Source organism: Polaromonas sp. YR568, from assembly GCF_943371715.1.
Taxonomy (GTDB): Bacteria; Pseudomonadota; Gammaproteobacteria; order Burkholderiales; family Burkholderiaceae_C; genus Polaromonas.
Genome location: NZ_CALRVW010000003.1, coordinates 1 through 55,384, shown reverse-complemented (window position 1 = coordinate 55,384; position 55,384 = coordinate 1). Strand labels below are relative to the sequence as shown.

The 55,384-nt window shown below is 63.3% G+C and carries 57 protein-coding genes (1 of these 57 cut by a window edge); 11 read left to right on the top strand and 46 right to left on the bottom strand.

The genetic code is table 11. The features are described 5' to 3' along the window. The 4 genes from AAG813_RS03075 to AAG813_RS03060 all read right to left on the bottom strand — a co-directional run. Nucleotides 1-399: the 5' portion of a hypothetical protein gene (locus tag AAG813_RS03075; protein ID WP_341911724.1), read on the bottom strand. 69 nt of this gene lie to the left of the window's left edge; only the first 399 of its 468 coding nucleotides appear in the window; it begins with the start codon at nt 397-399; the stop codon falls past the left edge of the window. Nucleotides 400-425: 26 nt separating this feature from the next. Continuing rightward, on the bottom strand, nt 426-605 hold the full coding sequence (locus AAG813_RS03070) for a hypothetical protein (RefSeq protein WP_341911723.1): 180 nt from the start codon (nt 603-605) through the stop codon (nt 426-428). Nucleotides 606-712: 107 nt separating this feature from the next. Beyond that, on the bottom strand, nt 713-2,371 hold the full coding sequence (locus AAG813_RS03065; protein ID WP_341911721.1) for an MFS transporter: 1,659 nt from the start codon (nt 2,369-2,371) through the stop codon (nt 713-715). Between the two features lie 244 nt (nt 2,372-2,615). After that, nucleotides 2,616-2,777 (bottom strand): hypothetical protein, encoded by a 162-nt coding sequence (locus AAG813_RS03060; protein WP_341911718.1) that lies wholly within the window; start codon nt 2,775-2,777, stop codon nt 2,616-2,618. Between AAG813_RS03060 and AAG813_RS03055 the strand changes: the two genes are divergently transcribed. Both AAG813_RS03055 and AAG813_RS03050 read left to right on the top strand, forming a co-directional pair. Further along, a complete protein-coding gene (locus AAG813_RS03055; protein ID WP_341911717.1) occupies nt 2,776-3,084 on the top strand; it encodes a DUF485 domain-containing protein in 309 nt (102 codons plus the stop codon). The two genes, AAG813_RS03060 and AAG813_RS03055, sit on opposite strands and share 2 nt — an antisense overlap. Continuing rightward, a complete protein-coding gene (locus AAG813_RS03050) occupies nt 3,081-4,808 on the top strand; it encodes a cation acetate symporter (RefSeq protein WP_341911715.1) in 1,728 nt (575 codons plus the stop codon). Before AAG813_RS03055 ends, AAG813_RS03050 begins: the two co-directional genes overlap by 4 nt. 82 nt (nt 4,809-4,890) lie before the next feature. On the opposite strand, the gene AAG813_RS03045 is transcribed toward AAG813_RS03050, so the two are convergent. From AAG813_RS03045 to AAG813_RS02990, 12 genes are read right to left on the bottom strand one after another with little or no spacing between them, the layout of a single operon-like run. After that, nucleotides 4,891-5,547, bottom strand: a complete 657-nt coding sequence (locus tag AAG813_RS03045) for a 3'-5' exonuclease (protein ID WP_341911713.1) — start codon at nt 5,545-5,547, stop codon at nt 4,891-4,893. After that, nucleotides 5,547-7,370, bottom strand: a complete 1,824-nt coding sequence (locus AAG813_RS03040) for a DUF294 nucleotidyltransferase-like domain-containing protein (protein WP_341911711.1) — start codon at nt 7,368-7,370, stop codon at nt 5,547-5,549. The genes AAG813_RS03045 and AAG813_RS03040 overlap by 1 nt, the downstream gene beginning before the upstream one ends. A gap of 40 nt (nt 7,371-7,410) precedes the next feature. Further along, entirely contained in the window at nt 7,411-8,046 is a 636-nt protein-coding gene (locus AAG813_RS03035) for a 2-hydroxychromene-2-carboxylate isomerase (protein ID WP_341911709.1), read from the bottom strand. Between the two features lie 45 nt (nt 8,047-8,091). Then, a complete protein-coding gene (locus AAG813_RS03030) occupies nt 8,092-8,850 on the bottom strand; it encodes a YbaK/EbsC family protein (protein WP_341911708.1) in 759 nt (252 codons plus the stop codon). Continuing rightward, on the bottom strand, nt 8,847-9,755 hold the full coding sequence (locus AAG813_RS03025) for a hydroxymethylglutaryl-CoA lyase (protein ID WP_341911706.1): 909 nt from the start codon (nt 9,753-9,755) through the stop codon (nt 8,847-8,849). Before AAG813_RS03025 ends, AAG813_RS03030 begins: the two co-directional genes overlap by 4 nt. Before the next feature lie 4 nt (nt 9,756-9,759). After that, nucleotides 9,760-10,689 carry a glyoxylate/hydroxypyruvate reductase A gene (locus AAG813_RS03020; protein ID WP_341911705.1) on the bottom strand — a complete coding sequence of 310 codons (930 nt, stop codon included), beginning with the start codon at nt 10,687-10,689 and terminating at the stop codon, nt 9,760-9,762. A gap of 56 nt (nt 10,690-10,745) precedes the next feature. After that, the gene (locus tag AAG813_RS03015; RefSeq protein WP_341911703.1) at nt 10,746-12,737 is read right to left on the bottom strand and encodes an acetyl/propionyl/methylcrotonyl-CoA carboxylase subunit alpha; all 1,992 of its coding nucleotides are present in this window, start codon (nt 12,735-12,737) and stop codon (nt 10,746-10,748) included. Beyond that, on the bottom strand, nt 12,730-13,401 hold the full coding sequence (locus tag AAG813_RS03010) for a DUF4126 domain-containing protein (protein ID WP_341911701.1): 672 nt from the start codon (nt 13,399-13,401) through the stop codon (nt 12,730-12,732). Before AAG813_RS03010 ends, AAG813_RS03015 begins: the two co-directional genes overlap by 8 nt. 15 nt (nt 13,402-13,416) lie before the next feature. Continuing rightward, a complete protein-coding gene (locus AAG813_RS03005; protein ID WP_341911698.1) occupies nt 13,417-14,550 on the bottom strand; it encodes a CocE/NonD family hydrolase in 1,134 nt (377 codons plus the stop codon). Between the two features lie 18 nt (nt 14,551-14,568). Continuing rightward, nucleotides 14,569-15,357: an enoyl-CoA hydratase/isomerase family protein gene (locus AAG813_RS03000; RefSeq protein WP_341911696.1), complete on the bottom strand. Its 789-nt coding sequence runs from the start codon at nt 15,355-15,357 to the stop codon at nt 14,569-14,571. Between the two features lie 7 nt (nt 15,358-15,364). Then, nucleotides 15,365-16,504: an acyl-CoA dehydrogenase family protein gene (locus AAG813_RS02995; RefSeq protein ID WP_341911694.1), complete on the bottom strand. Its 1,140-nt coding sequence runs from the start codon at nt 16,502-16,504 to the stop codon at nt 15,365-15,367. A gap of 17 nt (nt 16,505-16,521) precedes the next feature. Beyond that, nucleotides 16,522-18,156, bottom strand: a complete 1,635-nt coding sequence (locus AAG813_RS02990; protein ID WP_341911693.1) for a carboxyl transferase domain-containing protein — start codon at nt 18,154-18,156, stop codon at nt 16,522-16,524. Nucleotides 18,157-18,289: 133 nt separating this feature from the next. Between AAG813_RS02990 and AAG813_RS02985 the strand changes: the two genes are divergently transcribed. From AAG813_RS02985 to AAG813_RS02975, 3 genes are all read left to right on the top strand, one after another. Further along, nucleotides 18,290-19,339: an AraC family transcriptional regulator gene (locus tag AAG813_RS02985; RefSeq protein ID WP_341911691.1), complete on the top strand. Its 1,050-nt coding sequence runs from the start codon at nt 18,290-18,292 to the stop codon at nt 19,337-19,339. A gap of 422 nt (nt 19,340-19,761) precedes the next feature. Continuing rightward, the gene (locus tag AAG813_RS02980; RefSeq protein ID WP_341911690.1) at nt 19,762-20,142 is read left to right on the top strand and encodes an RNA-binding protein; all 381 of its coding nucleotides are present in this window, start codon (nt 19,762-19,764) and stop codon (nt 20,140-20,142) included. A 138-nt stretch (nt 20,143-20,280) separates the two neighbouring features. Further along, nucleotides 20,281-21,777, top strand: a complete 1,497-nt coding sequence (locus tag AAG813_RS02975) for an NAD(P)/FAD-dependent oxidoreductase (RefSeq protein WP_341911688.1) — start codon at nt 20,281-20,283, stop codon at nt 21,775-21,777. On the opposite strand, the gene AAG813_RS02970 is transcribed toward AAG813_RS02975, so the two are convergent. Together AAG813_RS02970 and AAG813_RS02965 are read right to left on the bottom strand one after the other, a co-directional pair. Beyond that, nucleotides 21,774-22,934 carry a zinc-binding dehydrogenase gene (locus tag AAG813_RS02970; protein ID WP_341911686.1) on the bottom strand — a complete coding sequence of 387 codons (1,161 nt, stop codon included), beginning with the start codon at nt 22,932-22,934 and terminating at the stop codon, nt 21,774-21,776. The genes AAG813_RS02975 and AAG813_RS02970 overlap by 4 nt on opposite strands. A 39-nt stretch (nt 22,935-22,973) precedes the next feature. Further along, nucleotides 22,974-24,539: an acyl-CoA synthetase gene (locus AAG813_RS02965; protein WP_341911685.1), complete on the bottom strand. Its 1,566-nt coding sequence runs from the start codon at nt 24,537-24,539 to the stop codon at nt 22,974-22,976. 157 nt (nt 24,540-24,696) lie between these two features. Here AAG813_RS02965 and AAG813_RS02960 point away from each other — a divergent pair, with 157 nt between their 5' ends. From AAG813_RS02960 to AAG813_RS02945, 4 genes are all read left to right on the top strand, one after another. Next, nucleotides 24,697-25,515, top strand: a complete 819-nt coding sequence (locus AAG813_RS02960) for a hypothetical protein (RefSeq protein WP_341911683.1) — start codon at nt 24,697-24,699, stop codon at nt 25,513-25,515. A 44-nt stretch (nt 25,516-25,559) separates the two neighbouring features. Beyond that, entirely contained in the window at nt 25,560-26,672 is a 1,113-nt protein-coding gene (locus AAG813_RS02955) for an ankyrin repeat domain-containing protein (protein WP_341911681.1), read from the top strand. Nucleotides 26,673-27,009: 337 nt separating this feature from the next. Further along, on the top strand, nt 27,010-27,744 hold the full coding sequence (locus tag AAG813_RS02950) for a hypothetical protein (RefSeq protein WP_341911678.1): 735 nt from the start codon (nt 27,010-27,012) through the stop codon (nt 27,742-27,744). Nucleotides 27,745-28,068: 324 nt separating this feature from the next. Next, the gene (locus AAG813_RS02945; RefSeq protein WP_341911677.1) at nt 28,069-29,046 is read left to right on the top strand and encodes a tripartite tricarboxylate transporter substrate-binding protein; all 978 of its coding nucleotides are present in this window, start codon (nt 28,069-28,071) and stop codon (nt 29,044-29,046) included. Between the two features lie 18 nt (nt 29,047-29,064). On the opposite strand, the gene AAG813_RS02940 is transcribed toward AAG813_RS02945, so the two are convergent. After that, the gene (locus AAG813_RS02940) at nt 29,065-29,445 is read right to left on the bottom strand and encodes a YciI family protein (protein WP_341911674.1); all 381 of its coding nucleotides are present in this window, start codon (nt 29,443-29,445) and stop codon (nt 29,065-29,067) included. Nucleotides 29,446-29,768: 323 nt separating this feature from the next. Continuing rightward, on the bottom strand, nt 29,769-30,206 hold the full coding sequence (locus AAG813_RS02935; protein ID WP_341911672.1) for a cupin domain-containing protein: 438 nt from the start codon (nt 30,204-30,206) through the stop codon (nt 29,769-29,771). Between the two features lie 105 nt (nt 30,207-30,311). On the opposite strand from AAG813_RS02935, the gene AAG813_RS02930 reads away from it, so the two are divergent. Further along, nucleotides 30,312-31,205, top strand: a complete 894-nt coding sequence (locus AAG813_RS02930) for a LysR family transcriptional regulator (RefSeq protein ID WP_341911670.1) — start codon at nt 30,312-30,314, stop codon at nt 31,203-31,205. 164 nt (nt 31,206-31,369) lie between these two features. On the opposite strand, the gene AAG813_RS02925 is transcribed toward AAG813_RS02930, so the two are convergent. From AAG813_RS02925 to AAG813_RS02865, 13 genes are all read right to left on the bottom strand, one after another. Then, entirely contained in the window at nt 31,370-32,911 is a 1,542-nt protein-coding gene (locus tag AAG813_RS02925) for an ATP-binding protein (RefSeq protein WP_341911668.1), read from the bottom strand. Between the two features lie 44 nt (nt 32,912-32,955). Next, nucleotides 32,956-33,624, bottom strand: a complete 669-nt coding sequence (locus AAG813_RS02920) for an HAD family phosphatase (RefSeq protein ID WP_341912131.1) — start codon at nt 33,622-33,624, stop codon at nt 32,956-32,958. 243 nt (nt 33,625-33,867) lie between these two features. Beyond that, entirely contained in the window at nt 33,868-34,260 is a 393-nt protein-coding gene (locus tag AAG813_RS02915) for a YchJ family metal-binding protein (RefSeq protein ID WP_341911667.1), read from the bottom strand. A 2-nt stretch (nt 34,261-34,262) separates the two neighbouring features. Then, nucleotides 34,263-34,700 (bottom strand): rhodanese-like domain-containing protein, encoded by a 438-nt coding sequence (locus tag AAG813_RS02910; RefSeq protein ID WP_341911665.1) that lies wholly within the window; start codon nt 34,698-34,700, stop codon nt 34,263-34,265. Between the two features lie 162 nt (nt 34,701-34,862). Beyond that, nucleotides 34,863-35,990 carry an acyl-CoA dehydrogenase family protein gene (locus tag AAG813_RS02905; RefSeq protein WP_341911663.1) on the bottom strand — a complete coding sequence of 376 codons (1,128 nt, stop codon included), beginning with the start codon at nt 35,988-35,990 and terminating at the stop codon, nt 34,863-34,865. A gap of 6 nt (nt 35,991-35,996) precedes the next feature. Continuing rightward, nucleotides 35,997-36,683 (bottom strand): SDR family oxidoreductase, encoded by a 687-nt coding sequence (locus tag AAG813_RS02900; protein ID WP_341911661.1) that lies wholly within the window; start codon nt 36,681-36,683, stop codon nt 35,997-35,999. Nucleotides 36,684-36,748: 65 nt separating this feature from the next. Then, nucleotides 36,749-37,942, bottom strand: coding sequence for an acetyl-CoA C-acyltransferase (locus AAG813_RS02895; protein WP_341911659.1), 1,194 nt, complete (start codon nt 37,940-37,942; stop codon nt 36,749-36,751). A 32-nt stretch (nt 37,943-37,974) separates the two neighbouring features. After that, nucleotides 37,975-38,457 carry a hypothetical protein gene (locus AAG813_RS02890; protein WP_341911656.1) on the bottom strand — a complete coding sequence of 161 codons (483 nt, stop codon included), beginning with the start codon at nt 38,455-38,457 and terminating at the stop codon, nt 37,975-37,977. Between the two features lie 8 nt (nt 38,458-38,465). Then, nucleotides 38,466-40,277: a bifunctional isocitrate dehydrogenase kinase/phosphatase gene (aceK, locus tag AAG813_RS02885; protein WP_341911654.1), complete on the bottom strand. Its 1,812-nt coding sequence runs from the start codon at nt 40,275-40,277 to the stop codon at nt 38,466-38,468. Nucleotides 40,278-40,282: 5 nt separating this feature from the next. Beyond that, nucleotides 40,283-40,945, bottom strand: coding sequence for a carbonate dehydratase (can, locus tag AAG813_RS02880; protein ID WP_341911652.1), 663 nt, complete (start codon nt 40,943-40,945; stop codon nt 40,283-40,285). Nucleotides 40,946-41,053: 108 nt separating this feature from the next. Continuing rightward, nucleotides 41,054-42,235 (bottom strand): isovaleryl-CoA dehydrogenase, encoded by a 1,182-nt coding sequence (locus AAG813_RS02875; protein WP_341911650.1) that lies wholly within the window; start codon nt 42,233-42,235, stop codon nt 41,054-41,056. A gap of 20 nt (nt 42,236-42,255) precedes the next feature. Then, nucleotides 42,256-42,717 (bottom strand): PaaI family thioesterase, encoded by a 462-nt coding sequence (locus AAG813_RS02870; RefSeq protein WP_341911648.1) that lies wholly within the window; start codon nt 42,715-42,717, stop codon nt 42,256-42,258. A gap of 42 nt (nt 42,718-42,759) precedes the next feature. Beyond that, nucleotides 42,760-43,164, bottom strand: coding sequence for a MerR family DNA-binding transcriptional regulator (locus tag AAG813_RS02865; protein ID WP_096667450.1), 405 nt, complete (start codon nt 43,162-43,164; stop codon nt 42,760-42,762). A gap of 113 nt (nt 43,165-43,277) precedes the next feature. On the opposite strand from AAG813_RS02865, the gene AAG813_RS02860 reads away from it, so the two are divergent. Next, entirely contained in the window at nt 43,278-44,345 is a 1,068-nt protein-coding gene (locus tag AAG813_RS02860; RefSeq protein WP_341911645.1) for an MBL fold metallo-hydrolase, read from the top strand. Nucleotides 44,346-44,449: 104 nt separating this feature from the next. On the opposite strand, the gene AAG813_RS02855 is transcribed toward AAG813_RS02860, so the two are convergent. The 13 genes from AAG813_RS02855 to AAG813_RS02795 all read right to left on the bottom strand — a co-directional run bounded on the left by AAG813_RS02855 (nt 44,450) and on the right by AAG813_RS02795 (nt 55,180). Then, nucleotides 44,450-45,091, bottom strand: a complete 642-nt coding sequence (locus AAG813_RS02855; protein ID WP_341911643.1) for a response regulator — start codon at nt 45,089-45,091, stop codon at nt 44,450-44,452. Nucleotides 45,092-45,349: 258 nt separating this feature from the next. Next, on the bottom strand, nt 45,350-47,368 hold the full coding sequence (gene cheA / locus AAG813_RS02850) for a chemotaxis protein CheA (RefSeq protein ID WP_341911642.1): 2,019 nt from the start codon (nt 47,366-47,368) through the stop codon (nt 45,350-45,352). A 77-nt stretch (nt 47,369-47,445) separates the two neighbouring features. Next, on the bottom strand, nt 47,446-47,814 hold the full coding sequence (locus tag AAG813_RS02845; RefSeq protein WP_341911640.1) for a response regulator: 369 nt from the start codon (nt 47,812-47,814) through the stop codon (nt 47,446-47,448). A 2-nt stretch (nt 47,815-47,816) separates the two neighbouring features. Continuing rightward, nucleotides 47,817-48,749, bottom strand: a complete 933-nt coding sequence (gene motB, locus AAG813_RS02840) for a flagellar motor protein MotB (protein WP_341911638.1) — start codon at nt 48,747-48,749, stop codon at nt 47,817-47,819. Nucleotides 48,750-48,770: 21 nt separating this feature from the next. After that, the gene (gene motA, locus AAG813_RS02835) at nt 48,771-49,634 is read right to left on the bottom strand and encodes a flagellar motor stator protein MotA (RefSeq protein ID WP_341911636.1); all 864 of its coding nucleotides are present in this window, start codon (nt 49,632-49,634) and stop codon (nt 48,771-48,773) included. Nucleotides 49,635-49,659: 25 nt separating this feature from the next. After that, nucleotides 49,660-50,310 (bottom strand): flagellar transcriptional regulator FlhC, encoded by a 651-nt coding sequence (flhC, locus tag AAG813_RS02830; RefSeq protein WP_341911635.1) that lies wholly within the window; start codon nt 50,308-50,310, stop codon nt 49,660-49,662. 54 nt (nt 50,311-50,364) lie between these two features. Next, nucleotides 50,365-50,709: a flagellar transcriptional regulator FlhD gene (gene flhD, locus AAG813_RS02825; protein ID WP_341912129.1), complete on the bottom strand. Its 345-nt coding sequence runs from the start codon at nt 50,707-50,709 to the stop codon at nt 50,365-50,367. A 262-nt stretch (nt 50,710-50,971) separates the two neighbouring features. Further along, complete coding sequence (locus AAG813_RS02820) at nt 50,972-51,277, bottom strand: EscU/YscU/HrcU family type III secretion system export apparatus switch protein (RefSeq protein ID WP_341911633.1); 306 nt, start codon at nt 51,275-51,277, stop codon at nt 50,972-50,974. Further along, on the bottom strand, nt 51,264-52,616 hold the full coding sequence (locus tag AAG813_RS02815; protein ID WP_341911632.1) for a flagellar hook-length control protein FliK: 1,353 nt from the start codon (nt 52,614-52,616) through the stop codon (nt 51,264-51,266). The genes AAG813_RS02820 and AAG813_RS02815 overlap by 14 nt, the downstream gene beginning before the upstream one ends. Beyond that, complete coding sequence (locus AAG813_RS02810) at nt 52,613-52,954, bottom strand: flagellar protein FliT (RefSeq protein WP_341911630.1); 342 nt, start codon at nt 52,952-52,954, stop codon at nt 52,613-52,615. Before AAG813_RS02810 ends, AAG813_RS02815 begins: the two co-directional genes overlap by 4 nt. Before the next feature lies 1 nt (nt 52,955). Beyond that, nucleotides 52,956-53,432 (bottom strand): flagellar export chaperone FliS, encoded by a 477-nt coding sequence (gene fliS, locus AAG813_RS02805; RefSeq protein ID WP_341911628.1) that lies wholly within the window; start codon nt 53,430-53,432, stop codon nt 52,956-52,958. A gap of 12 nt (nt 53,433-53,444) precedes the next feature. Beyond that, entirely contained in the window at nt 53,445-54,881 is a 1,437-nt protein-coding gene (gene fliD, locus AAG813_RS02800; protein WP_341911626.1) for a flagellar filament capping protein FliD, read from the bottom strand. A 23-nt stretch (nt 54,882-54,904) separates the two neighbouring features. Next, on the bottom strand, nt 54,905-55,180 hold the full coding sequence (locus tag AAG813_RS02795; RefSeq protein WP_341911624.1) for a flagellar protein FlaG: 276 nt from the start codon (nt 55,178-55,180) through the stop codon (nt 54,905-54,907). Nucleotides 55,181-55,384 lie beyond the last annotated feature (204 nt).

Sequence of the window (55,384 nt, the reverse complement as noted above, 5' to 3'; positions counted from 1 at the left end):
CAGCACGAGCAGGGCCTCGACATCTGCCGCACCTTCGACGGCCAGGTTCAACCTGAAACCCCTGAGCCCCAGCGCCCCGGTCAACTGCGCAGCAATGGGGTAGGCCTTCTTGTAGCGGTCATTGCTGGCGTCGCTGTCCTCCTGCCGGGTCACCACGGCGGCCGCACGCGCGGTCGCCGCAGCAGCCTTCTCGACCGACTGCTGGCTGGGGGTGAGAAACCCCAGCTCCACCAGCTGTACCAGCTCCTCCAACGTGACACCGAGGCCGGCGGTCGCCTCCAGCACCTGAGGAACAGAACGCTTGCCGTCAAACAGGATGAAGGCCGAGCGCTGTCGGGGCGTCAGCAGGGACCGGTCTTTCAAGGCCTGCTGTCCGGCCTCGGTCTTCGCATAAATCATGACGCTGGTCCGGTGCGGGGAGCTGGCTAACGTGCAGGCGTGGACGCGGCAGACGCGGCGGCTGAAGCAGCCGATGCCGGCGGCGGGGCTTCCTGCGTGACCTCGATGCCGTGCTTTTCGCCCCCCATGTCGATGTCTCCGCCCTTGCTCAGAATGAAGATGGCCAGACCGGCAAAGGCCACGAAGGCAAGTGCAATTTTCCACATGTGATTTCTCCAGAAAAAAACCCCCGGCAACGCGGGGGTTAGAAAAAAAATTGTTGGGTGGTTCTGTCCGGAGATCGGGCAGAACCACAGGGCTGTCATTTCCGGGATCAGTCGTCAGCGTAGATGTCGACGTCCTTGGTTTCCTTGATGAACAAGGTGCCAATCACGACGGTCATGCCGGCAATGATGATCGGATACCACAAGCCGTTGTACATGTTGCCGGTCTGCGCCACGATGGCAAAGGCCGTGGTGGGCAGCAAGCCGCCAAACCAGCCATTGCCAATGTGGTACGGCAGGCTCATGGAGGTGTAGCGGATGCGCGTGGGGAACAGCTCCACCAGCATGGCCGCGATCGGGCCGTAGACCATGGTCACGAGCAGCACCAGGTAAGTCAGGATGGCAATCACCATGAACTTGTCCACCTTGGCCGGATCGGCCTTGGTCGGGTAACCGGCAGCCTTCAGGTCGTCAGCGACCAGCTTCTTGAACGCGGCGTCCTTTTTCTTGGCTTCGTCCGCAGGCAGGCCCTTGGAGGAATAGCTGGAAATGACCGTTTCGCCAATCTTGATGGTGGCGGGTACGCCAGCGGCGCCAGGTGCGTTCTCGTAACTCACCGATGCACCGGCGAGTACCTGCTTGGCGATGTCGCAGGAGCTGGTGAACTTGGCGGTGCCAGTCGGGTTGAACTGGAAGGAACACTCGCTCGCGTCAGCCGTCACGACGACCTTGTTCTTGGCCTGTGCGGCAGCCAGATCAGGGTTGGCGGCTTTGGTCAGCGCGGTGAAAACCGGGAAGTAGGTCAGCGCGGCCAGCAGGCAACCGGCCATGATGATGGGCTTGCGGCCGATCTTGTCTGACAGCGTGCCGAACACGACGAAGAAAGGCGTGCCGATCAGCAGAGAAACAGCGACAAAAATGTTGGCTGTGGCGCCGTCCACCTTGAGGGACTGCGTCAGGAAGAACAGCGCATAGAACTGGCCCGAATACCAGACCACCGCTTGACCAGCGGTCAGGCCGATCAGCGCCAGGATGACGATCTTCAGGTTTTTCCACTGGCCGAAGGATTCGGACAAAGGTGCCTTGGAGGTCTTGCCTTCGGCCTTCATTTTGGTGAAGGCAGGCGACTCGTTCATGCTCAGCCGGATGTACACCGACACGCCGAGCAGCAGGATGGACACCAGGAAAGGAACGCGCCAGCCCCAGTCGGCAAAAGCCGCTTCGCCCAGCGCAGTGCGCGTACCGAGAATCACCATCAGCGACAGGAACAGGCCCAGCGTGGCCGTGGTCTGGATCCAGGAGGTGTAGGCACCGCGCTTGCCGTGCGGCGAGTGTTCTGCCACATACACGGCGGCACCACCGTATTCGCCACCAAGCGCCAGGCCCTGCAGCATGCGCAACGCAATCAGGATCACGGGCGCTGCGACGCCGATGGTCGCGTAGTTGGGCAGCAGGCCGACGATGAAGGTCGACAGGCCCATGATCAGGATGGTGATCAGGAAGGTGTATTTGCGGCCAATCATGTCGCCGAGACGGCCGAACACCAGTGCGCCGAACGGACGCACGATGAAACCGGCCGCAAACGCGAGCAGGGCAAAAATGAAGGCCGAGCCTTCATCGAGTCCGCTGAAGAACTGCTTGGCAATGATGGCTGCGAGCGAACCGTAGAGGTAAAAGTCGTACCACTCGAAAACAGTGCCGAGTGACGAGGCGAAGATGACTTTCTTCTCCTCGGCGCTCATCGGCCTGGGAGCGACTGCTGTTGACATAGTTGTTTGTCTCCGTTTGGTTGATTGGCTGGCACCCGAACAGTTGCCAGGAGAGGACTATCGCGGGAGTGACTGACGGAGCTCTGACGTATTTCTTGCAAAAACTTACGCTCGCCTGAATGAAGTCTTACGGTTTTGGCGTTAACCCTTTGTCCAATTTTCTTGATATGGAATTCATCACCCAAACAGCCCGCAAACAGCGCTGTCAACGCATGCAAAAAAGTTCGCGAGTTTTTGTTTTTTCTCAATAAATCGCGTTTTGACCCGTTCCTCGCGCCTGCTGCACACCGTAGTCTGTAAGAGCCCGGTCAGTGCCTGTTTCGAAAATCGCGTTTTCTGCTCCATCGTCGCAATCTGCAATTTCCAATCTGCAATCTGTTTCAAGCAACTTGAAGGAGACCAACATGAGTGATCCTGTGGTGGACAAAATCCAGAAACATCCGAAGTATCTGGAGCTTCGAAAAAAGCGCAACAGCATCGGCTGGACCCTGACGCTTCTGATGATGGTCGTGTATTACGGCTACATCGCGCTGATCGCGTTCAACAAACCCTTCCTCGCCCAGCCCATCGGGACGGGCGTGACCACGCTGGGCGTGCCCATCGGGCTGGGTGTCATCATTTTCACGATCGTGATCACGGGCATCTATGTGCGCCGCGCCAATGGCGAGTTTGATGATCTGACCGCCGACATCCTGAAGGACGTCTCCAAATGAACACCCTGACTTCCACCTTTGGCGCTCTTCTTCTGACACTGTTGGCAGGTTCGGCGCTGGCCGCCGGCGCCGACCTCGGGCAGGTCGAGAAACAACCGACCAACTGGGTCGCGATCAGCATGTTTGGCGGTTTTGTGATCGCCACCTTGTTCATCACCAAATGGGCGGCCGCGAAGACCAAGTCGGCGGCAGATTTTTACACCGCCGGCGGCGGCATCACCGGCTTTCAAAACGGCCTGGCCATCGCCGGGGACTACATGTCGGCGGCGTCCTTTCTCGGGATTTCCGCCGCTGTCATGGCTTCCGGCTACGACGGCCTGATTTATTCGATCGGCTTTCTGGTGGGCTGGCCCGTGATTACCTTCCTGATGGCTGAGCGACTGCGCAACCTGGGGAAATTCACTTTCGCGGACGTCGCCGGTTATCGCTTCCAGCAGACACCGATTCGTATTTTTGCGGCTTCGGGCACGCTGGTGGTCGTCGCCTTTTACCTGATCGCCCAGATGGTGGGCGCCGGCGCGCTGATCAAACTGCTGTTTGGCCTGGACTACTGGCTGGCCGTGGTGATCGTCGGTGCACTGATGATGGTGTATGTGCTGTTTGGCGGCATGACGGCCACCACCTGGGTGCAGATCATCAAGGCCTGCCTGTTGCTGGCCGGTGTGACCTTCATGGCCTTCATGGTGATGGCGCAGTTTGGCTTCAGCCCCGAAGCGCTGTTTGCCAAAGGTGTGGCTGTCAAGACCCAGCTTGCGGCCAACACCGGCAAGAACCCGGACGAAGCCGCCAGAATCGGGCTCGCCATCATGGGGCCGGGCGGCTTTGTCAAGGATCCGATCTCGGCCATCTCCTTCGGCATGGCGCTGATGTTTGGAACCGCCGGGTTGCCGCACATCCTGATGCGCTTTTTCACCGTGCCCGACGCCAAGCAGGCACGCAAATCAGTGCTCTGGGCAACCACCTGGATCGGCTATTTCTACGTGCTGATCTTCATCATCGGTTTTGGCGCGATCACCCTGGTGCTGACCAACCCCGAGTTTTCCGACACTGCCAAGGGCATCATCAAGGGCGGCGGCGGGTCGGCCAACATGGCGGCGGTGCTGGTGGCCAAGGCGGTCGGCGGCAACGTGTTCTTCGGCTTCATCTCGGCCGTCGCTTTTGCGACGATCCTCGCCGTGGTGGCGGGCCTGACCCTGTCGGGCGCTTCGGCGGTTTCGCATGACCTCTATGCCACGGTGATCAAGAAGGGAAAAGCCGACAGCAGCTCCGAACTCAAGGTCTCGCGCATCACCACGCTGGTCCTGGGCGTGGTCGCCGTCGTCCTCGGTATCGCGTTCGAGAAACAGAACATTGCGTTCATGGTGTCGCTGGCCTTCGCGATTGCCGCGTCGGCCAACTTTCCGGTGCTGTTCATGGCGGTGCTGTGGAAAAACTGCACCACCCGCGGCGCGGTGATAGGTGGCTTCCTGGGCCTGATCTCTTCCGTCGCCCTGACCGTGGTGTCACCGTCGGTCTGGGAGGCCACGCTGGGCAACCCCGCGGGGTCGGCGCTGTTTCCTTACACCTCGCCGGCGCTTTTTTCCATGACCATTGGTTTTGTCGGCATCTGGCTGTTCTCCATCCTGGATCGCAGCCCGAACGCGGCCCGGGAACGCGCTGCCTTCCCCTCGCAGCAGGTGCGCTCGGAAACCGGCTATGGCGCTTCAGGCGCTTCCGGCCACTGAAAAGCAGAGATGGCACGCGGGGGCCGCCCGCGCTGGTGAGGATTTCAACCGGGCCATGGGCCCGGTTGTTGTTTGCGCCCGCTCAGTCGCCACGCAGCTGGCGCAGCTTGACGAAGGCCAGCGCCGCCATCACGGCATCGTTGAGCGCATCGTGCGCCTCGCGCAGCGGCAGCCCCAGATCCTGCATCAGGGTGGAAAAATGCAGGTCGATGTCGGCATGCACCTGGCGCTGGTAAGGCGAGAGCTGCCTGAACTTGTGGTCGTAATACAGGCTGGAAACCTCGATTCTGGTTTGCGGCAGCCCCTGCCCCAGCAGCGGCCAGATGGCCCGGTTGAGCATGGCCACATCAAACTCCAGGTAATACCCGACCAGCGGCCGGCTGCCGATGAAACGCATCAGCTGCTTCACGGCTTCGTCGATGGGCAGGCCCTGCGCCACGTCGCGTTCACGCAGCCGGTGAATCCGCACACTCCCGGCGGACACCCCGCGTTCCGGCCGCACCAGCAATTCGAGCCGCTCGCTGGTCATGATGCGGTTACCCACAATACGCACCGCCGCGATGGCAATGATCTCGTCGGTGCGCACATTCAAGCCGGTAGTCTCGCAGTCCAGCGACACCCACTCCTGGTCCGGCGGCGGGTCAAACATGAAGCGGAATGCCGGATCACCGAGGTGGTACAGCAGCCACTCGCGCTTGAGCGTTCCCCACCAGCGCGGCGGTGACAACAGCCCCGCCATCACATCACGTCAAGATGAAAACGCTGCCGCAGCAGGGACTTGAAGCGCCGCACCACACCGAGCGTGTCCTTGAGCAGGTCCCGGTCCAGGCTGCTGAGCCGGGCGACGTCGATCGCGCCACTCACAGGTTTGCCCATCTCGAGTTCGGCCAGCCCGACCTTGAGCCTGAGCCCCATGAAGAAGTGGAGGCTGTCCGTCAGGTCGGCGCCCATGTCAGTGCTCAGCCTGCCCTGGGCCACCAGCGCCGCGATGCGCCCGGCGGTGCTGGTTTCCGTGACATGGTGTGCGAGCGCCAGGCTGCGCACACCATGCACCAAGGGGAAAATGCCTTCTTTTTTGAGGTTGAGCCGCTGCTCGGTATCACCCAGGCCCAGCAGCCGGTTCCACCAGCCCGGGTGGCTGCCCACCAAATCGATGGCCGCAGCAAACCGGTTCAGCATGGCGTCGTTGTCAGTGGCCAGTGACCTCAGGCTGCGCTGCACCTCTTCCAGCAGCCCGGCATCGCCGCAGACCGCATGCGCGTCCATGAAGATCGCCAGGTGCATCAGGCTGTCGGCATCGGGCATGATCAGCCAGCGCCTGGCCATCTGGCCGAATTCGCTGGCGCTCTTGCACCACTGCGGATTGCTGACCATGATGTGGCCCGGGCATTCCGGGTAGCCGAAATCGGCCAGTGCGCCGGAAAATTTCCGGCAAATCTCGGCCAGGTCAACGGGTGGCACATACGCATCTCGCAGGATCAGGCCGTTGTCCTGGTCGGTCTTGAGGATCTGCTCACCGCGGCCCTCGCTGCCCATCACGAACAGGCAGCTGTTGGCCACCAGGTCCGGCGGCGCGATCAGTTGCCAGGCCCGTTCGAACAGGCGCGCATTGAGCTGCTGCACCAGTTTGGCAATCAGGTTCACACGGGAGCCGCTGCGGTACAACAAGGCAATCATGCGGTTGATCCGGGCCGCCGCCTGACTCAGGCCGGCCAGGTCTCTGGCCTCCTCGATCTGCACCGTGATCAGGTGGGACTGGTTGGACAGGAAACTGAACAGGTCCAGCGCCTCCAGAACACCCACCACATGCTCACCGTCGGCCACGACGACCCGGTGCACCCGGCGGCGCAGCATCACGGCCATGGCATCACCGAGCTGGTCGGACGGCCGTACTTCGATCAGCGAAAAATTGGACAACTCCCCCACGCGCAGCTGGTCCAGCGGCCGGCCGTCCAGAATTGCGCGCTGTAGGGCCGTGGCGGTGAAAATGCCCAGCCGGGGTGGCTGGGTGTGCCTGTCGCGCACCAGCACATTGGACGTGCGCTGCGCCTGAAACAGTTTGACGACCGAAACAATGTCGGTATCTGAATCCACAAAGTGGGGCGGCCGCAAAAAGGCCTCGTCCACACGCGACATGGTCAGCGACTGCAGCTCGTGCTGGCTTTTTCGCTGCGACAGGGCGCTCAGCTTGCTGCTGAGATCGGAAAACAGCAGCGCGCCAAAGGTGGCGTTCGAGGCGATCAGGTCGCTGACCGCCTGCCGCGCCAGCTGGTAGGCCACGACTTCCTCGGCCGCCACAAAACGGCTGCTGACCTTGCCCGCCATCAGGCTCCGGCCATCGAAGCAGTCGTCCGGCCGGTAGGTCGTGGTGACCTCGTTGCCTTCCAGCTGCGTGACGTAGCCCTTGATGATGACGAACAGATGGGTGGGCGCTGTCCCGACGTCGAGAATCGTCTCTCCTTCCTTGAAATAGACAACGTCGACGCTGTTGCGAACCAGTCGCTGTTCGTCCTGGTTCAGGCAGTCAAAGGGCGACGCGGAGAAATTGAAGGCGTTGGGCATGGGACATCCAAACTTCCTGGGCGTTTATCCCGCTGCTGGTTCAGCGCCGCACGCCCTGAACCACGCCGGCCACCGCATCCCAGTCCGGGCCGTCAAACCAGGCGTCACCAAGCAGAAAGGCACGCAGCATGGGCAGCGCGTCCAGACCCCAGAACAACTTGCCGTCCACCGCCAGCGCGGGCACGCCAAACACGCCCTGCGCAATGGCCTCATCGCTGTGCGCCTTCAACTGCGCTTTCACCTCCGCACCGTCGGGGTCGCGCTGCGGCGCCAGCTGCGCCGTCAGCACCGCCAGCCGCTGCGGATCGGCCGCCTCCAGCCCGGTCTGCCACACATGCCGAAACACGGTCTCGCAGACATAACGGTTGGGCGTGCCGTGCGCATCGCAGGCCACGGCCAGCCGCAGCAGGCCCAGCGGGTTGAACGGATGGCTGGCCGGCAGTTGCAGCTTGATGCCATGCTGGTGGGCCAGCCACAACACCTGGCGGTAAGTCCAGTCGCGCTTGGCAGGGATTTCTGCGGGGCCGAGCTGGCCATGGTGCTTGAGCAGGCCGGCAAACAGCAGCGGCCTGTAGGTCACGCTGTAGCTGAGGCCCTTGAGCGCCTCGGGCAGCTTCTCGAAAGCCAGCCAGGCGTAGGGCGAGATGAAGTCGAGGTAGAAGGTGATGTGTTTCATGGCACGCTCCCCGGGATGGATGTATGGAGGACGGTGTCGGTCAGGTCAGGCTTGCAGCGCGGCCATGCGCTGCTCGATCAGGGTCCAGACTGCACGCTTGCCCGCATCCGTCGCCCCGCTCCAGCCGGCGATTTCGTCGCGGGTGCGAAAGCAGCCCTCACACCAGCCGCTGACCGCGTCCATGCGGCAGACCGAGATACAGGGCGAAGGAAGATTTTCGGTCTCTCCCCTTATTTCCTGGGCGCGGGCAGCTACCAGAAAGATAGCACGCTGCTGCGCGGCCTGTTCCTGCACCGGGTCCACCACCACGTCGGCCACAGGCGCACCGGTGAGAACGACGAGCGCCTGGGGGCTGAGCTTGAACACGCCATGCGGGTGGCCGGCCGCCGCCCAGACCTCTTCAAAACGGAACAGGCTCTGGTCAATCAGCGTGACGGGCGGTGTGGCATGCGCCAGCGGCGAGACGCCGCCTATCGAAAAACCGGTGCGGGTTTTGACGAACTCCGCATCTGCACGGCCCAGGCGCTTGCCGTCGGAGCAGACCAGAGCTTCGACCTTGCGTTCGTCGACCCGCTGATCACCGGCCGTGATGACCAGCACCGCCGCGTCGTCGGACTTGCGGCGAAAAATGATGCTTTTGGCGATCTGGCCCAGCGCAATGCCCAAGGCATCCGCCGCCTGCTGTGCGGTGCGTGCCGCGTCGTCCAGCATCACCGGCAAGTGCGGGTGGCCCCTGGCCTGCAGTTCCGCCGCGACGCGCTGCACGCCTTCAGGCAACGCCTTGAGCTCACCACCACACATCATCCCAACCTCTTGTTGAGGAGCGCCGTGGCGGCGCGCGAATTGGGCTTGCGCTCCAGGTAGTCGCTGATGAACTTGCCGGCATCGATCAGCTTGTCGAGATCGATGCCGGTGTCTATGCCCATGCCCTGCAGCATGTAGACCACGTCTTCGGTCGCCACGTTGCCGGTCGCGCCCTTGGCATACGGGCAGCCGCCCAGGCCGGCCGACGAGGTGTCGTAGTTCCAGATGCCCATTTCGAGGCAGATCAGCGTGTTGCTCAAAGCCTGGCCGTAGGTGTCGTGAAAATGCCCGGACACCTCGTCGATGGCGTAGTGTTTCAGTGCGGCTTCCATCGCGCGCTGGACCTTCAGCGGCGTGCCCACGCCAATCGTGTCGGCCACCCCGATGTGCTGCACACCGATGTCCTTGAGCAGGCGCGCCACCATCTCGACACGCTCCGGCGCGACCTCGCCTTCGTAGGGACAGCCCACGGTGCAGGAAATCGCGCCGCGCACGCGAATGTTGTGCGCCCGGGCGGCCTCGGCCACGGGACGGAAACGCTCAATGCTTTCAGCGATGGAGCAGTTGATGTTGCGCTGGCTGAAAGCCTCGCTGGCTGCGGCAAACACGACAATTTCATCGGGTTTGGACAACACCGCGGCCTCGAAGCCCTTCATGTTGGGCGTCAGCACCGAATAACGCACGCCGGGCTTGCGCGTGATGCCGGCCATGACCTCGGCAGCGTCGGCCATTTGCGGCACCCATTTGGGCGACACAAAACTGGTGACCTCAATTTCAGTGAGACCGGCGTCCTGCAGGCGGTGCACCAGCTCGATCTTGACGGCGGCCGGCACCTGCGCTTTTTCGTTCTGCAGGCCGTCGCGCGGACCGACATCGACAATTTTGACTCTGGAGGGGTATTTCATGGAATCAGTATCCTTTTTTCGGGTCAACCACACCGGCAAGGCTGGAAATGAGCTGCCCCGCCTGAAGCGCCGCGATCTTGCCCGCAATCTGCGCGATGCTTTCCTCGCGCAGGGTCCGGGCCGAGGTGTGTGGCGTGACCGTGATGAGGGGGTGTTTCCAGAAGGGATGGGCAGCGGGCAGCGGTTCGGTGCGAAAGACATCCAGCGTGGCACCGGCCAGATGGCCGCTGTCGAGCAGCGCGATCAGGTCCTCGTCCACCAGGTGCGTGCCGCGCGCCACGTTGACGACATAGCCGCCGGGCCGCAGCCTGGACAGGGTTTGCCGGTTCATGATGTCCTGCGTGTCGGGGGTGAGCGGCAGCAGGCAGACCAGCACGCGCGTGCCCGAGAGAAAATCATCCAGCCCGGCCTGCCCCGAAAAACAGCGCACGCCAGCGATGTTCTTGGCGGACCGGCTCCAGCCGAGCACCGGGTAGTCAAACTGCGCCAGCGCCTTGGCCACCCGTTCGCCGAGTACGCCCAGACCCATGACGCCCACCGGAAAATCCTGGCGCAGCCGTGGCTTGCGGTAAGACCATGTGCCCTGTTTGACATCGGCCTCGTAACCGTCGAACTCGCGGAAATGCCGGATCACCGCATGGCACACGTACTCGGCCATCTGCACCGACATGCCGGCATCGTCCAGCCGTACCACGGCCGCTTGGGGCGGCAGGCGCAGTTTCATCAGGGCATCCACGCCCGCCCCGATGTTGAACAAGGCCTTGAGCTGCGGCTGCTCGTCCAGAAACTGCTGGGGCGGCGCCCAGACCACTGCATAGTCCGCCGGCGGAGCGCCCGGCGCCCACTGTTCAACGTGAGCGTCCGGGAAGGCAGCGCGCAATCCGGTGAGCCAGGGCTCGGCCTTGGTATCGGTACAACAAAAGGAAATTTTCATGCCGTGATTGTGCCGCGGGTGCGCACTGTCGGCAGCAGGTGCAGGAACCAGCGTCCCTAGGCCACCATCTTGAGCAGTTCCGCGCCCTCGGTGACCTGGTCGCCGGGGGCGTACAACACCTCCTGCACCACACCGTCGGCCGGTGCGGCAATCGTGTGTTCCATCTTCATGGCTTCCATCACGGCCAGCGCCTGGCCTTTGCTGACCTTGTCACCGGCCTTCACCGCAAACGACACGACCTTGCCCGGCATGGGGGCGGTCAGGCGGCCGGCTTCGCCATGGGCTTCGCCGGCATGCGCCAACTGGTCGATCACGGTGATCTGCGTGGCGCCCTGCCGGGCGAACACATGCACGGTTTCGCCGCGGCGGTAGATGTGCGCGCTGAGCCGTTGCTCGCCGAAACGGATGTCCACCGCGCCGCCGCTGCCGGTGAACACCAGCACCTCGTCCACATCGCCGACGGCCAGGCGCAGTGCACCGTCGTGCAGATAGGTCAATGCGGCCTGCGCCGGCTCGCCATGGAACTCGAATTCGAAACGCCGCAGATTCAGACCATGCGAACGCCAACCATCCCGTTTGCTGAACGGGTCGTCTGTTTCCTGTGCTTTTTCTTCCAGCAGGCTCAGGGCCACGGCGGCGGCGGCCGCCAGGGGCAGGCCGAGTTTTTCCTGCTTGAACAGCACCGCCTCCTCGCGCGGGATCAGCGCGGTGTCCAGATCGGCCTGGGCAAACGAGCGGCTTTGCACCACATGGCGCAAAAACTGCACATTGGTGCTCAGGCCCACGATGTGCAATTGCGCCAGCGCTTCGTCCATCCGCGCCAGCGCCTGCTCGCGGTTGTCACCATGCACGATCAGCTTGGCGATCATCGAGTCGTAATACGGCGAGATCGCATCCCCTTCGCGCACGCCGGCATCCACACGCACCAGGCCGCGCTCGAACGCGACCGAGGGCGGCAGGCCGTAGACATGCAGCGTGCCGGTGGCGGGCAGGAAGTTGTTGTCGGGACTTTCGGCGCAGATGCGCGCCTCGATCGCATGGCCGTGGATGCGCAGTTGGTCCTGCGCCAGCGGCAGCTTTTCACCCGAAGCCACGCGAAACTGCCACTCCACCAGATCCAGCCCGGTGATGGCTTCGGTCACCGGGTGCTCGACCTGCAGGCGGGTGTTCATTTCCATGAAGAAGAAGTTCATCGTGCCGTCGGGGCGCTGCTCGACGATGAACTCCACCGTGCCGGCACCGACGTAGTTGACCGCCCGCGCCGCCGCGACAGCAGCCTCGCCCATCTCGCGGCGCATGGCTTCGGTCATGCCGGGCGCCGGCGCTTCTTCCAGCACTTTCTGGTGCCGGCGCTGCACCGAGCAGTCGCGTTCGAACAGGTACACATAGTTGCCGTGGGTGTCGCCAAACACCTGGATCTCGATGTGTCGCGGGCGCTGCGCATATTTCTCCACCAGCACCGCGTCGTCGCCAAAACTGCTGATGGCTTCGCGCTTGCAGGACGCAAGCGCAGCCGCGAAGTCTTCCGACTTCTCGACCGCACGCATGCCCTTGCCGCCACCGCCAGCACTGGCCTTGATCAGCACCGGGTAGCCAATGCTGTCGGCTTCACGCTGAAGCAGCGCCGGATCCTGGTCGCTGCCGTGGTAACCAGGCACCAGCGGCACACCGGCTTTTTCCATCAGCTGTTTGGACTCGGCCTTCAGGCCCATGGCCTTGATGGCCGAGGCCGGCGGGCCGATGAAAACCAGGCCGACGTCGCCGCAAGCCTGGGCAAACTCCTCGTTTTCGCTGAGGAAGCCGTAGCCCGGGTGGATCGCCTCGGCACCGGTGGCTTTGGCCGCGGCAATGATTTTTTCCCAGCGCAGGTAGCTGTCCTTGGGCGCGCTGCCGCCGATGTGGATGGCTTCGTCGCACACACTGACATGTTTGGCGCCGGCATCCGCGTCGGAATACACGGCCACGGTCTGGATCGCCATGCGGCGCGCTGTGGCCGCGACGCGGCAGGCGATTTCGCCCCTGTTTGCAATCAGAATTTTTTTAAACATGTCGGTCGTTCTTTGAAAAAGGGGATTTCAGGGTGAAGGGCGGTGGCAAACCGGTATCGGGCTTGCCGCTGAAAATGCGGGCCACTCGGGCAAACAGCTGCGTCAGGAAGCGCCAGCAGAGGCGGATCAGCCAGACGCTGACCACCAGCACGAGCAGCAGCACGACCACAAACACCAGCGGATGCGCAATCGCCAGCCACAGGCCGGCCGGCACCAGGCTGTCTTCGACCAGCGAGGCGCCCACGTTGCTGAAGGGTTCGGGCGAGGTATTGATGGCCGCGCGGGTCGTCGCCTTGGTCGCATGGCTGGTGGCGGCCAGCGTGCCGCCCGCCAGCGCCGCAATCAGGGCCATCAGCCCGCTGTCGGCGCCGAACACACCGGCCGCCAGGGCCGCACCGGCGGGGATGCGAATCAGGGTGTGCACCACGTCCCACAGCGAATCCAGGCCCGGAATCTTGTCGGCAAAAAATTCGACAAACACCATGAAGCCGCTGGCGCCCAGCACCACCGGATGGGCCAGCAAATGCAGGTCGGGCGGCAGCGCGATCCAGCCCATGAAGCCGGCCAGGCCGGTCAGCAGCACCACCAGGTACAGCCGCACGCCGCTGGCCCAGCCGAGCGCGCCGGCGAGGGCAATCAGTTGGGCGGTGTCCATGGTCTGCATTGCAATCCGCTCCTGTTACCACACGACAAAGTCGTCGACCGAATACAGCCGGCACTCGCCCTTGCTGTGTCGCTGGCAGTTGTCCAGCGCCCGTTTCAGCGGGTCTTCGCCCCCGTCGGCCCAGCCCCAGGCGCCGTCTGGGCCGATGGCAAACGCGCGCGGAATCAGTTTTGTCAGATAGGCCTGGTAGCCCGCACGGCCTGCGCTTTTGACATGCGGGAGCTTGACGATATTTTCCAGCGCGGCAAAATCCGTTTCCGGCGGAAGGGGCGTCAATCCGGCGGTTCCATATTTCGCAAACTTCGCCTGTCGCTCGCTCGGCAGCCCCACGGCGGCCAGCAGGCGCGTGACTTCGGGCTGCCAGACCGGTTGGCCGGCACGCGACCCAAACAGGTGGTGCGCATCGCTTCCGAACTCGCCAAAAGCCACCAGCCTGGCCTGGCCGCCCGCGGCCGTGTACTGCGCGTGCATGGCGCGGAAGGTGCTGGTGCTGAAGTAGCTGTCGTTGTCGCCGTAAAACCAGAGCGACGGCAGGCGGGTGTTCCGGGCATAACGGCCGGCGCCAAGCGCCAGGGCCTGCTCCCAGCCCGGACACTTTTCCTGCCGCAGGCCGCCGGCAAAGTTGACCAGGGCCTTGACGCCGGGATAGGCTTGCGCGCCAAAGGCCAGCGTGGTCCAGCCGCCGTGCGACTGGCCCAGCACGACGATGTTGTTCCGGTCTGCCCACGGCTGCGCGGTCACGTAGTCGAGCGTGGCCTTCACGTCACCGGCATGCGCCAGGCCGTTGCCCTCGAGATCGCAGCCGGCCCCGGCATAGTTGCCGCCTGAGTTGGAGAACCCCTGCCGCATCGGGACAATGACCGCGTAGCCGCGCTGCAGAAAATAGCGGGCCGCGATCGCCGGGCGATAACGCGCCTGCTCACGCGCCTTGCCAAAGGCCTTGCCGTGGTTGATGATGGCCAGGGGAAAAGGCCCCGCGCCCTCGGGTTTGTAAACGGTGGTTTCCAGCGCAAGCGCCGGCGACCCGGCTTTGGGAATCTGAATCACCATCTCGTTGAGCGAGGCATCCAGGTCGCCGGACTGCGCCGCGGCCGGGGACAGCGAGGCCCCCAGCAGCGCAGCAACAAGAAACAGCGTCTTCAGATTCATGGTCGGAGCGCCGCGGCTTCAGGCCGACGGCAGCCAGTTCGGCTTGCGCTTTTGCAGGAAGGACTGCACCCCTTCGCGCCCTTCCGGGCTGACGCGGATGTCGGCAATGCCTTCCACCGTCATCTGTACCAGCGCCGGGGTGATGGCCTGCTCCGCCACGTCCTGTACCAGCTTCTTGCACAGGCGCACCGCCTGAGGGCCGGCGTTGACCAGCGTTTTCGCGAGCTCGGCCACCGTGGCGTCAAGCTCCGCGGCACTCACCACCTCATGCACAAACCCGATGCGCAGGGCTTCCGCAGCACTGAAACGTTCGGCGGTCAGGAAGTAGCGGTGCGACGCCCGCGCGCCCATGGCGCGAATCACATACGGGCTGATGGTCGCGGGAATCAGGCCCAGCTTCACTTCGCTGAGGCAATAACCAGCCGTGTCCACCGACACGGCGATGTCACAAGCCGCCACCAGGCCGGTGCCGCCCGCATACACGTCGCCCTGCACACGCGCGATGGTCGGTTTGGGACAGGCATAAATCACGCGCAGCATTTCCGCCAGCGCGCCCGCATCGGCGAGGTTTTCCTCGCGCGAATAGGTGGCCATGCGTTTCATCCAGTTCAGATCGGCCCCGGCACAGAAGGCCGTGCCATTGGCCGCCAGCACGATGCAGCGCACGTCATCACGCGCACCGAGGTCCTGAAAACATGCGGTCAGCTCGGCGATGACTTCGTCGTTGAACGCGTTGCGAACGTCGGGGCGATTGAGGGTGACGGTGGCCACGCCGCCGTCGCAGGCCAGTTGCAGGTGTTCCATCATTTCTTCCTCAATACCTTTTGGCTACTTCTTCCAGCATCACTTCGGTGGCGCCACCGCCGATCGCCAGCACGCGTGCATCGCGCCACAGGCGCTCGATCGCAGTTTCGCGGATGAAGCCCATGCCGCCGTGGAACTGCTGGCAGGTCTGCACCACCTCGTTGACCAGCTCACCGGTCAGTGCCTTGAGCATGGACACGTCCTGCACGATGTCGTGGCCCTGCGTGACGCGCCAGGCGCAGTGGTACATGAAGGCGCGTGCGGCACGCGTCTTGGCGTCCAGCATGGCCAGCCGCTGGCGGATCACCTGCTGGTCCCACAGCGGGCCACCAAAAGCCTGGCGCTGGCGCACATAGTCGATCGTGAGCTTGAGCGCCTGCTGGCAATGGCCCACGGCCATGGCGCCCAGCGCGATGCGTTCGGTCTGGAAGTTTTTCATCACCGAATAAAAGCCCTTGCCCTCTTCGCCCAGCAGGTTCCAGGCGGGGATGCGCACGTTGTCGAAGATCAGTTCCGCCGTGTCGGACGACAGCCAGCCGGTTTTCTTCAGCGCGCGGCCGACGGTGAAACCCGGCGTGCCCTTCTCGACGATGAACATCGAGATGTCGCGCTTGCCCGGCCCGGTCTTGGCCGCAACGAAGTACAGGTCGGCATGCACACCGTTGGTGATGAACATCTTGGTGCCGTTGAGCACCCAGTCGTCGCCGTCACGTTTGGCCGTGCTACGGATGCCCGCCACGTCGGAGCCGGCGCCCGGCTCGGTGATGCCGACGGCGGTGATCAGCTCGCCGGCAATCACCTTCTTCAGGTACTTGTCTTTTTGTTCCGCATTGCCCGCGTGGTGCAGGTGCGGGCTGGCCATGTCGGTGTGGACCAGCACGGTGATGATGAAGCCGGCAAAGGTGGACTGCGACAGCGCCTCGGCAAACACCAGGTTGGTCATGGCGTCACTGTCGGCGCCACCGTATTTTTCCTCGTACATCAGGCCGAACAGGCCGGCGGCGCCCATGCGCTTGAGGACGTCGCGCGGCACAAAACCCTGCTCTTCCCAGGCGGCGGCATGCGGCTCGACTTCCTTGGCGATGAAGCGGGCGATCTGGTCGCGCAGGGATTCGTATTCGGGCGTGTCGTAAATGGAGGCGTTGGACATTTTTCTTACCGGTGGCGTTACATGCGGAAGACGCCGAACTTCGGCTCGGGAATCGGGGCGTTCAGGCTGGCGCGCAGGCCCAGCGCCAGCACGCGGCGCGTGTCGGCCGGGTCGATCACACCGTCGTCCCAGAGCCGGGCGCTGGAGTAATACGGGTGCGACTGGTGCTCGAACTGGTCCAGCATCGGTTGCTTGAAGGCTTTTTCTTCGTCGGCGCTCCAGCTGCCGCCCTTGGCCTCGATCGCGTCGCGTCGCACGCTGGCCAGCACGGAAGAGGCCTGCTCGCCGCCCATGACACAGATGCGCGCGTTCGGCCACATCCACAAAAAGCGCGGGCTGTAGGCGCGGCCGCACATGCCGTAGTTGCCGGCGCCGAAGCTGCCGCCGATGATGATGGTGAACTTGGGCACCTGGGCGGTGGCCACGGCCATCACCATCTTGGCGCCGTGGCGCGCAATGCCTTCAGCCTCGTACTTGCGGCCGACCATGAAGCCGGTGATGTTCTGCAGAAACACCAGCGGGATCTTGCGCTGGCAGCACAGCTCGATGAAGTGCGCGCCCTTCTGCGCCGACTCGCTGAACAAAATGCCGTTGTTGGCGATGATGCCAACCGGCATGCCTTCGATGTGGGCGAAACCGGTGACCAGCGTGCTGCCGAAACGCGCCTTGAACTCGTCGAACTCGCTGCCGTCCACGATGCGGGCAATGATCTCACGCACGTCGTAGGGCTTGCGGGTGTCGGTGGGCACCACGCCGTACACCTCGTCTGCTGCATATTCAGGAGCACGCGGCGCACGGCTGGCGAGGACTTCAGGCACTTTTCGATTGAAATTGGCGTTCAGGTTGCCCACCGCCGAGCGCGCCAGCGCCAGCGCGTGCGCGTCGTTCTGTGCCAGGTAGTCGGCCACGCCCGACAGCCGGGTATGCACGTCGCCGCCGCCCAGGTCCTCCGCGGTGACGATCTCGCCGGTGGCGGCTTTCACCAGCGGCGGGCCGCCCAGGAAGATCGTGCCCTGGTTCTTGACGATGATGGTTTCGTCGCTCATGGCCGGCACATAGGCGCCGCCAGCCGTGCAGCTGCCCATGACCACGGCGATCTGCGCAATGCCCTGCGCGCTCATGTTGGCCTGGTTGTAGAAGATGCGGCCGAAATGGTCGCGGTCGGGAAACACCTCGTCCTGGTTCGGCAGGTTGGCGCCGCCCGAATCGACCAGGTAAATGCAGGGCAAGCGGTTTTGCTGCGCCACTTCCTGCGCGCGCAAATGCTTTTTGACCGTCATCGGGTAGTAGGTGCCGCCCTTCACCGTCGCGTCGTTGCAGACGATCATGCAGTCCACGCCGTTGACGCGGCCAATGCCGGTGATCACGCCGGCGCAGGGCGCGCTGTCGCTGCCGTCACGGTCGGGGTACATGGCCAGCGCCGCCAGCGGTGCCAGCTCCAGGAAGGGTGTGCCCGGGTCCAGCAGCATCTGCACGCGCTCGCGCGGCGGCAGCTTGCCGCGCGCCACGTGTTTGGCCCGGGCGGCTTCACCGCCGCCGGCAGCGGCCTTGGCCACCTGCAGCTTCAGGTCGTCCACCAGCGCGCGCATGGCGGCGGCATTGGCCTGAAAGTCGGCCGAGCGGGCGTTGAGTTTTGTCTCCAGAACAGGCATAAATTCCTCACAGCGGCGCGGACGGCCGCGCATGGGCCACACCTTAACGCCAATACCGCAGCTTAGGCGCAAAAGCCGCCATGCGGCCGCCACACAGGTTGCAAATCGTGCCAGCTTGCGCCAAACTTGGCCCATGCCTGTTCGTTCACCGCCCGCCACCCCGGCCCAGCCGGCTGCCGCCACCCCCATGGCCTTTGCAAGGGTGATGGCGGCGGCCTACGAACTTTACGGCCGCAGCCCCGCCAACGCCTTGAAGCTGGCACAGATCACGCCATCCCGGCTGCACCAGCCGGAGGCCCGCATCACCGCGCGCCAGATGGAGGTGCTGTCCGGCACGGCGATGCAGGAGCTCGACGACGAAGCCCTGGGCGCCTTCTCCAGAAAACTGCCCTGGGGCAGCTACGGCATGCTGGCCCGCGCCTCGCTCAGCGCGCCTGACCTGGGCGTGGCCCTCAAACGCTGGTGCCGCCACCACGCCCTGCTGGCGGGCGACATTGCCCTCAAGCTGGTGATCACCGGCGACAGCGCCGCCATCACGATCGAGGAGCGCACCGACCTGGCCCGGCATGGCCAGGGCGCGCGCGAGTTCTGCCTGGTGCACGTGCTGCGCAACATCCACGGCCTGGCCTGCTGGTACATCGACTCCCGCATTCCGCTGCAGGGCGCGCGCTTCCCTTTCCCTGCGCCGCCACATACGGATGCCTATGGGCTGATGTTTCCCGGCCCGCTGCGCTTTGATGCCGCGCAGGCCGAGATCCGCTTCGATGCGCGTTACCTCGCCCTGCCCCTGCGCCGCGATGAAAAAGCCCTGCAGCACATGCTGCAACGCGCCCTGCCGCTGACGGTGCTGCAATACCGGCGCGACCGGCTGCTGGTGCAGCAGGTGCGGCAGGCCCTGGCCGCCCACCCCGACCAGGCGCACAACGCCGATGGCGTGGCGGCGCTGCTGAACATTTCCGCGCGCACGCTGCACCGGCAACTGAAGGAAGAAGACGCCACCCTGCAGCAACTGAAAGACGAGGTGCGCAGCGAACGCGCGAAAGACCTGCTGTACCGCAGCGACAAACCGGTCAAGCAGGTGGCGGCGGCGGTGGGATTTTTGAACGAAAAAAGTTTTACGCGCGCATTTCGCGCATGGACGGGCACGAGTCCGGGGGAGTTTCGCAAGGGCTTTCAGGGCTGAGCAGCGTGCCGGCCAGCGCCTCAGGCAGCCGGTGGTTTTGGGCCTGCCAACGCCAATTCCTCAAACAGGAGTAAAATACCCAAATTGTTGCAATTTAGCTTTCCTTTGCAGCACTCCAGTCTGACACGGTCTGCGGCACTTCATACCTGCCCCTCCGCACCTTTTGGCCGATAGTTCCGGCCCTCCCGGTCGTCAAACTCCCCCAGCGGCGAGCTTCACCCCGGTCCCTATATTCCCTATTCCGACCGAATTCATAACCTGGTCCAGGTACCGGATTGCCCTGTGGCACCCCGATACACGGTCCAATTACAACGCTGCCCTTGGCAAGCGTGCATTTCGTTGAACGGTTTTCTAACCAGAACCGTCACACCCGCTTCGCGTGTTTGATCCCAAACGTGCAAGCATTTTTGAAAGGTCCCAAAATGGGCAAGAAACTTTACGTCGGCAACCTCTCCTACTCGGTGAACGACGACTCCCTCCAACAACACTTTTCTGAATTTGGCGCGATCACTTCCGCCAAAGTCATGATGGACCGCGACAGCGGCCGTTCCAAGGGCTTCGGCTTTGTGGAAATGTCCAGCGACGCAGAAGCCCAGGCAGCCATCAGCGGCATGAACGGCAAGTCCGTTGATGGCCGTGACATGGTGGTCAATGAGGCCCGTCCGATGGAGCCACGTACCGGCGGCTTCGGCGGCGGCGGTGGCGGTCGTCGTGAAGGCGGCGGCGGCGGTGGTGGCGGCTACGGTGGTGGTGGCGGCGGCGGCTACGGTGGTGGCGGCGGCGGTGGCCGCGGCGGCTACTAAGCTCTGCTTCTCCAATAAAAAAACCGGCTTCAGGGCCGGTTTTTTTTCGCCTGTCCCCGGTTGAAGGGCCAGGAGGCAAACCCTTTCCCGCCATGGCGCCCACCCCTGCGTCATTCGCACCTCACTTAAACTGCCCCCATGACGGACGCCCCCACCGATTCCACCTTCTTTGACGTTGTGGTCGTGGGCGCGGGGCTCTCCGGCGTCGCGGCAGCGCACTATCTCCAGACGCTGTGCCCGACACGCAGCTACGTGATCCTGGAAAACCGGCAGGCCATAGGCGGCACCTGGGACCTGTTCCGTTATCCCGGCGTGCGTTCCGACTCCGACATGTTCACCCTGGGCTACAGCTTCCGGCCGTGGGAAAGCGACGCCAGCTTTGCCATGGGGCCGGCCATCCGCGAGTATGTGGCTGCCACGGCGCGCGAAGAAGGCATCACCCCACACATCCGCTTCGGTCACCGCGTCACCGGCGCCGCCTGGGACTCGCAGCAGGCACGCTGGCACGTCACGGCGGCCCTGACCACCCCCGGCGAGCCGGCGCGCGAAGTGCTTTTTGACTGCCGCTTCCTGTTCTTCTGCAGCGGCTACTACAACTACGAGCAGGGCCACACACCGCCATGGCCGGGCCGCGAGGATTTCAAAGGCCGCCTCGTGCACCCGCAGCACTGGCCGGCCGACCTGGACTACCGCAACCGCAAGGTGGTGGTGATCGGCAGCGGCGCCACCGCGGTGACGCTGGTGCCCGACATGGCGGCCAGCGCAGCCCACGTGACCATGCTGCAGCGTTCGCCCAGCTACATCGTCGCCCTGCCGGCGCGCGACCGCGTCGGTGCGCTGCTGCGGCGCTGGCTGCCCAGCCGGCTCTCGCACCCCCTGATTCGCTGGAAAAACATTGCGCTGGCCAGTGCGTTCTACCAGTTCGCGCGGCACCGACCGGCCACCGTCAGGCGCCTGATCCTGCGAGAGGCCGCGCGCCTGCTGGGCCCCGGCTTCGACGTGCAGCGCCATCTGGCGCCCCGCTACAACCCGTGGGACCAGCGCCTGTGCATCGCGCCCGACGCGGACATCTTCCGCGCCGTGCGCACCGGCAAGGCCGACATCGTGACCGGGCAGATCGAATGCTTCACGCCCACCGGCCTGCGCCTGAGCTCGGGCGAAGAAATTGCGGCGGATGTGATCGTCACCGCCACCGGGCTGGAGCTCAAGGTGCTGGGCGGCGCCGCGCTCAGCGTGGACGGCGCGGCGGTAGACCTGTCCAAGGCCGTTGTTTACCGGGGCGCGATGTTCAGCGGCGTGCCCAATCTGGCGGTGGCCTTCGGCTACACCAATGCCTCGTGGACGCTCAAGTGCGAGCTGGTGGCGCGTTATGTCTGCCGGCTGCTCAATGAGATGGAGGCGCGCCAGCTGGACGCGTGTGTGCCCGTCAATGACGATGCCCAGCTGCCGACGCAACCCTTCCTGGACCTGAGTTCGGGCTATGTGCAGCGCTCGGCCCACCTGCTGGCGCGCCAGGGCCTGCGCCGGCCGTGGCGCATGTACCAGAACTACCTGCTGGACCTGCTGGCGCTGAAGTTCTCGCCGCTGCGCGACGGCGTGTTGCGCTTTTCAGCCAAACCGGCGCCGCGTGACTAGCTCGCCAGACCCTTGTTCGGGTTGAGCAGGTATTTGGTGCCGGTGGCGCGCTGGCCGTACACCGCAATCTCTGCGGGCTGCAGCGCCTCGGTCAGCGAGATCTCCTTCGAATAACTGCTGGCAAAGGTGGTTTTCAGCTCATCGGCGACCCGCTGGCGCAGCGCCTGCGCGGCATCGTTGCCAATGCGCTGCAGGAAAGGAAACAACAGCCAGCCGCCCATGCCCCAGGCCATGCCGAAGTTGCGGTTGAACTCGGTGGGGCCGGTGTCCAGGCCGCCGTAAATGTAGACCTGCTTGTGCGTGGTGGAACCGTAACGGCTGTATTCCTTGGCCGTGCGGTTCAGCGCGGCCTCCATGCAGCCGAGAATCTGCCCCGCCAGCTTGCCGCCGCCGGTGGCATCAAAAGCCAGCGTGGCGCCGGTGGCCACCAGCGCCTGCGTGAGGTCTTCGAGGAAGGTGGGCGCCGAGGCGTCGCACACATGTTGGGCGCCCTGCGACTTCAGCAGCGCCGCCTGCTCCGGCTTGCGCACGATGTTGACCAGGCCGATGCCGTCCTTGAGGCAGATGCGATTCAGCATCTGCCCGAGGTTGGACGCCGCGGCGGTGTGCACAAGGGCCGTGTGGCCCTCGCGGCGCATGGTCTCCACCATGCCCAGCGCCGTCAGCGGGTTCACAAAACACGAAGCCCCCTCGGCCGGCGTGGTGCCTTCGGGCAGCAGCAGGCATTGCTCGGCCTTGACGCAGCGGTATTGCGCATACATCGCGCCGCCCAGCGTGGCCACCGTCTTGCCCAGCAGCGCCTGCGCAGCAGGTGCGCTGCCGGCGGCCACCACCACGCCCGCGCCTTCGTTGCCCACCGGCAGCGCCTGGCCCAGGCGGCCGGCCATGGCTTTCATGGCTGCCGGCGGAATCTGCATCGTGACCACCGGGTGGCTGGCCGTGCCCGACAGCTTGGCGGTACGGATGTCACCCGCGCCGAACAACAGGCCGATGTCCGAAGGGTTGATGGGCGTGGCCTCGATGCGCACCACCACCTCATCGTCGGCAGGGGTGGGCGTGGGCACGCTGACCAGCGAGATCTCCAGCACGCCCTCGGGTTTGACGAGGGATTGCAGTTGCAGGCCGGTGGGGGTGGGGGGTGTTGTCTTCGTCGTCATGGTTATCTCCGTTGATCCAAATCCAAATACATCTCTATCTCAGCTGCCGGCAAACACGTCCTGGTAAAGCGCGCGCAGATCCCGCTTCAGCAGCTTGCCGCTCGGGTTTTTCGGCAGCGCGTCGGTGAACACAATCGCCTTGGGCGCCTTGAAGTTGGCAATGTGCTCGCTGCAATGCGCCAGCACCTGCTGCTCGGTCAGCGTCTGGCCGGCCTTGACCACCACCACGGCGACCACGGCCTCGACCCACTTCGGGTGCGGCACGCCGACCACCGCCACTTCCGACACGGCGCCCAAGCGGTAAATCATTTCCTCCACCTCGCGGCTGGCCACGTTTTCGCCGCCGGTCTTGATCATGTCCTTCTTGCGGTCCACCACGGTGATGAAGCCTTCGTCGTCGATGGTGGCCAGGTCGCCCGAATGGAACCAGCCGCCCTGGAAGGCGGCCCTGGTTTTCTCCTCGTCGCGAAAGTAGCCCAGCATCAGATGCGGCGAGCGGTGCACGATTTCGCCGACCTCACCCACTGCCACGTCGTGCATGGCGTCGTCCACCACGCGCGTTTCCACATTGAGCACGGCGCGCCCGCAGGAGCCGGGCTTGCGCAGCTGGTCGTCGGGGCCGAGCATGGTGGCCAGCGGGGCGATCTCGGTCTGGCCGTAGAGGTTCCAGAAGCCCACGTCGGGCAGGCGCCGCGCCAGCTCGCGCAGCACCTCCACCGGCATGATGGACGCGCCGTAATAACCCTTGCGCAGGCTGGACAGGTCGGTGCCGTCGAACAAGGGTGAGCGCAGCAGCGCAATCCACACCGTGGGCGGCGCAAAGAAGGAGGTGATGCGGTGCTGCGCCATCAGCGGCAGCAGGTTGTCCGGGGTCGGCTTGGCGGTGATGATGCTGGTAGCCCCCACATAAATGGCCGGGCCAAAAAACACGTCGAGCTGCGCGCAGTGGTACAGCGGCAGCGCGTGCAGCATCACGTCGCCATGGGCAATGCTGGCGTCCACCGCGCAGCTGGCGTACTGCGAGATCACCGCGTCGTGCGTCAGCATTGCGCCCTTCGGACTCGACTCGGTGCCGCTGGTGTAGACGATCTGCGCCAGGTCGGTGCTGCCCAGCGCCACCTCGGGCGGCGTGCCTTGCGTTGCAGCCAGGTCGTTGAACGAAACCATGCCCGCCGCCGGCGGCGTGGCCTCTTCCGACGGCAGCCAGACAAACTGCGTCACTTTCGTATCCAGCGCCGCGGCGCTGCGGGCCAGCTCGGCCAGGCCCGAGTCGGTGGCCAGCATCTGCGCCTCGGCATGACGCAGGATGAAGGCCACCTCTTCGGCCTTGAGCATGAAGTTGATCGGCACCAGCACCGCACCCAGCCGCGCCAGCGCAAAACGCATGGCCGCAAACCCGTGCGAGTTGCGCGCCAGCACGGCCACCCGGCTCGCATGACCCACGCCCAGCCCAGCCAGCCCGGCCGCCACGCGGTCCACCACCGCGTCAAACTCGGCAAAGGTCCAACGCGTGTCGCCGCAGATCAGGCCGGTTTTTTGGGGGTAACGCTTGGCGGTGCGGTGCAGCAGGTCGGCAATCGTTTGCCGGCGGATGGCGGGGTTCATGGTGTCTCCTTTTTATGTGTTCCAGGCCCAAGTATCCGTCCAGAAGGGCCTTGCCTGCAGCGGCCCGGGCTTGCGCAGAAAAGGGCATGACGGCGTGCCGCAAAGTCCACTAGACTCGCCAGACACAAAAAATCAAGGAGACAAGATGCGCCACCTCGTGATCAAACCCCTTTTCAAACCTTTTCTCTCCGCAGCGCTCGGCCTGGCCGTCCTGTTCGGCGCCGCCAGCGGCGCGCTGGCCCAGACCAAACCCAGGGTGATGGACGGCGGCGACAAGCCCGCCTCGGCCATCTACATCGGCAACAGCTTTTTTTATTACAACAACAGCCTGCACAACCATGTGGGGCAACTGATCCGGGAAGGCCAGCCCGGCTTCAGGCACCGCGCCAGCTCGGCCACCATCAGCGGCTCGGGCATGAACTGGCATGACGTGGACAGCTACTTCCGCCCCAACGCCGTCGGCTCGTATTCGTTTGGCGCCAACAACACCGTCAGCTTCAACAAACTGGACCGGCTGTTCGACGTCGCGATCATGATGGACTGCAGCCAGTGCCCGCTGCACCCGCAGCTCAAGCCCCTGTTCCATGAATACGCCAAAAAACACGCCGACACCGTGCGCAAACATGGCGCCAAGCCGGTGTTCTTCATGTCGTGGGCCTACAAGGACGTGCCGTCGATGACGGCCGAACTGGCCGAGGCCTACACCCAGGCCGGTAACGACAACAACGCACTCGTCATTCCCGCAGGCCTGGCCTTCGGCAAGTCGATTGCCAAAATGCCCGAGCTGAATTTGTACGTCGCCGACCTGCGCCACCCCAGCGTGGCCGGCAGCTACCTGGCCGCGTGCACCACGTATGCGACGCTGTTCAAGGCTTCACCGGTGGACCTGAAATACACGGCCGGCCTGGACCCGGCGATTGCCAAACATCTGCAGACGGTGGCCTGGGAGACGGTGCAGGAGTATTTCAGGCCTTGAGAGGCCTGATCAGCGTCGCTTTAATCCACAAGACTGAGACTGCCATGATGCGCTGCCTTGGGCCAACTGTTGCACTTGCGTTCACCCTGATGACTCCGTTCACGGCGGGCGCCCAGACAACTGGCGACGATGCTGTGCGGATCATCGAAGATCTACATAAGAAAATTCTGTGGATCAGCAAGCAAACAGCCACCCAAGCGGAATACCGGTCCGCCGAGGCTGAATCAGCGGAAGAGCTTCGTCAACTCGTTGCGAAAAATCCGTCGGATGATGCCTTGACGAAAAAGAATGCGGATGGCGTGACGCCGTTGATGCTGGCGTCTGCACGCGGCTTCGCGGATCTGGTCATCGCGTTGCTTGAATCGGAGAAAGTCAGGGCGACCATCAATGAAGTCGGACAAAAAAACACGACTTCCTGGATGTTTGCCAACTTTGCTTTGCGCCAGACGTTTTGGGCTTGCCGACCGCAAATACTTGGTGACCCTTTCTCCTGGATTCCCGTCTTTGAAGTTCAACGCTATTACAAGTTTCCTGTTGATCAAAAGCCGTACGTACGCACTCGCCGCGCGCTTGAGGCCGCGGGGGCCAACATCGATCTCTCTGGCGCAAAGAGTGCATGGCTTGAACGTTGCGGAAATAGCACCGCAGATACCCAAGCCAAAGTCAAGGAGAGCCCAGACCTCATGATGACTCTGGAAGCCGAAGGTGACAGGCTTTTTGAACTTCACCATGGCCGAACACTGGCGCAGGCAGCCCTCGGACCAGAGAACATTGCGCCACAAACTGTGAAGCTTGTACTTGACGATGTGGAGCTTCCGGAAGGATTTTCAATCAAGGCGCCTTCGCCATCGCTGGGTCAGCTGCCTGCGACACTGACGGGCTGGTGGTCCGTAAACATTTTTGCGCTTGGCGAAATTCTGTTCGCGTTCGAGGAATTCGTTTCGCCGCAGGAAGCACGTGTGTTGATGATTGCAAAGGGACGAAAAAAACCTCACAGAGGCAGGCGACTCAACATGGCCATCGAGGGAAATACTCTCTCTTCACCCCTTTCTGCGGAATCCAGAATTACCATCACTGTGAGAGAGGATGGCAAGCCTGTTGCAGCGTTTGCCGGCTCCCAACTAAACGCCACCGTTCTCCTCCGAAAAGCCCAGTAAATCGTTTTTGTAGAGTCCCAGTCGTGAAATAAAAACTCGATCGGCTCGGGATCCTGCGATTGCCAAACATCTGCAGACGGTGGCCTGGGAGACGGTGCAGGGGGTTTTCAGGCCTTGAGGCTGCCATTGCTGTGGGTCTAAAGGCCACCCCGACCACCAGAAGGAGCGGCCAAGGCAGCCTCAGATTTGGTCTGGGTACAACTCTTCGTGGAGTTTCCCCACGCGCTGAGAATCCGCGTGCTGCCAATCTTGTCGATTGACGAACTAGCAAAACGTAATAGACCAGCTGGACCAGGATGTACATTCAGCTGTAAGAATAAAACAATGGGGAACAAGAATGGACGGCACCTTTAAGACGGTCATCAACAAGTTGTTGATAAAGCTGCTGGTCATAACGGTACTGACCAACTGGTTCATTTTGGGCGGTTACTACGTCAAGTTTGGGGAGTGGAAATGGTTTGAGTTTTCCGCAGACCAAGAAACTTGGGCGCACTTTGGTACCTTCTACGGCGGCCTTATGGGGCCGTTCGTTGGGCTGCTAGCGTTTGTTGGAATCTTCATCACGATCCTGCTACAGATGAAGCAACTGGAAATCGCAAAGCAGCAAGCAGAAGTGCAAGAGATGCAACGCGCCATGGCAAGCATTTCTGCGCAACTCGATCAAATGTTGAGCACTGTTCCAACGTACTACGCGGCCAAGGAAAGGGTGCGTGATGACGTGGCGCCCTTGACTCTTTTCAATCACATTGCGGCGCTAGGCAATGAGTACGCCAAGACGGATGAGAATCGCGAACACAGACGCGTATTTGAAGGACTGAACGAGGTGATGCAGGACATCCACTTGAGCGTAAATGCAGTCGGACTTGAGTTGCATTCGCTAAGTTGGGCGCTGGAAAAATATCAAGAAGCAGGGGGAAGCGCGTCGATGGTCGAGTTCTATCAGCTACGGTACGGCGCGCTAATTGGGTACTTGGAGGCGATGGGTAGGCTAGACAAAGGGTCGTTTGTGCGCAAGGTCTTTGACGTGGAGATGCTGAGGCAGATCATGGCGGGGAAAACAGCTCCAGATTGACCTAGTCGCTGAACAAATATGCAGATCAGCGTCGCAAACGCGCCTTCCTAGCTTCGTCCGATTTTTCCCTGTGAGCGGGCGCGTTGAGTGCTCCAACGTCATCAACATGGATCCCGGATCAGATCCTGAATCACATAGGGGGCCGGGATTACATGCAAGGGTCCGGGTCGCAGCGCGGGCCGGATGCCATGCGCAGGTCGAGGCTGTCTTGCGATGCCAGGCCGCTAGGCGGCACGCAAATTGCTGCTTTTTTGCATGCGGCCAGACAAGTTCTCGGCGCGGATGCCTGTCCTGCCATGACCACCTCCACTCTGAAAGCGAACCATGTCCATCCTTCGCACTTCCTGCCTGGCGTTTTGCGCCGCCTCCAGTTTGACCCTCACCCTGCCTTCGATGGCGCAGGACACCTACCCCAACCGCCCCGTCAAAGTCATCGTCGCGCTGCCTGCCGGCGGCAGCGTGGACATGGTGGCGCGGCAGCTCAGCCAGCAAATGGCGACTGACCTGGGCCAGCCTTTTGTGGTCGACAACCGGGCCGGTGGCTCGGGCCAGATTGGTGTCCCGGTGGTGGCCAAGGCGGCGCCGGACGGCTACACGATCATGGTGTCGCCGGCCTCCTTTCTCACGACGAACAAGAGCATTTTCAAGACCCTGCCCTACAACCCCGAAACCGCCTTTGTGGCGGTAACCAAGCTGGTGAACCAGGCCATGGTGCTGGTGGTGAGCGACAAGGCCAAATACGGCACACCGGCCGGCATCCTGGCGGCGGCCAAGGCCAGCCCCGGCAAGCTAACCTATGCGTCCTCGGGCGACGGCAGCCCGCAGCACCTGGCGGGCCTGATGTTCGAAAGCCGGGCCGGCGTCAAGCTGCTGCACATTCCGTACAAGGGCGGCGCGGCGGCGATCACCGACCTGATCGGCGGCCAGGTGGACATGGCGTTTGCCCCGTTGCCGGAAGCGCTGCCGCACATCAAGTCGGGCAAGTTGTTTGCCGTGGGTGTGCTGAGCGAGAAACGCGCCATTTCTGCGCCGGACATTCCGACCCTGCGCGAAGGCGGCGTGAACAACGTGGTGCTGTCGGCGTGGATAGGCCTGCTAGCACCAGCCAAAACGCCGCAGCCGGTGCTGGACAAGATCAGCAAATCGGCAAAAGCCTTTCTGCGCGGCGACGCCAAAACGAAGTTGATCGAGATCGGCATGGAGCCGGCGGCCGATGAAGTCAAGCCGCTGGCGCAGGTGATCTCGGAAGAGATCCGCATCCATGCGGACCTGGTGAAAGCCGCGGGACTGGTGCCGCAGTAACAGCGGCACCCTTCGCTGCTACTTTTTCATCTTCACCGAACACACCCCGATCGGGTGCACCTCGATGCCCCAGCCTATCCCTTCACCCAGCGTGGCGGCGGGATGCAGCGAGGCGATGCGTATGGCTTCTTCCTTGTTGGGCGCTTCAATCAGGATGACGCCGCCCACCAGCTCCTTGGCTTCGGCATAAGGCCCGTCGGTCACGGCCGGCTTGCCGCCGCGCGGGCGCAGCGCGAAGGTGGCCTGGGGCCCTTCGAGCGAGGCGCTCCAGACCAGGCAACCGGTTTGCGCGAGCGCGGCGTCTTTGGCCGGCAACTGCGCGGCCAGCGCCTGCATGTCGGCGGGCGCCATGGCGGCCATTTTTTCGGGGTCGTAATAAGCAAGGCAGAGGTATTGCATGGAGATGTCCTTGGGTCGGTGGTTGAGGGTCACACCTGCACGACGAACGGCTGGCCCGACTTTCGACATCTTGCCCCAGGCTGTCAAATAAACTCCCGCAGGAAGGCTTTTCTGCGGAAGGGCTGGCTTGCGCTTCGGCCGGCCAAGGCCTCGGCGATTGGACCAGCCCGCCGTTTTGCTATTTTTTTCATAGCTGCTTGCGCTTGCCTCACAATGGCTGGAGGCCGATTTGATGCACAAGTTTCGCCCGCAGCCCCCTTCACTCTGCGTCGAATCCCCTCACCGCCGCCAGCTCTCACAGTGCGCGCGGCGGCTACGGCCTGTCAGTGGGCTGCGTCCAGAAACGGCGTGTTGGGGTCGCTCACGTAGAAGATGACCACCCGCAGCGGATCGGTGGCGCTTTTGTTGTAGCCGGTCATTTTCACGTTGGGCGGTTCGACGAAGGCCTGGCCGGCGCTGAGGACCACCGGTGCCCTGCCCTCCAGGTCCAGCGTGAACTGGCCTTCGAGCACGTACACCGTCACCGGGGAGCGGTGGGTGTGGAATACCGTCCTGTCGCCGGGCTTGAACGCGGCGGTCATCACCCTGACTTCCTGCGTGTCGCCCCTGGGCATCTGCAGCACGTGTTCTCTCAGCACCAGCTGGGGCGCGGCCAGGCCGGGCGCCTGGGCGTGGGCTGCCGGCACGCAGCAGGCGGCGCCCAGCAGCAAGGTCAGGCCGGCGCGGCGGGCGAGGCGTTTGGGTTCATGGCGGGGGTTCATGGCAAGGCCTTTCATGAGAGGAAAGATGCGGCCAGTTTAGGCAGCGCCCTCGCTGGGCGCCAGCCGCAGAACTGCATAATGGGGCCGCACCGACGCGGAGCTCACATGTTCGATTGGGATGACCTCAAGCATTTCCTGGCGGTGGCGCGCCATGGCAGCACCACCGCAGCGGGGCGCGCGCTGAACATCGACCAGTCCACCGTGCAGCGGCGCATCACCCGGCTTGAACAACGCATCGGCCAGCCCCTGGTCGAGCGCCACCCCAGCGGCTACCGGCTGACCGCTTACGGCCAACAGCTGCTGCCGCATGCGCAGCTCGTCGAGCAGCAGATGCTGGCCCTGCAGAACGTCGTGCAGTCTTCCGCGCGCGAACTGAACGGCGTCATCCGGCTGACCTGCCCGGAGCCGCTGGTGGCACGCATCACCCGATCCCCCTTGCTGGAGCGTCTGCAGACGCGGCACCCCGGCCTGCGCGTGGAGTTTGTCGTGAGCGACCATTACGTGGACCTGGGCCAGGGCGAAGCCGATGTGGCGCTGCGCTCGGGCGACACCGTGGACAACCAGCTCATCGGCCGCAAGGTGGCCGATTCGCTGTGGGCGGTGTACGGGGGCCGCGACTACCTGGCACGCCAGGGCAGCCCGGCGCGCACGGAAGACCTGGCGCAGAACGCCTGGGCAGGTTTTGACGAAAGCATGGGCAAGCACCGCGCGACGCAGTGGCTGCGCCAGGTGGCGCCCGGCGCACGCATCGTGGCCACCAGCGGCAGCGTGCTGGGCCTGGTGCAACTGGCGAAGGCGAATGTGGGTCTGGCCGCACTGCCGACGGCGCTGGGCGATGCCGAGCCCGACCTGGTGCGGGTGCTGGGCCCGGTGCCCGAGCTGACGCGCATCTGGCGCCTGCTGACCACGCGCCCGCTGCGGCGCACGCCGCGGGTGTCGGCCTTCTTCGCGTTCATGGCCAGTGAGGTGGACACGCTGCGCCCCATCCTCACCGGCTGAGCGCCGCCCTGCCGGTGAAGGCGGCAGGTGTATTTACTACAAGTTTGATAGCGGCTAGCGCACGCCGCACAAGGGCTGAAGGCCAATTTGATGCACAACTTTGGCCCGCAGTCGCCTTGACCCGCCCTGAAGCCCTCACCGCCGACAAGCCTCGCTATGCGCGCCTACGCAACAGCAGACGGCAAGGTCACGTGAAACACGGTGCACCCGGGCACGGACGCGTAACCGATGCTGCCACCCATGCGCTCGATCATCTCCTTGGCAATCGACAGGCCCAGGCCCGACCCGCTTTTTTGCCGGCTGGCCGTCATCTGGGCCTGGGCAAAGCGCTGGAAGATGCGCGCACGAAACTCGTCGGGAATGCCGGGGCCCTGGTCTGTGACCTGCAGGCGCACACCGGTGCCGGGGCCGGCCTGCGACGCCTCCACCCGCACCTGGCTGCCCCGGGGTGCGAACTTGAGCGCGTTTGAAATCAGGTTGGCCAACACCTGTTGCAGGCGCTGGGCGTCGGCGCGCAGGTGCAGGCCGGCGCCGCCCGAGACGGCCAGTTGCACGCCGGCGGTGCCGGCCACGGCTTCAAAGGCCTGCGCGGCGCGCTCGAGCAGGGGCGCGGCATGCAGGGACTCGATCTGGAACACCATCTGCCCGGAAGCCATCTTTTCCATGTCCAGGATGTCGTCCACGATGGTGCGCAGGCGCTCGGAGTTGCGTGCGGCCAGTTTCACCAGCCGCGCAGCGCCTTCCGGCAGCGAACCGGCGATGCCGCTGTCGAGGAGCTTGACGGCACCGTGGATGGAGGTGAGCGGCGTGCGCAGTTCATGGCTGACCACCGAGATGAACTCGCTTTTCATGCGCTCCATTTCCTTGCGCTGCGTGATGTCCGTGACGATGGAAAGAATGACCGGCCGGCCGAAGCTGGACACCAGTTGCCAACGTGCCTCCACCGGATAACTGCCGCCGTCGCTGCGCTGTCGCACCCCTTCAAACACGACTTGCGGCGCGCCTTCCTGCAGCTGCCGCACATAGGCGTTGAAGGTTGCGTGGTTCTGGCCCTCCATCACGTCCATCGGCGTCATGCCGCGCAACTGCTCCAGCGAGTAGCCCAGGCTGCGGACCGCGCTGGGGTTGGCGTAGAGGTAGCGCAGGGACTGCGGGTCGGTGACCAGGATTTCGTCGGACACCGTGTCCACCAGCGCGCCAAACCAGTTGAGCATGCGGCTTTGCCGCCCGGCTTCGAGCACGGCCATCATCACATCGGCGAGCTGGTTCAATGAATGCCGCTGAGCCAGGCTGAGTTGCCGGGGTTCGGAATCGAGTACACACAACATGCCGATGGCGTGGCCCCGGCCGCTGCGCAGCTGGCTGCCGCAGTAAAAGCGGATGCCGGCGTTGGTGAGCACGGGGTTGTTCGCAAAGCGCTCGTCGCGCTCGGTGTCGGGCACCTCGAACACCTCGTGCTCAAGGATGGCGTGGCCGCAGACACTTTCATCGCGGGTGGTCTGGCCGACGGCCAGGCCGTACTCGGCCTTGAACCACTGCCGGTCACGGTCGATCAGCGTGACGGCCGCGTACTGGGTACCGCAGATGGCCGCAGCCAGCTCGGCAAATTCGTTGAACAGCTTCTCTGAGGGTGTGTCCAGCACGCCAAAGTCGTGAAGGTCGGCGAGCCGATCAGCTTCGTTGGGGGGAAGGGAGGGCGCGCGCATGGGGCAGTCTGGTGATCCGTCATCTTATCGCGTTGGCCTGCACTTCAGGGCGAGCCCAGCAATGCCGGCAGACCGCTCATGTCGGCAAAACACTGGAGGGCGCCGGCCCTGATCAAGGCGTCCGGCGCGTCATGCCCGGCTTCGGGCGGGCTGTAGCCAAACACGGTGGCACCGGCGGCCACACCGGCGGTGACGCCGGTCACGGTGTCTTCCACCACGGCGCAGCGTTTCGGGTCCACACCCAGCGCCGCGGCGGCCGCGAGGTAAACATCAGGCGCGGGTTTGGAGCGCGGCAGTTCGTGGCCGCTGAAGATGCGGCCCTTGAAAAAGGGCATGAGCCCGCATTTTTCCAGCTGCAGCTCCACCTTGAAACGGTCTGCACCGGACGCGCAGGCGATGCGGCCCTGGTACAGCTCGTGAATCTGCGCGGCCGCCTCCACGGCGCTGCGGATCGGTTTGACCCCGTGCATCAGCCCGAGGTTGCGCCGCTCGCGAAAACGCACCATCCAGTCTTCGGTCAGCGGCTGGCCGGTGTGGGCTTCAATCAGGCCCGCTTCGTCCTTCACGGCCTTGCCAAGGAAGATGCGCATGCACTCCTGCGGACTGAGCTTCCACCCCAGTTCTTCCAGCATGTCGCGCAACACGCCGTTGGTGATGGGTTCGCTGTCAACCAGCACGCCGTCACAGTCAAACAACACGGCTTCGAATTTCAACAAAGGTGGCCTCTTTTCAGAATTGCTATTTATTTGATAGCTGGCGGCGCAGGCGGGCAAAGGGCTGGAGGCCATTTTCACTCATGCTTTTCGGGGCGGCCGGTATGCCGCCGTGCAGGCTGCGCCGGGCTGGAACCTGGCGACGCATGGCAACCCTTGGCCAGGCTCAGGGCGAACGGCGGAAGCGGGAACGGGGTGCGAGAGAGCTGGACAGACCGCCGGGCCAGGCCGGACGCCCCAGCGCTACAGCTGGTCGCCGTCCACATAGTACCAACGGCCGGCGTCGCGCACAAAGCGGCTGCGCTCGTGCAGGCGCACGGCGGGGCTGCCCGGGCTTTTCTGGCGGGCGACAAATTCAACTTCGGCGTGGCTGCCGTCCAGAAGCCGGTGCTGGCGCACGTCCAGCCCCAGCCACTTCACGCCGGGGTCGAACTCAATGGTGGGCGGGCGGTGGCTGGTATGCCAGGTGGCGAGCAGGTGGTCGGCGCGTTCGAGCACGAAGGCGGTGTAGCGCGAGCGCATCAGCGCCTCGGCATCGGGCGCCGGCGTGTCGTGGTCGAGGTAGCGGGCGCAGCAGGCGGCGTAGGCCAGCGGCCGGCCGCGCGCATCGGCCCGGCCGCAGGGGCAGGCAGCCACCGTCACCCTTTGGCAGGCTGGCGCGCCGCGTGGGCCTGCTTATGCGCTTCCAGGGTTTCCATCGGTGCGCCCTGCTTTTTCCACTCGGCAAAGCCGCCGTCGATGTGGGCCACGTTGGTCATGCCCATGTCCTGCAAGGTCTTGGTGGCCAGCGCGCTGCGCCAGCCGGCGCCGCAGAACAGGATGAACTGCTTGCTCTCGTCGCCGAACACCGGCTTGAAATAAGGCGAGGCCGGATCGACCCAGAACTCCAGCATGCCGCGCGGCGCCAGCAGGGCACCGGGCACGGTGCCTTCACGCTCGAGCTCGCGCACGTCGCGGATGTCAACGATCTGCACCTTCGGGTCGGCGAGTCTGGCCTGGGCTTCGGCGACAGAATACGTGGTGACCTGCGCCATGGCCTCATCGACGAGGGCGCGGAATCCTTTGGTGATGGGCATGGGGTTTTGTCTCCGATTGTGGATGGCGGACGGGCGGTCAAGTTTACGGCGCCCGGGGCTCGATTCAAGCAGGGGCCGCGGGACCGGCTTTGCCGGACCGCAGGCGCCGCCCCCCGCAAGGGGGGAGGAGGCTACACGCAGTGAGCCTCAACGGGGGTGTGCCTACAAACTGCGTTGAATGATGATTTTCTGCACGTCGGAAGTGCCTTCGTAGATCTGGCAGACACGCACGTCGCGGTAAATGCGTTCCACCGGAAAGTCGCTGACATAACCGTAGCCGCCCAGGGTCTGGATGGCGGCGCTGCAAACCTGTTCGGCCATTTCGCTGGCGAAGAGTTTGGCCATGGCCGCTTCCTTCAGGCAGGGCAGGCCGGCGTCGCGCAGGCTTGCGGCGTGCGAGATCAGCTGGCGTGCGGCTTCCAGTTTGGTGGCGCAGTCGGCCAGGCGGAAACCGACCGCCTGGTGGTTGAAGATGGCGGTGCCGAAGCTCTGGCGCTCCTTGGCGTACTGCACGGCAAATTCAAACGCGCTGCGCGCCATGCCCACGCTTTGCGCGGCGATGCCGATGCGCCCGCCTTCGAGCGCGCCCAGCGCAATCTTGTAGCCTTCACCCTCGGCGCCGATCAGGTTCTCCGCCGGGATGCGGCAGTTGTCGAAGTTGATCTGCGCCGTGTCGCTGGAGTTCTGGCCCAGCTTGTCCTCCAGCCGCGCAACGACGTAACCGGGCGCGCTGGTGGGCACCATGAAGGCGCTCATGCCTTTTTTGCCGGCGCCCTTGTCGGTGACCGCAATCACCACGGCCGCGTGGCCGTTCTTGCCGCTGGTGATGAACTGCTTGACGCCGTTGATCACGTACTCGTCACCCTCTTTCACCGCGGTGGTGCGCAGCGAGGAGGCGTCGCTGCCCACATGCGGCTCGGTCAGGCAGAACACGCCCAGCATCTGGCCCTGCGCCAGCGGCGTCAGCCACTGCTTTTTCTGCGCAGCATTGCCGTAACGCAGAAGGATGGCGTTGACCGGGCAGTTGGTCACACTGATGGCCGTGCTGGTGCCGCCGTCGCCGGCGGCGATTTCCTCGATCACCAGCGCGAGCGTCAGGTAGTCGAGGTTGGCGCCGCCCAACTCCTCGGGCACGCAGATGCCGTAGGCACCCAGCGCCGCCAGGCCTTTGTGCGCCTCGACCGGAAAGTGGTGCTCTTTATCCCACTTCGCGGCGTGGGGCCAGAGCTCGGTCTGCGCAAAGTCGCGCACCGCGTCGCGGATCATCTGCTGGTCCTGCGTCAAAATCATGGCTGTTTACCAGGTAGCAAAACGCGAACCGTCGTGGTCGAGGAACGCGCCTTTGTGTTGAGGGCGCAGGCCCGAGATCGTCTGCCGCATGCTGGCCACGCTTTGCGCCACCGTCAGCGGGGCGCCCGCGCCGCCCATGTCGGTCTGAACCCAGCCAGGCGACATGGCGACCAGGATGGCGCCGGGGTAGTCGTGCTGCGCCGAGGCGACCGCCATGTTCAGGGCGGCCTTGCTGGCGCGGTAAACCCAGCCGTGGCTGTTTTCAACGCCACCGATTTGCGCCATCGCGCTGCTGATGAAAACAAAGCAGCCACGGCCTCCACCCCCCGACCTTGCCGCTTCGACCATGGGCGTCACCTGCGGAATGGCCTGCATCGCCCCCAGCACATTGGTGCGCATGGCCTGGTCGAAGACCTCGCGCGTGGGCGGTGTCAGCGCGTCACCCTGGGGGAAAACACCTGCCACGTAGAGCGCGAGGTCGATCTCCTCGCCGTCCAGCATCCAGGCCAGGCTACTGATGCTGGCCGGCTCGGCCACATCGACGCGCAGGGCTTTGGCGCCCAGCGCTTTCAGGCGCTGCAGCCCCGCGTCGTCGCGGGCCGTGGCAATCACCTTGGCGCCGTCGGCCAGGTACTGGCGCACAAACTCCAGCCCGATGCCGCGCGAGGCGCCGATGACGAGCACCGTGCTCACGTCATGCCTTCATGCATCAAATCGGCCTCTAACCCTTGATTGATGTACGCCATCAGCTATACAATTTATAGCAGTTCAATCGCGATGGCCGTGCCTTCACCGCCGCCGATACACAGCGTGGCAACACCCTTCTTGAGGCCGCGGGCCTTGAGTGCATACATCAGCGTGACGATAATGCGCGCGCCGCTGCAACCAATCGGGTGGCCCAGCGCGCAGGCGCCGCCATTGACGTTGACGATGTCGTGGCTGATGCCGAGTTCCTTCATGGCGGCCATGGGTACGACGGCAAAAGCCTCGTTGATTTCCCACAGGTCCACGTCTTTCACGCTCCAGCCAGTTTTCTTGAGCAGCTTCTGCACCGCGCCGACCGGCGCGGTGGTGAACCACTCGGGCGCCTGGGCGAAGGTGGCGTGGCCGACGATGCGGGCCAGCGGCTTGGCGCCCAGCTCCTTGGCCGTCGATGCGCGCGTGAGCACCAGGGCGGCGGCGCCGTCGTTGATCGACGAGCTGGAGGCGGCGGTGATGGTGCCGTCTTTCTTGAAGGCGGGGCGCAGCGTGGAGATCTTGTCGAGCTTGACCTTGCCCGGACCTTCGTCGATGGAAATCACGGTGTCGCCGCTGCGGCCCTTGACGGTGACGGGGGTGATTTCGTCCTTGAAGGCGCCGGACTCGGTGGCGGCCTTGGCGCGGTTCACGCTGGTGGTGGCAAACGCGTCCTGCGCTTCACGCGTGAACTGGTACTTCTCGGCGCACTGCTCGCCGAAGGTGCCCATGGCGCGGCCGGGTTCGTAGGCGTCTTCCAGGCCGTCGAGCATCATGTGGTCGTAAATGCGGTCATGGCCGATGCGGATGCCGCTGCGGCCCTTGAGCAGCAGATGCGGTGCGTTGGTCATGCTTTCCATGCCGCCGGACACCATCACGTCGCGGCTGCCGACCAGCAGCTGGTCGTGCGCAAGCAGGGTGGCTTCCATGCCGGAGCCGCACATCTTGGACAGCGTGACTGCGCCCGCGCTGGCGGGCAGGCCGCCCTTGAAGCCGGCCTGGCGCGCCGGCGCCTGGCCCTGGCCGGCCATCAGGCAGTTGCCGAACAGCACTTCGTCGACTTTTTCGGGGGCGATACCGGAACGTTCGATGGCGGCCTTGATGGCGGCGCCACCGAGGTCGTGCGCGGCGAGGCTGGAAAAGTCGCCCTGGAAGCCGCCCATGGGGGTGCGGGCGGCGCCGAGGATAACGATGGAATCAGTGGTGGTCGTGGACATGGTTTTCTCCTGAGTTGAACAAGTTAAACAAGTTAGGCAAGTTGAATGACTGCGCCGCGCTCCTCCTGAGCGACACGCAGGATATATTGCTGAAAGCCGGGGTCTTCACCACGCAGCAACAGCGGCAGGGCATTGAAAAAATTCTCGCGCTGGCACCACTCGCGCATGTAGTCGTCCCAGCTGTTCCAGCGGCGCGCCTCGACCTCGCTCATGCGCTCGCTCCAGGCGACGATGTAGGCGCGCTCGAACAGCGAAATCAGCATGTCGTAGATGATCATGGTGCGTTCATTCTGCTCGCGTGTGGGGCTCTCCAATGGTTCGTTGGTGCGCAGGTGCAGGTCGGGGTTGGCCAGCACGACTTTCAGAAAGTCGTTGTAGGCGTCGGACAGCAGCTGGTAGGCCGCTTCTTCCTCGTTGTTGCGCTCCTTTCGCTGCTCGAGGGCAAAGAAAAATATCGCAAACGGCAAGGCCAGCGCGGTGACCACGAAGCTGGCGTATTCCCAGGCGTCCCGCATGGCCGTCCTCAGGCTTTCTGCGGCGCATGCCTGCGCACAAAACGCCGCTCGCGCTCGTAGGGAAACACGTCGTGCACATGGCCGGCGGCAATACGCTCCTTGTGGCCCTGCCAGAAAGCGGCGTCAAGCAGGTCGGCGTGGTACTTCATGAAGACCTCGCGCACGGCGGGGTTGCCCAGCAGGAAGGGCTCGAAGGTCTCGGGGAACACGTCCCTGGGACCGACCGAGTACCAGACCTCGCCGCTCATCTCTTCCTCCTCGTTGCGCGGCGTCGGCACCTTGCGAAAGTTGCAGTCCGTGAGGTATTCGATCTCGTCGTAGTCGTAGAACACGACCTTGCCGTGGCGCGTGATGCCGAAGTTCTTGAACAGCATGTCACCCGGGAAGATGTTGGCGGCCACCATGTCCTTGATGGCGTTGCCGTATTCGACCACGGCGCGTTCGATCTGCGCCTTCGCCGCCGGCTCGTCCACGCCGGTGTCGAAGGCTTCCTGCAGGTAGATGTTGAGCGGGATCATGCGCCGCTCGATGTACACATGCTTGATGATGACTTCGATGTTGCCGTCGCCGTCGCGGTCGCTGATCTCGAGCTGGCTGGGCGCGAATTTCTCGATCTCGGTGATCAGCTCGTCGTCGAAACGCTCACGCGGGAAGGCCACCTCGCTGTACTCCTGCGTGTCGGCCATGCGGCCGACGCGGTCGTGCTGCTTGACCAGCAGGTACTTGGCCTTGATCTGCTCGCGCGTGGTGTCCTTCTGCGGCGGGTAGTAGTCCTTGATGACCTTGAACACATAGGGAAAGGACGGCAGGTCGAACACCAGCATGACCATGCCCTTGATGCCGGGGGCAATGCGGAACTTGTCGGTCGAATGGCGCAGGTGGTAGAGGAAGTCGCGGTAGAACAGCGTCTTGCCCTGCTTGGCCAGGCCCAGCGCGTTGTAGATTTCGGCACGCGGCATGCGCGGCATCATGCTGCGCAGGAACTGCACATAGGCCGAGGGAATGCCCATGTCCACCATGAAGTAGGCCCGGGCAAAACTGAACAGGATTAGCAGATCGTCTTCGCCGATCAGCACGGCATCAATCGCCAGCTTGCCCGATTTGGTGTGCAACAGGGGCAGGGCAAAAGGCAGCTCGTTGAAGCCGTTGATCAGCTTGCCGACAATGTAGGCGCCCTTGTTGCGAAAGAACAGGCCCGAGAGCACCTGGATCTGGAAGTTGGCGCGCAGCTTGACGTCGCCGAGCCGGCCGCCCAGTTCCTCGACCACGTAGCCGGCGTCGCGCGCCAGGTCTTCAAATTCGATGTGCAACTCGAAATCGTTGACCAGCCGGACCAGGTGGTCGTGCAGGGTATCGCGCTGGGGGTAATAGGCCCGGTAGGTGGGCCGCGCGGCGGGCTCGGTGTTTTCGATGTACTCGGTGCTGATGGCCGGCCGGACAAAAATGAAATCGTTCTGGAAATAGCTGCGGTGCAGGATCTTGGTGGTGACCGAGTTGAAAAAGGTCTCGGCCAGTTCGGGCTGGTGATGGTCGACCAGCAGCCCGATGTAATGCAGCTTGACCTGGTGCCAGACGTCCATGGACTGCTCGCCGGCCTTGAACTCGCGCTCCAGCCGCATCGAGGCCTCGCGCACGCGCAGGTCGTAGAACTCGATGCGCTCGCGCTGGGCTCGCTGCTGGCCGTGCCAGTCGGCGGTTTCAAAACGGTGTTTGGCGCGCGCCGACTCGGTACGGAACAGCTGGTAATGCCGGTTGAAGCCGTCCATCATCGCCTTGGCGATGTCGTAGGCAAGCGGCGAGTCGAGGCGCTGCGGAAACATGGCCGTCAGGCGGGGCGCCGGGAGTCCCAGACGCGCTCGACCGCCAGGCGGTACAGCGCATCAAGATCGGTGGGGTCGGAAATGGTCATCTTCAGGTCCTGCAGCAGGCCGTCGTGCACGCCAAAGGCCCAGCCGTGGATGCTGACCTTCTGGCCCTTGGCCCAGGCATCGACCATGACGGTGCTGACGCAGACGTTGACCACCTGCTCGATGACATTGAGGTCGCACAGCGCGTCGGCGCGCAAGGCCTCGGGCAGGCTGTCGAGCAGCTGGCGGTGGCGGTGCCGCACGTCCTGGATGTGGCGTATCCAGTTGTCGGCCAGGCCGATGCGTGCGCCGTCCAGCGCCGCCTGCACGCCGCCGCAACCATAGTGGCCCACCACCATGATGTGCTCGACCTTGAGCATGTCCACCGCGAACTGGATGGCCGAGAGCGCGTTGAGGTCGGAGTGCACCACGATGTTGGCCACGTTGCGGTGCACAAACACCTCGCCCGGCTCCAGGCCGGTGATCTGGTTGGCCGGCACGCGGCTGTCGGAGCAGCCGATCCACATGTACTTGGGCTTTTGCTGCTTGACCAGCTTGGTGAAAAAGCCGGGACGATCCCGCTCCATCTGCTCGGCCCAGGCGCGGTTGTGGGAAAAGAGGTCGTTGATCGAAGAGGTCATAAATGCCATTTTCACCTGCTTTGGCTGTCATGCCGGACCTGATCCGGCATCCATCCTGGTTCACTTACATGGATTGCGGGTCAAGCCCGCAATGACAAGTTCAGAGAGTCACATCGTCTCGGCAAACAGCTCGCGTCCGATCAGCATGCGGCGGATCTCGCTGGTGCCGGCGCCAATTTCATACAGCTTGGCATCGCGCCAGAGCCTGCCCAGCGGGTAGTCGTTGATGTAGCCGTTGCCGCCGAAAATCTGCACGCCCTCGCCGGCCATCCAGGTGGCCTTTTCGGCGCACCAGAGAATGACGGAAGCGCAGTCCTTGCGCACCTGGCGCACATGCTCGGTGCCCAGAAGGTCGAGGTTTTTGGCGACCGTGTAGGCAAAGGAGCGGCCGGCCTGCAGCACGGTGTACATGTCGGCCACCTTGCCCTGGATCAACTGGAACTCGCCGATGCTGGTGCCGAACTGCTTGCGGTCGTGAATGTAGGGGATCACGCTGTCCATGACGGACTGCATGATGCCAAGCGGCCCGCCGGTGAGCACCGCACGTTCGTAGTCGAGCCCGCTCATGAGTACCTTGGCGCCACTGTTGAGGCCGCCCAGGATGTTCTGCGCCGGCACCTCGACGTTGTTGAAGACCAGCTCGCCGGTGTGCGAGCCGCGCATACCCAATTTGTCGAGTTTCTGCGCGACCGAAAATCCCTTCATGTCTTTTTCAATCAGGAATGCGGTGACGCCGCGCGCGCCGAGCTCGGGTTCGGTCTTGGCGTAGACCACCAGGGTGTCAGCATCGGGGCCGTTGGTGATCCACATCTTGCTGCCGTTGAGCAGGTAATAGCCGCCCTTGTCCTCGGCTTTCAGCTTCATGCTGATGACGTCGCTGCCGGCGCCGGGCTCACTCATGGCCAGCGCACCGACATGTTCGCCGCTGATCAGCTTGGGCAGGTACTTTTTGCGCTGCTCTTCGGTGCCGTTGCGCTTGATCTGGTTGACGCACAGGTTGCTGTGCGCCCCGTAGGACAGGCCGACGGAAGCGCTGGCGCGGCTGATTTCTTCCATCGCGATCATGTGCGCCAGGTAACCCATGTTGGCGCCGCCGTACTCCTCGCTGACGGTGATGCCAAGCACGCCCAGGCTGCCCATTTTCTGCCAGAGGTCCATGGGGAACTGGTCGTTGGCGTCTATTTCAGCAGCGCGCGGCGCGATTTCGGCCTGGGCGAATTCGCGCACCGCATCGCGCAACGCGTCAATGTCTTCGCCAAGCTGGAAGTTGAGTCCGGGCAGGTTGTTCATGAGGGTCTCCTTTGTTGTGTTCAGTTTTTCACGTCGTCACGGCCGGTGATGGTCATCAGCGTGGCGCCCATGGTGGCAATGAGTTTTTCGCGGCCGTCGTCGATGGCGTAGGCGCGCCCCTCGGTCACGGTAACGGTGCGCCCGGGCTTGATCACCTGGCCGACCATGCGAAAACGCTGGCCCTTGGCGGGGGCCAGCAGGTTGATCTTGTATTCGATGGTCAGCACGCCGGCGTCAAGCGGCATCAGCGTGAAGCCGGCGTAGCCGCAGGCCGAGTCGAGCGCCGTGGCCACCATGCCGGCATGCAGAAAACCGTGCTGCTGGCTCAACCCGGCGGCCCAATCGAGTTCGATGACGACCCGACCGGGCTCGATGTCCCCAAGTGAGGCGCCCAGCGTGGCCATGGCCCCCTGGCGCGCAAAACTGTCCTGCACGCGGGCCGCATAGCCCGGGTCCCTTGGCTCGAAATGGGGAAGTTCCATGGCCGGTTCCTGGTTGACGTTTACGTAAACGTCAATTATGGCCTATTTTGCGGTTTTGGCCGTCTTGGCCAGCAGGGCGCGGGCTTCCTTTTCATGGAGCCTGACCTCTTCCAGATTGGCCTGCAGGTCAGCCATCTGTTCCTCGAGCTGCTTGCGGTGCTGGGCCAGCACGGCCAGGAATTTCTTCAGCTGCGGGCCGGTGTCGCGCGGGCTGTCGTAGGTGTCGATGATTTCCTTGGCCTCGGACAGGCTCAGCCCCAGGCGCTTGGCGCGCAGGGTGAGTTTGAGCCGGGTGCGGTCGCGCGCGCTGTACACGCGGTTGCGCCCGCCGGGCCCCTCGCGCTGCGGCTGCAACAGGCCCATGTCTTCGTAGAAACGGATGGCGCGTGTGGTCAGGTCGAACTCTTTGGCCAGATCGCTGATGGAGTGCGTGGTCGTGGTTGCCATGTGATGAAACCCTGGTGACAGGGCCCTCGTGAAGCCGCTCGGTAATTCAGGTGTAATGCAGGAATCAAGCTTACGTTAACGTAAACGTCAATTCAACCCGGCGATCTTACAAGATGAATCCACAGGAAGCCCAGCTGCACTACCCTTTCGGCGATGCCCTGCCGCCGTCCGGCGGCGCCATGGAGGTCGCCCCCGGCGTCAAGTGGCTGCGCATGCGCCTGCCCTTTGCGCTGGACCACATCAACCTCTGGCTGCTGCGCGACGAGCGGCCCGGCCCCGCGGGCAGCGTGCCCGGCTGGACGGTGGTGGACTGCTGCGTCAGCCGGGACGAGGCCAAGGCGCAGTGGGAGCAGATTTTTGCCAATGAGCTGGAAGGCCTGCCGATCCTGCGGGTCATCGTGACCCACATGCACCCGGACCACATTGGCCTGGCGCACTGGCTGTGCCAGCGCTGGAACGCGCCGCTGTGGATCAGCGCCACCGATTACCACACCGCCCGCATCGCCACCGGGAACAGCACCGGTTTCGGCGGCGAAAGCGCCGCCGCGTTTTTTGCCTCGCATGGGCTGAGCGACCCGGAATCGCTGGCGCAAATCCGGGCGCGCGCCAACTACTACCCCGGGCTGGTGCCCGACGTGCCCGCGCACTTTCACCGCATGATGGACGGCCAGACCATCAGCATCGGCGGGCGCCGCTGGACCTGCATCAGCGGCTACGGCCACGCCCCCGAACACATTGCGCTGCACTGCGCCGAAACCCGCACGCTGATCAGCGGCGACATGGTGTTGCCGCGCATCTCGACCAATGTCAGCGTGTACGACACCGAGCCCGAATCCAACCCGTTGACCCTGTTTTTGCAGTCCATCGACAAGTTCGCGCCGCTGCACGCCGATACGCTGACCCTCCCCTCGCACGGCAAACCTTTCCGGGGCCTGCACACGCGGATTGCGCAGCTGCACGAGCATCACCGCGACCGCCTGGCCGAGGTCATGCAAGCCTGCCAGGCCAGCCCCTGCAGCGGTGCCGACATCCTGCCCGTGATGTTCAAGCGTGCACTGGACCTGCACCAGACCACCTTCGCGATGGGCGAGGCGGTCGCGCACCTGCACACCCTGTGGTTTGAGGGCCTGCTGCAGCGCCGGCTGGGCGATGATGACATTTACCGGTTTGCACCGGCCTGACACGATGGCTGCCACCGGGGGAGCGCAGTGGCTCAGATGATATCGGCGGTCAATTGACGGAAACGGGCGCCAATTCGTCCACTACCTGCTGAATCAGCGCCGCATCAACGCCATTTGCGATTGGCCCCGATCAGGGCGGTCACGTACCCGTGCAACCAGTCAAAATTGATTGGCTTGCCATGGAAATGGGCGTCGGACGGAAGGCCGCCCCTGGCCTGAATGGCCTCCATGGACAACCCGCTGATCACCAGAATCTGCATGGCGGCCAGTTGCTGGTTGCGCTTGATGCTGCGCAGCATCTCGATGCCATCGACGCCGGGCATATTCAGATCGGTGATCAGCAGGTCCGGCCGCATGCTGGCAATGTCCATCAGCGCTTCCATGGCCGACGGCATGAAGGTGCAGTCCATAGCCAGGTCCCATTCGTCGAAATGGGCGAGGTACAACTCGCGGGTCAACTCTTCGTCTTCCACCACCAGGACGCTCAGGCGCTGCCGGGGATCGGGGTCGGCCTGGGTGAGTTGCGGGCTGTGTTTCTTCAGGTAGTTGTTGATCGCACGCAGAGACAGCCGGCGATGGCCACCCAGTGTTTTCCAGGCCGGGATTTCTCCCCTTTCAACCAGCGACTGCACCGTCGCCACCGACAGCCCCAGCAACTTGGCAGCATAGGTGGTGCCGCAGTAGTCGTCACTGGAAAACTCTTTCGCCGTGATGGCGCTCTCAGAAGATTGAGGGTCCCGCGTCACGAGAAAGTCCGGAAAGATTGGCATCCGGCACATTGCGCCTGGCGCATTTTGGTGGATTTGTTCATAAATTTCACTATTTCCAGCGTATTTGACACTTTTCGGCTGAATTCACCCGCCATGGTAACGTGGTTCTTCAGCCACGCCGGGAGCGGCCAATATGCCGGACGGGACTGCATCACCACCAGACTGCAGGTCTGGGCAACCTGGCTGAGCATCAAGAGAGGATCGGCCTGGTTTTTGCTCGAACCTCTGACGCGTCTAGCCCCGCTGGCCTGCCTTTTCGCGGTTGATCCGCTGCACTGCCACGACATCGATGATCAGCGCGACGTTGCCGTCGCCCAGAATCGTCGCCGCGGAAATGCCCGGCACCTTGCGGTAATTGGTTTCCAGGTTCTTGACCACCACCTGATGCTGGCCGACCAGCTGATCCACCAGCAGCGCAAAACGCGTTCCGTCGGCCTGCACGATGACCGCGATGCCCTGCATCGGATGGTTCACCGCATCGGCGACCCCGAACAGCTTGTGCAGCTCAATCAGCGCCAGGTACTCGCCGCGTACATGCATGACATGTTCGTCGCTGGTGATCGAGTGGACATCCTTTTCCAGCGGCTGCAGGGATTCGATGACGTAGTTCAGCGGAAGAATGTAGATCTCCTTGCCAACTTTGACCGACATGCCGTTGAGGATGGCCAGCGTTAGCGGCAGGACGATCCTGATGGTCGTGCCCTTGCCCTGCGCAGACGCGATTTCCACATGGCCGCCCATCTCGTGGATGTTACGTTTCACCACATCCATGCCCACTCCGCGGCCGGACACGTCCGTCACGGCCTCTGCGGTGGAAAAACCGGGCGCAAAAATCAGCTGCCAGACTTCGTCATCGGAAATGGTCTCGCTGATTGCCATGCCCTGCTGGATCGCCTTGGCCAGAATCCTTTCCCGAACCAGCCCGCCGCCGTCGTCCTTGACCTCGATCACGATGCTGCCGCCCTGGTGCTGCGCCGACATGGTCAGGCGCCCGACCGGGTCCTTGCCTGCGAAAACGCGCTGCTCGGGACTTTCGATGCCATGGTCCAGGCTATTGCGGACCAGGTGGGTGATCGGATCGATGATCCGCTCGATCAGGCTCTTGTCCAGCTCCGTTTCCTTGCCGACCGTGATCAGCTGGACCTGCTTGCCGAGCTTGGCCGACAGGTCGCGAATCAGGCGCGGAAAGCGGCTGAAGACATAGTCCATGGGCATCATCCGGATCGACATCACCGATTCCTGCAGATCCCGGGCATTGCGCTCCAGATGGCCCATGCCGCTGAGCAGGCGCTCGTGCAGCACCGGGTCCAGCGTCGAAGCAGTCTGCGTCAGCATCGACTGGGTGATTACGAGCTCGCCGACCAGGTTGATGATCTGGTCGACTTTTTCGACATCCACCCGGATGGAACTTGACTCCTTGGCACTGCCGGCCGCAGGAGGCGCAGCAACACCCGCGGCAGGCCTGGCAGGAGCCGGCGCGAGCGCAGACGGCTCGGGGGAAACAGCCTGACTCGCCGGGACGCTGGCGTCCGGGGCCACGGTTGCAGCATCGGGAGCGGCCGGGGGCTCCGTGCTGATTTCCATCTGATCCGCCTCGATGATGAAGCAGCAAACGGCAATGATGTCGTCAGCCTCACAGGTGGTCTTGAGCCAGATGCTCAGGCTGTCCTCCGTCTGGGTTTGCGCAGTCACCTTACCCAGATTAGCCAACTCCTCGCTGAGTACCCGGCAATCGCCTTCGGAGACTTTCAGAAAGCGCACCTTCAGCGTCCGCCCGTCCGTGGCGGCCGCCGGCTCGGGAGCAGGCGGGGCCGGCGCGGGAGCCGCCGCCTGCGCCGGGGCGGCTGCAGCGCCGGCAGCCGATCCACCCTCTTCCTCCGCCAGTTGCCGCAGCACCTCGCAGATTCGCACAACCGTCTCGCGGTCAGGTTCGCCGCCATCCCGGTAGGCACTCATTTGTTTTTGCAGCACGTCTTTGGTCTCCAGAAAGGCATCCATCAGCCTGGTGTTCAGTTTGAGTTCGCCGTGACGCGCACGGTCGAACAGGTTTTCGAGCAGGTGGGTGGTTTCCGTCAGCGCGAGAAAGCCAAACGTGGCCGCGCCGCCCTTGATCGAATGCGCGGCACGAAAAATCGCATTGAGGTGTTCGCTGTCCGGCGCCTCCAGATCGAGCCCCAGAAGCAACAGCTCCATTTCGGCCAGCAACTCGTCGGCCTCCTCAAAAAATGCCTGGTAAAACTGGGTGATATCCATCGCTCTAGGTCTCTCGTGTTAGGTGCGGTCTGTCCCCGGCAGGCAACAGATGTCGTACGCCGGGGCGGAAGCCGGTGTCAGGCCATCAGGCTGCCCACCACTGCCAGAAGGGTTTCGGATTCGATGGGCTTGCACAACCAGCCGGTTGCGCCGGCTTTCCTTGCCTCTGATTTGCTGGCGTCATTGCTGACCGTGCTCAGGACCAGGATCGGCACCTGCATGCAATCGGGCCGTTGCCGCAGCTGGCGCGTCAATTCGCCGCCATCCATGGGAATCATGGTCCAGTCGGTCAGCACCAGATCGACGGCGGACTTGTTGACCTGCTCCAGGGCAGCACTGCCATCCTCGGCAAGCAACACGGCGTAGCCAGCCTGCTGAAGCACGGCGGAATTGAGATGGCGCATGACGGCAGAGTCGTCAACCACCAGTACGGTTTTCATGTTCATGATCAGATTCGGCTTCCGGGTTTTGCGGCTGGGGCGTCGACCGCGGCTTGTTTGCCGCCGCCCGGCCTGACGCTGGCCTGCTTGAGGGCGGACGTGGCGGTGTTGCTGTTTTCGATATCTGCTTGCGCGCGGCGGTTCAGCACCACGATGCTGATGCGGCGGTTGACCGGCGCATACGGGTCATCCTTGTTCAGGTGGACACTCGAAGACACCCCCACGACCCGCAACACCTTCGTATCCTGCATGCCGCCGGCGAGCAACTCCCGCCGCGACGCGTTGGCCCGGTCCGCCGAAAGTTCCCAATTGCTGTAGGACTTGTCACCCTGCGTGTACGCCGTTGCGTCGGTGTGTCCGGAGAGCGTGAGTTTGGTGGGTTGTTCGTTGAGCACCGGGCCGAGTTCGCGCAGGATGGTCCGCATGTAGGACACGACCACAGCGCTGGATCGGTCGAACATGGGCCGGTTGCTGCTGTCAACGATCTGGATCCGCAGGCCTTCGGGCGTGATGTCAATCAACAGCTGTGGCCGGAACTGCTTGAGTACCGGGCTGGACTCGATCATGTCGTCGAGCCGCTGCTTCAGGTCTTCCAGGCGCTTGACGTCATCGGAATCGTTGCTGCTCTCCTCTTCGGATTTCTTTATTTCCCCGTCCACACGGGAAGTCGGGTCGGAGCCGCCGCCCGGAATCACACTGGTGCTGTTGCTGCTTTTCTGGCCGCCGTTGATGGCCACTTTCAGAGGCATCTTGAACTGCTCCGCAATGCCTGCCAGCTGCTTGGGCGACGAGGTGCTCAGCAGCCACATGACCAGGAAAAACGCGAACATGGCCGTCATGAAGTCGGCAAACGCGATCTTCCATGCGCCGCCGTGGTGGGCGGCTGCCCGCACCGGCCGCTTGATGATGATGATGGGACGTTTGCCGCCGGCGTCGCTCATGGCAGACTCCTCCCGCCGGCCTTAACGGCTCTTGACGTCACGGACGTGCTCGTCAAGCTCGGTAAACGACGGGCGTTCGGTCGAACACAGAATCTTCCGGCCGAATTCCACGGCCAGCTGAGGTGCATAGCCGTTCAGGCTGGCCATCAGGGTGACCTTGATGCACTGGTAGACCTTCAGGGACTCGACCACCTTGTGCTCGATCAGTGTGGCCAGAGGAGACACAAAGCCATAGGCCATCAGGATGCCGAGGAAGGTGCCGACCATCGCATGCGCGATCAATTGCCCCATCTCCGCAGGCGGCAAGTCGGCAGACGCCAGCGCGTGCACCACGCCGAGAACCGCAGCCACAATGCCCAATGCCGGAAGCGCATCGCCGACCCGCATCAGACTGTGCGCCGGAACTTCTGCCTCGTGTTTGTAGGTTTCGAGCTCGTGCTCCATCAACTCGCCAATCTCATGCGCATCGGTGTTGCCACTCACGATCAGGCGCAGGTAGTCGGTCATGAACTCCAGCACCCGCTCATCCTTCAGAATCACCGGGTAGGGGGCAAAAATGGGGCTGTTCTGGGGGTCGTCGATGTCCGATTCCAGCGCCATCATCCCTTCCTTGCGGCCCTTGGACAGCAGCACATAGAGCAATGCCAGCAGTTCCATGTAGAGCGCCTTGTCGTGCTTCTTGGAGTTGCCCAGCAACTTGGGAAGCTGCTTCATCGTGGCGCGTATGGTCTTGCCGTCGTTGCCCGCGACGAATGCCCCCACGGCGGCCCCGCCAATGATCAGCACCTCAAGAGGCTGAAACAGCACGCCGAAATGCCCGCCCATCAGCGCATACCCGCCGAACACGGACCCCAGCACAACCAGATAGCCAACAATTACCAGCACAGTGTTCTCCCACTAATCATTCAAATCAGGCGGTTGGCAGGCCAGCCGCCTGTGCCCCGCGCGCGCCGTTCATCACGTCAGCCAGCCATTGCGAGGATGACGCCGCGCGCTGGTTGCCGGTGACGGCGATTGGCATGTCGGCATGGTCGTGCTGCAAGCTGACCTTGCGTGTCTTGCCCGCACGCGAGGGGGGGCGACACAACACGCAGACGTAACCGGACTGGGAGTCGTGGGCATGGGCGACAAAAAGACCGGTGCAACGGGTGCAGGTGCTCAGTTGCAGCATGTCACTGTCAAAGAAGCGCACCAGCGTCCAGGCCCTTGTGAAGTCAAGAACCGGCTCACCGCCCTGCTGCTGCACCTGCTCGAGATAGAGACGGTAGCTCTTGATGATGGCCGCAATCCGGGTACATTCCCCGTGCGTGACCATGAAGCGGTAGATGTTGTAAAACATCGACGAGTGGATGTTGGACAGCCAGGTCATGAACCAGTCGGTGGAGAAAGGCAGCAAGCCTTTGGGGGGTGAAGCGCCCTTGATCTCCTTGTACAACTTGATCAGGCGGTCCCGGCTCAGGCTGGTTTCGGCTTCCAGGAACTGCAGGCGGGCACCCAGCTTGATCAGGTCAATGGCCAAATGGATTTCACGTGCCTCCAGAATGACACTCTTAGTGGCCATGAGGAAGGCTCCCGCAAATATCAAGCGCGGTGGCGATGCGGTCAGGGCGGAACATCACCGGACCGCCTCGACCTGCTGGCCGGACAGCAAAATGGCGGTGTGCGCCTGCTGCAAGGCCAGATTCTTCCCGTCCAGTGTCAGGGCCGACAAAATGGGTTGGTCGTCAAACCTGAAGCGGCACAGCAGCAGGCTGGAACCTGCCAGCTTCACTATCTGAGACAGCGACAGATTGCCGAGCAGGTCGGCCAGCTCCCGGCTCATGCCCAAGCGGAACATGGCAGTAGCTACATCTTCCCTGACCAGTCGCTGGGCGAGCAACAGGTAGGACAAATTCAAATCACCAATCTCGTTGGCGGTACCAGTTTCAATCACGTCTGAATTCCTCTTGTATCTCGTCATGTTCTCTGCGGAGGAGTCAAAAGCAAATAGCAGTACTTTTGTCATATTTCCGCGGTATCACAAATTTCTAATCACTTATGTCAGTAAAAATCGGCTTTACGATTTTTAACATATGGACTTCAAAAATTACATGTAGGGGTCAAATTTATCATTTGAGTATCATTTTTACGTCAATTATCAGATCTGATAAGTGATACAAACTGACTAAACAAAACTTTTAATTATTTAAAATGTCGTCCTGGCGACTTAATAGCTATTTGGCCTACTTTTGCTGCCTCTCGAGTTGATGCACCCACGCCAGCATTTGCGCGACGGCCAAGTACAACTTAGGAGGGATCTGGGAATCGAGGTCCACATGCATCAGCAGCTTCACCAGATCAGCCGAAGTGTGGACATACAGCCCGCTTTCCTGCGCGCGCCGGACGATGGCCTCAGCTGTTGCGCCGTAGCCCTTGGCCACGACCCTGGGTGCACCATTTCCGACTGCAGCAGAGAGCGCCACCGCGCTTGGCCTGGCGGACAGCAAGCTTTCGGCCGTGGAGCCCGGGGGTGGGTCAAGCAGCGGCATTGCCTGGCCCCGGAATATTCAATGCTGCGGTATCTTCCGCCAAGGCGCCGATCTGTAATTCGGCCAACTGCAGCCCCAATGCATCGAAGCGCTCTGGCAACCCATCGCGGCCAGCGTCGAGCAGCGCAACGGTGGTCTTTTCCGATGCCAGCACATGCAGCCGTAGCGCGGTGTCGGCAAGGCTCAAACGGAGGTCCACGGTGCCCAGCTTGGGCAGTTGCATGGTGATCCGGGTGGTCCAGGTGGACACTGCCGGGAGATCACCATCGTCACTGCGGCCCTCCGCCTGTTCCGGCTGCTCACCGCGCTCCTCGCGTATTTCCCAGTCCATGGGCACGCCCGGCCAGCCTTCGCCGCTCCAGCGAAAGACCGGCAGCGTCAGCATCTCGAGCTGCTGGCGCACCAACGCAACAGCCTCCGGATGAATGGCTGCGACCGGTTCGCCACGCTCCGGAACCGGTACGGCGCCTTTGCCAGTGTTCCCATCGTTGAATTCCTGTCCGCCAGCGCCATGAAGGGTGGGCAACCCGCTTTCCGGCATTCCCACACGGCTGTAGGCTGCGGCAAATTCGGCTGTTTCAGGGTGAACCGCCCTGCCCGATGGTTGCGGCATGGGGTCGGCAAGGTCACCAGCTTCGGCGCTGCTGTCTGCTGAATCAGAAACGGCATCCTGCGGCACCACCACAAGCGCAGGCGTACCGACGTCAGGCACTGCAGGGACAGCCCCCGTGAGCGCCCCGGCAGGTGCCGGAACAGCTGGCGTCGGGAGAGCCCCGGCGCCGCCAGCTGCCAGCTCCGGCGTTGCGAGAGGCGCAGCCGGAGCGGTCATGACGCGACTGCCGGCAGACGACAGCCCGGCTTGGGGTTCCTGCACCATTTGGGCCAGCGTGCGCGTACCGGCGGCATACTGCTGCAGGTGGGATTCGTAAAACAGGCCCGAGGCGGCGACCGTCCGGGCCAGCGTGGCCGCCAAGGCAGGAACCGCCAGCGTGGCAACCTGCGGCGAGAGGGGTAACACTCCGCGAATGGCGGGTGCTGCATCCGCCGGCAGCTTCAGAATGATGCTGACCACACGGGCGGCAGCACTCAGGGTAACGGCACCGCTTGCCCGGCCCAGGGCGCTGCCCTGCGCGCTTTCACCCCTGTCGGGAAGCACCCCCGCCAACTGACGCTGCAGGGCTTCGCGCGATGGCAAGCGGACGTCATTGCTGATTTTTTCGACGTTCGTCACGGCGCCAGGACCGGCAATTTCAACCTGCGCCTTCAGCGGTACCAGGTCCACGCGCTGACCCAGCCGCGTGGCCAAAAGGGTATCGACCAAAGGCGTCACACCGCTCATGACAAGACATTGCCCTGACCGTAGGCACGCTGAAGGCTCTGCTGCTGCTCCAGGCTCTGCATCACCGTCACCAGCTTGGTGAGTTGAGGCATGAGCATACCGAAAATCTCGTTGGAATTGGCCGTGATCCGGCTGAGCAACTGGTACTTCCGCGCCAACTGCGCTTCGTCCAGCACATGCAAGGGCTCTATCTCCCTGAGGCGATCCACCATGCCGCTGTACTGCGTTTCCAGCACCGGCAACTCGGCCCATTGCTTGGTACGGGCCAGTATCAGCATGCGTTCCGTCAGCGGTGCAATCTGCTCGTAACAGTGCATGACTTCACTTTGGGAACCCATGTCACGCTCCAGCAGAAAAACGGGCCGCCCCTGGCTCAGGGGAAGTCGCCGGCAGCAGTCGCGACTGCTGGGGATCAATTTCGCGCCACGCGGAACTGATGTTGTCCAGCAAGCGGTCCGCCTCGTCCAGCAGCGCAGGGTCGTTGCGCAGGTTGGCAAACAGAAGGCGCTGGGTGACATAGTCGTAAAACGCCGACAGATCCGCCACCAGCTCGGCGCCGGCCATGCCGCCGGCTTCCGGATCCAGGCTCGCTTTCAGGCCGTTGTCGACGATGTTGATGGCCTTCGAAATGGCATGGCCCTTGGCGCTGATTTCGTTGTTGGCCATGTGGTGACGCGCCATGGCAATGGCCGTTTTCGCACCATCGAACAACATGGTGATCAGCTGGTGAGGCGAGGCACTCATGGCCCCGCTTTCGGTGCCAACCTTGGCGTAGGCGCTCGCGCCGGAATTGTAGGAATGGGAGGGGGTGTACATAAACCTTCAGGCCTATTTGTTTGAACTCATGTTGGTGAACTGCTGCGTCAGGTAACTGGCGGTGGAAGTCATGCGGGAAACAAGCATGTCGAGCTCGGTAAACTGAGTCCGGTAGCGCGCCACGGTGGCCTGCACCCGGGTCTCGGTGGCGGCGTACTGGTTGTCCAGGGATTTCAGGGTGGTCTTGACGCCGGTGGTGGCTGCATTGAGCATGCCGCTGGCACTGGTGAAGGTATCGACCAGTGCCGAAACCTGCTTGCCCACACCTGTGCTGCCACCTCCGCCCGCAAACAGCTCCGCGACAGCGCTGCGGTTGTCGGCAAACGCCGTCTTCAACTTGGCGGCGTCCAGGGCCAGCGTTCCATCCTTCTGGAAACTCACACCAACCTTGGACAGGACCTTCAGTTCGCCAACCTGCGGCGTATTGAGTGCGGCCCGAATTCGGGTCTGGATAGTGCGCAATGTCGAATCGCCGACCAGCGCTGCGCCGGTGTGCTTTTCCGTGTCGTATCTGCTCAGCTGGCCGGCTGTGGTTTGCAGGCTGTTGTAGGCAGTGACGAAACTGCTGACCGCGCTTTCCACCGAACCGGCATCACGGTTGACCGTCAGGGTGCTGGCACCCGTCCTGGCCAGCGTCATAGTGACACCCTGAACGGCCTCTGCCACGGTATTGCTTTTCGATGTCACGGCAATGCCGTTGACCTTGAGGGCTGCGTTGCGGGCCGCTGCGGTCTGCTGCAAGGCTTGGGCAGCCGAGGGATCATGGTTCAACAGTGTCTGCAGGCTGGCGTCGCCCGTCACTGCAATGCGCATGCTTGACGCTTCGCCCGTCTGTTTGGAACTGAGGACCAGACGGTAAGGAGATGTACCGCCGTCATTGACGATGCTGGCCGTCACCCCCATGGCGGCATTGCCGTTGATGGCGTCGCGCAGGCCTTCGAGCGAATTGTTGCTGTCGTCGATCACGATGGATTGCGCCGCGCGGCTGGCATCCGGCGAAAAGCCTGCCCCGCTGTAGGTGCCGCTGACCGGGTCGAGCGTGCCGCCGGAGATGCTGCCGAAATCAAGGGTCACCGTGCCTTTGCCGATGACGGCCTTGGGGTCCATCACACCGACGGCAGCGAGCGATTGCGACTGCGCCAGCTGGGTCACCTCAATCGAGTAGCTGCCGGCGACACCGGTTGCCGAGGCCGAGGCTGTCAGCACATCGGTTGCACTGGATGCGACCTTGACACCCTGGAACAACGTGGCGTCCGCCAGCTTGCTGGCTGCCGACTGAAAGCTGCTGAGCGCGTTCTGCAACGTACCGTAAGCCGACAGCTTCGCCGTATAGCTGATCTGCTGCTTCTGCAGCATCACCAGCGGCTGGCTCTCGGCGGTGGTGAGACTGGTGAGCAGACCGCTCAGATCGAGATTCGATCCGACACCCAAACTTGCAACTGAGGCCATGAAAACTCCTGAAATTCCTTGCGTTAAACGGTCTGGTGCACCAGCAGGCCCTGCAGCCTTCCAAGCGCCCGGGAGATCCGCACCACCTCTTCCGATGGCATCTGCCGGATCAGCTCGCCGCTCTCCACGTCCACCACCTTGACGATCATGGTGTCGGCCTCCTTGTCGAATTCGAACTGCACACCGATGGAGGCCATCCTCAGGGTCTGGTTGATCTCCGCCAGCGCGGCACGCTCCTGCACCTGCCCGGGCGCCGTTTTTTTGCCAGCCTGAACTGTTGTCCCTGGTTCGCCTGGCACGCTGGCACTTCTGCGGGATCCCACGGAGGAAGGCACAGCTTCGCGCGACGGGGCGGTGGTCACTGCGGTTGCGGGAATCGTCACAGCTTGCTCTCCTGAAAATTTCGCTAGGCACTCCCGCCTGATGCCAGGCGGGACGGCTTAACGCAGGCGGTTGGACCGCCTGAATTGCACATAAATCCAGCAGCGTGCGCCCCGGGGCGC

Bases quoted from the DNA above. Each gene is read 5' to 3' on its own strand.
- AAG813_RS03045 (WP_341911713.1), bottom strand. From the start codon at position 5,547: ATGGCGGGGCTGTTGTCACCGCCGCGCTGGTGGGGAACGCTCAAGCGC.
- AAG813_RS02870 (WP_341911648.1), bottom strand. From the start codon at position 42,717: ATGGAACTTCCCCATTTCGAGCCAAGGGACCCGGGCTATGCGGCCCGC.
- AAG813_RS03050 (WP_341911715.1), top strand. From the start codon at position 3,081: ATGAACACCCTGACTTCCACCTTTGGCGCTCTTCTTCTGACACTGTTG.
- AAG813_RS03015 (WP_341911703.1), bottom strand. From the start codon at position 12,737: ATGTTTAAAAAAATTCTGATTGCAAACAGGGGCGAAATCGCCTGCCGC.
- AAG813_RS02875 (WP_341911650.1), bottom strand. From the start codon at position 42,235: ATGAACAACCTGCCCGGACTCAACTTCCAGCTTGGCGAAGACATTGAC.
- AAG813_RS02940 (WP_341911674.1), bottom strand. From the start codon at position 29,445: ATGCAATACCTCTGCCTTGCTTATTACGACCCCGAAAAAATGGCCGCC.
- AAG813_RS02865 (WP_096667450.1), bottom strand. From the start codon at position 43,164: ATGGCAACCACGACCACGCACTCCATCAGCGATCTGGCCAAAGAGTTC.
- AAG813_RS03005 (WP_341911698.1), bottom strand. From the start codon at position 14,550: ATGAATCTGAAGACGCTGTTTCTTGTTGCTGCGCTGCTGGGGGCCTCG.
- AAG813_RS02985 (WP_341911691.1), top strand. From the start codon at position 18,290: ATGCCTGTTCGTTCACCGCCCGCCACCCCGGCCCAGCCGGCTGCCGCC.
- aceK (WP_341911654.1), bottom strand. From the start codon at position 40,277: ATGTTTCCGCAGCGCCTCGACTCGCCGCTTGCCTACGACATCGCCAAG.
- AAG813_RS02990 (WP_341911693.1), bottom strand. From the start codon at position 18,156: ATGCCTGTTCTGGAGACAAAACTCAACGCCCGCTCGGCCGACTTTCAG.
- AAG813_RS02945 (WP_341911677.1), top strand. From the start codon at position 28,069: ATGTCCATCCTTCGCACTTCCTGCCTGGCGTTTTGCGCCGCCTCCAGT.
- AAG813_RS02860 (WP_341911645.1), top strand. From the start codon at position 43,278: ATGAATCCACAGGAAGCCCAGCTGCACTACCCTTTCGGCGATGCCCTG.
- AAG813_RS02815 (WP_341911632.1), bottom strand. From the start codon at position 52,616: ATGAGCGGTGTGACGCCTTTGGTCGATACCCTTTTGGCCACGCGGCTG.
- motB (WP_341911638.1), bottom strand. From the start codon at position 48,749: ATGAGCGACGCCGGCGGCAAACGTCCCATCATCATCATCAAGCGGCCG.
- AAG813_RS03040 (WP_341911711.1), bottom strand. From the start codon at position 7,370: ATGCCCAACGCCTTCAATTTCTCCGCGTCGCCCTTTGACTGCCTGAAC.
- AAG813_RS03065 (WP_341911721.1), bottom strand. From the start codon at position 2,371: ATGTCAACAGCAGTCGCTCCCAGGCCGATGAGCGCCGAGGAGAAGAAA.
- AAG813_RS02970 (WP_341911686.1), bottom strand. From the start codon at position 22,934: ATGACGACGAAGACAACACCCCCCACCCCCACCGGCCTGCAACTGCAA.
- AAG813_RS03055 (WP_341911717.1), top strand. From the start codon at position 2,776: ATGAGTGATCCTGTGGTGGACAAAATCCAGAAACATCCGAAGTATCTG.
- AAG813_RS02955 (WP_341911681.1), top strand. From the start codon at position 25,560: ATGATGCGCTGCCTTGGGCCAACTGTTGCACTTGCGTTCACCCTGATG.
- AAG813_RS02975 (WP_341911688.1), top strand. From the start codon at position 20,281: ATGACGGACGCCCCCACCGATTCCACCTTCTTTGACGTTGTGGTCGTG.
- AAG813_RS03000 (WP_341911696.1), bottom strand. From the start codon at position 15,357: ATGATGGAACACCTGCAACTGGCCTGCGACGGCGGCGTGGCCACCGTC.
- AAG813_RS02910 (WP_341911665.1), bottom strand. From the start codon at position 34,700: ATGCCCATCACCAAAGGATTCCGCGCCCTCGTCGATGAGGCCATGGCG.
- AAG813_RS02965 (WP_341911685.1), bottom strand. From the start codon at position 24,539: ATGAACCCCGCCATCCGCCGGCAAACGATTGCCGACCTGCTGCACCGC.
- AAG813_RS02930 (WP_341911670.1), top strand. From the start codon at position 30,312: ATGTTCGATTGGGATGACCTCAAGCATTTCCTGGCGGTGGCGCGCCAT.
- AAG813_RS03010 (WP_341911701.1), bottom strand. From the start codon at position 13,401: ATGCAGACCATGGACACCGCCCAACTGATTGCCCTCGCCGGCGCGCTC.
- AAG813_RS03070 (WP_341911723.1), bottom strand. From the start codon at position 605: ATGTGGAAAATTGCACTTGCCTTCGTGGCCTTTGCCGGTCTGGCCATC.
- AAG813_RS02820 (WP_341911633.1), bottom strand. From the start codon at position 51,277: ATGCCGCTGCTTGACCCACCCCCGGGCTCCACGGCCGAAAGCTTGCTG.
- AAG813_RS02935 (WP_341911672.1), bottom strand. From the start codon at position 30,206: ATGAACCCCCGCCATGAACCCAAACGCCTCGCCCGCCGCGCCGGCCTG.
- AAG813_RS02845 (WP_341911640.1), bottom strand. From the start codon at position 47,814: ATGAACATGAAAACCGTACTGGTGGTTGACGACTCTGCCGTCATGCGC.
- AAG813_RS02810 (WP_341911630.1), bottom strand. From the start codon at position 52,954: ATGGGTTCCCAAAGTGAAGTCATGCACTGTTACGAGCAGATTGCACCG.
- AAG813_RS02905 (WP_341911663.1), bottom strand. From the start codon at position 35,990: ATGATTTTGACGCAGGACCAGCAGATGATCCGCGACGCGGTGCGCGAC.
- fliD (WP_341911626.1), bottom strand. From the start codon at position 54,881: ATGGCCTCAGTTGCAAGTTTGGGTGTCGGATCGAATCTCGATCTGAGC.
- flhD (WP_341912129.1), bottom strand. From the start codon at position 50,709: ATGACGAGATACAAGAGGAATTCAGACGTGATTGAAACTGGTACCGCC.
- AAG813_RS02980 (WP_341911690.1), top strand. From the start codon at position 19,762: ATGGGCAAGAAACTTTACGTCGGCAACCTCTCCTACTCGGTGAACGAC.
- AAG813_RS03020 (WP_341911705.1), bottom strand. From the start codon at position 10,689: ATGAAAATTTCCTTTTGTTGTACCGATACCAAGGCCGAGCCCTGGCTC.
- cheA (WP_341911642.1), bottom strand. From the start codon at position 47,368: ATGGATATCACCCAGTTTTACCAGGCATTTTTTGAGGAGGCCGACGAG.
- can (WP_341911652.1), bottom strand. From the start codon at position 40,945: ATGACCTCTTCGATCAACGACCTCTTTTCCCACAACCGCGCCTGGGCC.
- AAG813_RS03035 (WP_341911709.1), bottom strand. From the start codon at position 8,046: ATGAAACACATCACCTTCTACCTCGACTTCATCTCGCCCTACGCCTGG.
- AAG813_RS02895 (WP_341911659.1), bottom strand. From the start codon at position 37,942: ATGTCCACGACCACCACTGATTCCATCGTTATCCTCGGCGCCGCCCGC.
- AAG813_RS02890 (WP_341911656.1), bottom strand. From the start codon at position 38,457: ATGCGGGACGCCTGGGAATACGCCAGCTTCGTGGTCACCGCGCTGGCC.
- AAG813_RS02950 (WP_341911678.1), top strand. From the start codon at position 27,010: ATGGACGGCACCTTTAAGACGGTCATCAACAAGTTGTTGATAAAGCTG.
- flhC (WP_341911635.1), bottom strand. From the start codon at position 50,310: ATGGCCACTAAGAGTGTCATTCTGGAGGCACGTGAAATCCATTTGGCC.
- AAG813_RS02995 (WP_341911694.1), bottom strand. From the start codon at position 16,504: ATGTCCAACGCCTCCATTTACGACACGCCCGAATACGAATCCCTGCGC.
- AAG813_RS02925 (WP_341911668.1), bottom strand. From the start codon at position 32,911: ATGCGCGCGCCCTCCCTTCCCCCCAACGAAGCTGATCGGCTCGCCGAC.
- AAG813_RS03060 (WP_341911718.1), bottom strand. From the start codon at position 2,777: ATGTTGGTCTCCTTCAAGTTGCTTGAAACAGATTGCAGATTGGAAATT.
- AAG813_RS03030 (WP_341911708.1), bottom strand. From the start codon at position 8,850: ATGATGTGTGGTGGTGAGCTCAAGGCGTTGCCTGAAGGCGTGCAGCGC.
- fliS (WP_341911628.1), bottom strand. From the start codon at position 53,432: ATGTACACCCCCTCCCATTCCTACAATTCCGGCGCGAGCGCCTACGCC.
- AAG813_RS03025 (WP_341911706.1), bottom strand. From the start codon at position 9,755: ATGAAATACCCCTCCAGAGTCAAAATTGTCGATGTCGGTCCGCGCGAC.